This window comes from Leucobacter sp., from assembly GCF_053528595.1.
The window spans coordinates 1-43025 of the sequence record NZ_JAIVPF010000046.1; the positions used below are offsets into that span (position 1 = coordinate 1).

The 43025-nt window shown below is 70.0% G+C and carries 40 protein-coding genes and 1 other RNA gene; 21 read left to right on the forward strand and 20 right to left on the reverse strand.

Annotated elements, in window-relative coordinates:
- Positions 1 to 31 precede the first annotated feature (31 nt).
- The 4 genes from ACWKZU_RS09500 to ACWKZU_RS09515 form a co-directional block, all read right to left on the reverse strand.
- Positions 32 to 1162: a sulfate/molybdate ABC transporter ATP-binding protein gene (locus ACWKZU_RS09500; protein WP_449282083.1), complete on the reverse strand. Its 1131-nt coding sequence runs from the start codon at positions 1160 to 1162 to the stop codon at positions 32 to 34.
- A complete protein-coding gene (locus ACWKZU_RS09505) occupies positions 1159 to 1938 on the reverse strand; it encodes an ABC transporter permease (protein WP_449282118.1) in 780 nt (259 codons plus the stop codon). Before ACWKZU_RS09505 ends, ACWKZU_RS09500 begins: the two co-directional genes overlap by 4 nt.
- A 142-nt stretch (positions 1939 to 2080) precedes the next feature.
- Positions 2081 to 2902, reverse strand: coding sequence for a molybdate ABC transporter substrate-binding protein (gene modA / locus ACWKZU_RS09510; protein WP_449282084.1), 822 nt, complete (start codon positions 2900 to 2902; stop codon positions 2081 to 2083).
- Between the two features lie 5 nt (positions 2903 to 2907).
- A complete protein-coding gene (locus ACWKZU_RS09515) occupies positions 2908 to 3306 on the reverse strand; it encodes a TOBE domain-containing protein (RefSeq protein WP_449282085.1) in 399 nt (132 codons plus the stop codon).
- 192 nt (positions 3307 to 3498) lie between these two features.
- Between ACWKZU_RS09515 and ACWKZU_RS09520 the strand changes: the two genes are divergently transcribed.
- The 3 genes from ACWKZU_RS09520 (at position 3499) to fmdA (ending at position 5779) form a co-directional block, all read left to right on the forward strand.
- On the forward strand, positions 3499 to 4119 hold the full coding sequence (locus ACWKZU_RS09520) for an AmiS/UreI family transporter (RefSeq protein WP_449282086.1): 621 nt from the start codon (positions 3499 to 3501) through the stop codon (positions 4117 to 4119).
- 48 nt (positions 4120 to 4167) lie between these two features.
- A complete protein-coding gene (locus tag ACWKZU_RS09525; protein ID WP_449282087.1) occupies positions 4168 to 4455 on the forward strand; it encodes an FmdB family zinc ribbon protein in 288 nt (95 codons plus the stop codon).
- A gap of 67 nt (positions 4456 to 4522) precedes the next feature.
- Complete coding sequence (gene fmdA / locus ACWKZU_RS09530; RefSeq protein WP_449282088.1) at positions 4523 to 5779, forward strand: formamidase; 1257 nt, start codon at positions 4523 to 4525, stop codon at positions 5777 to 5779.
- A 171-nt stretch (positions 5780 to 5950) separates the two neighbouring features.
- Here the strand turns inward: fmdA and ACWKZU_RS09535 are convergent, their stop codons facing one another.
- Positions 5951 to 8275, reverse strand: coding sequence for an FdhF/YdeP family oxidoreductase (locus tag ACWKZU_RS09535; RefSeq protein WP_449282089.1), 2325 nt, complete (start codon positions 8273 to 8275; stop codon positions 5951 to 5953).
- Positions 8272 to 9180 (reverse strand): formate dehydrogenase accessory sulfurtransferase FdhD, encoded by a 909-nt coding sequence (fdhD, locus tag ACWKZU_RS09540; protein WP_449282090.1) that lies wholly within the window; start codon positions 9178 to 9180, stop codon positions 8272 to 8274. The genes ACWKZU_RS09535 and fdhD overlap by 4 nt, the downstream gene beginning before the upstream one ends.
- A gap of 15 nt (positions 9181 to 9195) precedes the next feature.
- Between fdhD and ACWKZU_RS09545 the strand changes: the two genes are divergently transcribed.
- Genes ACWKZU_RS09545 through ACWKZU_RS09555 form a run of 3 tightly spaced genes read left to right on the forward strand, consistent with a single transcriptional unit; the run spans position 9196 to position 11566 of the window.
- A complete protein-coding gene (locus ACWKZU_RS09545; protein ID WP_449282091.1) occupies positions 9196 to 10509 on the forward strand; it encodes a molybdopterin molybdotransferase MoeA in 1314 nt (437 codons plus the stop codon).
- Entirely contained in the window at positions 10506 to 11279 is a 774-nt protein-coding gene (locus ACWKZU_RS09550) for an NTP transferase domain-containing protein (RefSeq protein ID WP_449282092.1), read from the forward strand. Before ACWKZU_RS09545 ends, ACWKZU_RS09550 begins: the two co-directional genes overlap by 4 nt.
- Positions 11276 to 11566, forward strand: coding sequence for a DUF6457 domain-containing protein (locus tag ACWKZU_RS09555; RefSeq protein WP_449282093.1), 291 nt, complete (start codon positions 11276 to 11278; stop codon positions 11564 to 11566). Before ACWKZU_RS09550 ends, ACWKZU_RS09555 begins: the two co-directional genes overlap by 4 nt.
- Positions 11567 to 11769: 203 nt before the next feature.
- Here ACWKZU_RS09555 and ACWKZU_RS09560 read toward each other — a convergent pair whose 3' ends face one another.
- The 3 genes from ACWKZU_RS09560 to ACWKZU_RS09570 form a co-directional block, all read right to left on the reverse strand.
- Entirely contained in the window at positions 11770 to 12972 is a 1203-nt protein-coding gene (locus ACWKZU_RS09560) for an ABC transporter substrate-binding protein (protein WP_449282094.1), read from the reverse strand.
- Between the two features lie 121 nt (positions 12973 to 13093).
- Positions 13094 to 13915, reverse strand: a complete 822-nt coding sequence (locus ACWKZU_RS09565; protein WP_449282095.1) for an inositol monophosphatase family protein — start codon at positions 13913 to 13915, stop codon at positions 13094 to 13096.
- Between the two features lie 70 nt (positions 13916 to 13985).
- On the reverse strand, positions 13986 to 15212 hold the full coding sequence (locus ACWKZU_RS09570; RefSeq protein WP_449282096.1) for an ammonium transporter: 1227 nt from the start codon (positions 15210 to 15212) through the stop codon (positions 13986 to 13988).
- A 269-nt stretch (positions 15213 to 15481) separates the two neighbouring features.
- Between ACWKZU_RS09570 and rpsO the strand changes: the two genes are divergently transcribed.
- Positions 15482 to 15751, forward strand: coding sequence for a 30S ribosomal protein S15 (gene rpsO / locus ACWKZU_RS09575; RefSeq protein WP_449282097.1), 270 nt, complete (start codon positions 15482 to 15484; stop codon positions 15749 to 15751).
- Between the two features lie 214 nt (positions 15752 to 15965).
- Here rpsO and ACWKZU_RS09580 read toward each other — a convergent pair whose 3' ends face one another.
- From ACWKZU_RS09580 to ACWKZU_RS09590, 3 genes are all read right to left on the reverse strand, one after another.
- Positions 15966 to 16439 (reverse strand): hypothetical protein, encoded by a 474-nt coding sequence (locus ACWKZU_RS09580; RefSeq protein ID WP_449282098.1) that lies wholly within the window; start codon positions 16437 to 16439, stop codon positions 15966 to 15968.
- A 146-nt stretch (positions 16440 to 16585) separates the two neighbouring features.
- Positions 16586 to 17980 (reverse strand): aspartate aminotransferase family protein, encoded by a 1395-nt coding sequence (locus ACWKZU_RS09585; RefSeq protein WP_053382554.1) that lies wholly within the window; start codon positions 17978 to 17980, stop codon positions 16586 to 16588.
- 2 nt (positions 17981 to 17982) lie between these two features.
- Positions 17983 to 18450, reverse strand: coding sequence for an Lrp/AsnC family transcriptional regulator (locus tag ACWKZU_RS09590; RefSeq protein WP_053382555.1), 468 nt, complete (start codon positions 18448 to 18450; stop codon positions 17983 to 17985).
- Positions 18451 to 18945: 495 nt separating this feature from the next.
- Here ACWKZU_RS09590 and ACWKZU_RS09595 point away from each other — a divergent pair, with 495 nt between their 5' ends.
- The 5 genes from ACWKZU_RS09595 to ACWKZU_RS09615 all read left to right on the forward strand — a co-directional run bounded on the left by ACWKZU_RS09595 (position 18946) and on the right by ACWKZU_RS09615 (position 24654).
- The gene (locus tag ACWKZU_RS09595; protein WP_449282099.1) at positions 18946 to 20148 is read left to right on the forward strand and encodes an ABC transporter substrate-binding protein; all 1203 of its coding nucleotides are present in this window, start codon (positions 18946 to 18948) and stop codon (positions 20146 to 20148) included.
- Between the two features lie 3 nt (positions 20149 to 20151).
- Complete coding sequence (locus ACWKZU_RS09600; protein ID WP_449282100.1) at positions 20152 to 21330, forward strand: ABC transporter ATP-binding protein; 1179 nt, start codon at positions 20152 to 20154, stop codon at positions 21328 to 21330.
- Between the two features lie 9 nt (positions 21331 to 21339).
- Positions 21340 to 22200: an ABC transporter permease gene (locus tag ACWKZU_RS09605; protein WP_449282101.1), complete on the forward strand. Its 861-nt coding sequence runs from the start codon at positions 21340 to 21342 to the stop codon at positions 22198 to 22200.
- Positions 22197 to 22997, forward strand: coding sequence for an ABC transporter permease (locus tag ACWKZU_RS09610; protein WP_449282102.1), 801 nt, complete (start codon positions 22197 to 22199; stop codon positions 22995 to 22997). The genes ACWKZU_RS09605 and ACWKZU_RS09610 overlap by 4 nt, the downstream gene beginning before the upstream one ends.
- A gap of 229 nt (positions 22998 to 23226) precedes the next feature.
- Positions 23227 to 24654 carry an APC family permease gene (locus tag ACWKZU_RS09615; RefSeq protein ID WP_449282103.1) on the forward strand — a complete coding sequence of 476 codons (1428 nt, stop codon included), beginning with the start codon at positions 23227 to 23229 and terminating at the stop codon, positions 24652 to 24654.
- Here ACWKZU_RS09615 and yczE read toward each other — a convergent pair.
- The gene (gene yczE / locus ACWKZU_RS09620; RefSeq protein WP_449282104.1) at positions 24651 to 25343 is read right to left on the reverse strand and encodes a membrane protein YczE; all 693 of its coding nucleotides are present in this window, start codon (positions 25341 to 25343) and stop codon (positions 24651 to 24653) included. The genes ACWKZU_RS09615 and yczE overlap by 4 nt on opposite strands.
- 55 nt (positions 25344 to 25398) lie before the next feature.
- Here yczE and yczR point away from each other — a divergent pair, with 55 nt between their 5' ends.
- The 5 genes from yczR (at position 25399) to smpB (ending at position 31216) form a co-directional block, all read left to right on the forward strand.
- A complete protein-coding gene (gene yczR, locus ACWKZU_RS09625) occupies positions 25399 to 26835 on the forward strand; it encodes a MocR-like transcription factor YczR (RefSeq protein WP_449282105.1) in 1437 nt (478 codons plus the stop codon).
- Positions 26836 to 26885: 50 nt separating this feature from the next.
- The gene (gene prfB / locus ACWKZU_RS09630) at positions 26886 to 27992 is read left to right on the forward strand and encodes a peptide chain release factor 2 (protein ID WP_449282106.1); all 1107 of its coding nucleotides are present in this window, start codon (positions 26886 to 26888) and stop codon (positions 27990 to 27992) included.
- Positions 27993 to 28285: 293 nt separating this feature from the next.
- Positions 28286 to 29542: a cell division ATP-binding protein FtsE gene (gene ftsE, locus ACWKZU_RS09635; protein ID WP_449282107.1), complete on the forward strand. Its 1257-nt coding sequence runs from the start codon at positions 28286 to 28288 to the stop codon at positions 29540 to 29542.
- Complete coding sequence (gene ftsX / locus ACWKZU_RS09640; RefSeq protein ID WP_079941836.1) at positions 29539 to 30453, forward strand: permease-like cell division protein FtsX; 915 nt, start codon at positions 29539 to 29541, stop codon at positions 30451 to 30453. The genes ftsE and ftsX overlap by 4 nt, the downstream gene beginning before the upstream one ends.
- A 283-nt stretch (positions 30454 to 30736) precedes the next feature.
- Positions 30737 to 31216, forward strand: coding sequence for an SsrA-binding protein SmpB (gene smpB, locus ACWKZU_RS09645; protein WP_079941835.1), 480 nt, complete (start codon positions 30737 to 30739; stop codon positions 31214 to 31216).
- 219 nt (positions 31217 to 31435) lie between these two features.
- Here the strand turns inward: smpB and nylB are convergent, their stop codons facing one another.
- Both nylB and ACWKZU_RS09655 read right to left on the reverse strand, forming a co-directional pair.
- Positions 31436 to 32614 carry a 6-aminohexanoate-dimer hydrolase gene (gene nylB, locus ACWKZU_RS09650; protein ID WP_449282108.1) on the reverse strand — a complete coding sequence of 393 codons (1179 nt, stop codon included), beginning with the start codon at positions 32612 to 32614 and terminating at the stop codon, positions 31436 to 31438.
- Positions 32611 to 34044: a purine-cytosine permease family protein gene (locus tag ACWKZU_RS09655; RefSeq protein WP_449282109.1), complete on the reverse strand. Its 1434-nt coding sequence runs from the start codon at positions 34042 to 34044 to the stop codon at positions 32611 to 32613. Before ACWKZU_RS09655 ends, nylB begins: the two co-directional genes overlap by 4 nt.
- 108 nt (positions 34045 to 34152) lie before the next feature.
- Here ACWKZU_RS09655 and ACWKZU_RS09660 point away from each other — a divergent pair, with 108 nt between their 5' ends.
- The 3 genes from ACWKZU_RS09660 to ACWKZU_RS09670 all read left to right on the forward strand — a co-directional run bounded on the left by ACWKZU_RS09660 (position 34153) and on the right by ACWKZU_RS09670 (position 35808).
- Positions 34153 to 34794 (forward strand): TetR/AcrR family transcriptional regulator, encoded by a 642-nt coding sequence (locus ACWKZU_RS09660; RefSeq protein ID WP_449282110.1) that lies wholly within the window; start codon positions 34153 to 34155, stop codon positions 34792 to 34794.
- Positions 34795 to 34917: 123 nt separating this feature from the next.
- Positions 34918 to 35290, forward strand: a transfer-messenger RNA (tmRNA) gene (ssrA, locus tag ACWKZU_RS09665).
- Between the two features lie 185 nt (positions 35291 to 35475).
- Positions 35476 to 35808, forward strand: a complete 333-nt coding sequence (locus ACWKZU_RS09670) for a nuclear transport factor 2 family protein (protein ID WP_449282111.1) — start codon at positions 35476 to 35478, stop codon at positions 35806 to 35808.
- Between the two features lie 33 nt (positions 35809 to 35841).
- Here ACWKZU_RS09670 and ACWKZU_RS09675 read toward each other — a convergent pair whose 3' ends face one another.
- Genes ACWKZU_RS09675 through ACWKZU_RS09690 form a run of 4 tightly spaced genes read right to left on the reverse strand, consistent with a single transcriptional unit; the run spans position 35842 to position 41249 of the window.
- The gene (locus ACWKZU_RS09675) at positions 35842 to 37593 is read right to left on the reverse strand and encodes a thiamine pyrophosphate-binding protein (protein WP_449282112.1); all 1752 of its coding nucleotides are present in this window, start codon (positions 37591 to 37593) and stop codon (positions 35842 to 35844) included.
- The gene (locus ACWKZU_RS09680) at positions 37590 to 39185 is read right to left on the reverse strand and encodes an amidohydrolase (RefSeq protein WP_449282113.1); all 1596 of its coding nucleotides are present in this window, start codon (positions 39183 to 39185) and stop codon (positions 37590 to 37592) included. Before ACWKZU_RS09680 ends, ACWKZU_RS09675 begins: the two co-directional genes overlap by 4 nt.
- A gap of 48 nt (positions 39186 to 39233) precedes the next feature.
- The gene (locus ACWKZU_RS09685) at positions 39234 to 40568 is read right to left on the reverse strand and encodes an MFS transporter (protein ID WP_449282114.1); all 1335 of its coding nucleotides are present in this window, start codon (positions 40566 to 40568) and stop codon (positions 39234 to 39236) included.
- A gap of 48 nt (positions 40569 to 40616) precedes the next feature.
- A complete protein-coding gene (locus tag ACWKZU_RS09690; RefSeq protein ID WP_449282115.1) occupies positions 40617 to 41249 on the reverse strand; it encodes an FMN-binding negative transcriptional regulator in 633 nt (210 codons plus the stop codon).
- Positions 41250 to 41285: 36 nt separating this feature from the next.
- On the opposite strand from ACWKZU_RS09690, the gene ACWKZU_RS09695 reads away from it, so the two are divergent.
- On the forward strand, positions 41286 to 42605 hold the full coding sequence (locus ACWKZU_RS09695; RefSeq protein WP_449282116.1) for an aminotransferase class I/II-fold pyridoxal phosphate-dependent enzyme: 1320 nt from the start codon (positions 41286 to 41288) through the stop codon (positions 42603 to 42605).
- Positions 42606 to 42678: 73 nt separating this feature from the next.
- On the opposite strand, the gene ACWKZU_RS09700 is transcribed toward ACWKZU_RS09695, so the two are convergent.
- Positions 42679 to 43025: hypothetical protein (locus ACWKZU_RS09700; protein WP_449282117.1), on the reverse strand; the 347-nt coding region annotated here is incomplete at its 5' end.

Here is a 43025-nt window from a genome sequence, read left to right on the forward strand (position 1 = left end):
GGTCGCGCCGAGCGATCCTCGCTCCGCGCGCTCAGCCGGCCGCGCGCGGCGACGGGCTCGGGATCGCGAAGCGCACGTCCGTCGCGGCGAGGTCGAGGCGCACCCGCGCGCCGGAGGCGAGCCAGGGCTCGAGCGTTCCGGACAGCGGGAGTTCCGCCGCCAAGCCGGGCCACCCCGCGCACTCGACTCGGATGCCCGCGGGGCTCGCCGAGACGGCGCGGATCGTATCGCTCCACGAGTTGAGCCCGCCCGCGGCCTCGTCCGGCCCCGATCGGGAACGCGTCTCGGGGGCGATGCGCACGGCGGACGGGACGAAGCTCGCGACGGCCCGCTCGCCCGTGGCCGGGAGCCTCCCGGTGCCGTGGAGCTCGGCCAGCGGCGCGGCGGCGAGCTGCAGCGAGCCGGATGCGGATGCGATTCCCTCGACCAGCACCCGGCCGGTGAACTCCGCGGCGAAGGGCGTCGCCGGGGCGTCGAGCACCGCGGCGACCGTCCCCGACTGACCGACCCGGCCGTGTTCGAGCACCGGCACGCGGTCGGCGAGCGTGATGAGGTCGACGGGGTCGTGCGTCACCAGCACCATCGGCACCTCGGAGCGGCGCATCTCCGCGGCCACGAGCGCGCGCAGCTCGTCGCTGCTCACGACGTCGAGCGCGGCGAACGGCTCGTCGAGCAGGACGGCTTCGGGTCCGGCGGCGAGTGCGCGGGCGATGGCGACGCGCTGCTGCTGTCCGCCGGAGAGCTGATGCGGTAAGGAGTCTCCTCGGGTCGGCAGGCCGATGCGCTCCAGCCACTGCTCGGCCGCCGCATCGGCGGTGCGCCGACGCGTCCCCTGCGCCCGTGGCCCGAACGCGATGTTCGAGCGGGCGTCGAGGTGCGGGAAGAGCCGGGCCCGCTGGTCGAGGTGCCCGATGCGACGGTCCGCCCGGGGGAGCCCGATCTCGCGCGCGCCGGGCTCCCGCGAGCACAGGATCCGGTCTCCGAGCACGATGCGTCCGGTGGAGATGCGGTGCGTTCCGGCGATCGAGCCGACCAGCGTGGATTTCCCCGAGCCGTTCGCCCCGATCACCCCGAGGACCTCGCCGCGCTCGACGCGCGCGGCGGCATGCAGTGCGAAACCGCCGCGGTGCACGCGCACGTCGAAGGAGAGCCCGCCGTTCACAGTTCCGTCCCGGGGGTGCGCGAGCGCATGAAGAGCAGCGCGACGATCGCCACGAGCACCAGCAGCAGCGAGAGCGTCAGCGCCGTGTCCTGGGTCACGCCGGCGCCGTTGAACGCGGTGTAGATGGCGAGCGGCATGGTGCGCGTCGTGCCGGCGGCGTTCCCCGCGAACAGGGCGGTCGCCCCGAACTCGCCGAGCGCTCGGGTGAAGCAGAGGATCGCACCGGCCGTCAAGCTGGGGGCGAGCAGGGGGAGCGTCACCCGGCGCAGCACCGTCCACGGCCTCGCGCCGAGGCTCTCCGCCGCGCGCTCGTAGCCGCTGTCGATGCCGCGCAGCGCCCCCTCGACCGAGATCACCAGGAACGGGAGGGCGACGAAGGTCTGCGCGATGATCACCGCCGCGGTGGTGAACGGGATCCGCACGCCGAGGCTCTCGAGCGCGTCGCCGAACACGCCGCCCCTGCCGAGCAGCGACAGCAGCGCGAGGCCGCCGACGAGCGGGGGCAGCACGAGCGGGAGCGTGGTGAGCGCGCGGAGCACGGTCGCGAGCAGACCCTCGGCGCGCGCGATCACCAGGGCGAGCGGGAGCCCCAGCACGATGCACAGCGCCGTGGCGATCGTCGCGGTGAGGAGCGAGAGGCCGAGCGCGCTGAGGGCGGCGGGGGAGACGATGGTGGCGGGCACCAGCGCCCAGTCGACGCGGAGGAACAGCGCGGTGAGCGGCAGCAGCAGCACCGCCGCGGCAAGGGCGGCGGGGGCGAGCACCGCGGGCGGCAGCGCGGTGCGGTAGCCGTTCGAGCGGCCGGAGCCCGCGCCGCTCGGACGCGCGGAGCCTCCGTCGTCGACCGAGCGAGCCGAGCGAGTGGGAATCACGATCCCGTCACCCCGTTCCCCGCTCCCGAGCGGCGCGTCGCTCGGCTCACGCCGACCGGAACCCGAGCTCCTCGAAGAGGCGTTGCGCCTCCTCCGAGCGCATGAACTCGACGAACGCCGCGGCGGCCTCGGGCGAGGCCGATCCGGCGACCGTGCCGATCATGTAGCTGCCGGCCGCCTCCGCGGAGCCCGCGATCGGGATGCCCTCGACCTCGCCCTCCGCGCGCAGCACGTCGGAGTGGTACACGAGGCCGGCATCGGCTTCGCCGCCGCGCACCTTCGTGAGCACGGCGGTCACGTTCTGCTCCTCGCTCGCCGGGGTGAGCTCCACCCCGTCGCGGTCGAGCAGCGTGTTCGAAGCGGTGCCGCACGGCACCTCCGCCCCGCACACGACCACCACCGGCGCGGTGCCGTCCGCCGAGGGCTTCGCGAGATCCGCGAGCGTCTCGATGCCGAGCGGATTGCCCGGTGCGACGGCGATCACCAGCTCGCTCGTGGCGAAGACCACCGGTTCCCCGTCGATGAGATCGGCATCGACCACCTTCTGCATGTTCGCCTCGTCCGCCGAGGCGAACACATCGGCGCCCGCACCGCTCATGATCTGGGTCGCGAGCACCGACGAGCCGTCGAAGGTCTGGCTGAACGTGACCTCCGGATGCTGCTCGGTGAAGGCCGCGGCCAGCTGCTCGAACGCGGGTTGCAGGGAGGCGGCGGCGTAGACGGAGAGCTCGCCCTGCAGCTCGTCGCCGACGGGGGAGTCGCCCTCCGCGGGGGCCGGATCGGCTTGGGGCGAGCAGCCGAGCAGCAGCAGCGCCGCCGCTCCCAGCACCACTGCGGCGGCGCGATTGCGTCGTGAACGTACGGGCACGATTCCTACCTCTTCTCGGTCTCGATGATGACGGTGGTCGCCTTGATGATCGCGGTTGCCCGGGAGCCGACCCTGAGATCGAGCTCCCTCAGCGCCTCGGAGGTCATGAGCGAGACCACGCGGTTCGGGCCGCACTGCAGCTCGACCTGGGCGACGAGGCCGGAGCTCTCGACCGCCGTGACGATGCCGGTGAAGCGGTTCCGCGCGCTGCGCCGCACGCGGGGGTCCTCGTCCGCTGCGGGGGCGAGCGCGAGGGCCCTCGCCGCGAGCGAGCGACCCGACACCACCTGGCGGCCCGCCGCGTCGACGGAGGACTTCAAATGCCCCTCCGCCGCCCACCGGCGGATCGTGTCGTCGCTCACTCCGATCAGGGCAGCGGCCTCGCTGATCCGGAAATGCGTCATGATACGCAGTCTAGAGCCGCATCCGCGGAGAGGGAACCGGATGCTCGTTGACTTCCCCGGAAAACCGGCGTACCGTCCGAATTAGAGGCCGACCCGCGCACCAGCGAAGCGGTCGGCGCAGCACCACGGGGGGATGGTCCCTCGGGCGTCCCCCCGGACTTCGTCAACGCAATGGAGCGAGGGTGGAAGACCATGGGTCATGTCGGTTTGCTGTACGTCGGAGCCGTTCTGTTCGTGAACGGGCTCATGCTGCTCGGTCTCGTGCCGGGAAAGTCCGCCGCCGCCATGAACCTGTTCGTGGGCGGCATGCAGGTGATCTTCCCGACGCTGATCATCCTGCAGTCGGGAGGCGAGCCCGCGGCGGTGCTCGGCGCCTCCGGCCTCTACCTGTTCGGCTTCACGTACCTGTACGTGGCGTGGAACCAGCTCACGGGGGCCACCGGTGAGGGGCTCGGGTGGTTCTCGCTCTTCGTGGCCGCCTGCGCAGTGGTCTACGGCGTCCTGCAGTTCACCACCTTCGACGATCCCGTGTTCGGGATGATCTGGTTCTCGTGGGCCGCGCTCTGGTTCCTGTTCTTCCTCGTCCTCGCGCGGGGCAAGGACGCGCTCACGCGCCGCACCGGCTGGTTCACGCTGCTCCTCGGCATCTTCACGGGGGCGATCCCCGCGATGCTGCTGCTGACCGGCAGCTACGTCACCGGAGCCCTCGAGGGGGCGATCGCCGCGGTCGTCGGAGTCGTCCTCTTCGGGCTCGCGTGGGTGCTGGGCAAGCCCGTCGCCGTCGCGCGGCCGCGGGAGGCCGTCGAGAGCTAACCGCCGCCTCCCGCACCCTTCCCGCTCCGCAGAGAAAGGCCGATCGCATTGCCCAGCTACTCGTTCCAGTGCACCGAGGGGTGTCGCTTCGACGCCCTCTACCCGATGTCCGAGGTCCCGAAGGAGATGAGCTGCCGGGTCTGCGGCGGATCGGCGAGGCGCGCGATCACGGCGCCGCACCTCTCGATCGCCGGCACCTCGGCGTACCGCCTCATCGACGACGCGGCGCGCAGTGCGCACGAGCCGGCCGTCGTCGATCGATTGCCCGCCCGCGGACCGGGCAGATCCCAACCGGTCACCACCCACCCGCTGCACGCCAAGCTGCCGAGGTCCTGAACCGCCCAGACCCATGAATATGGATCGGCGACGGTGCCGATCCTCAGGAAACAAAGGAGAGGTAACGATGCCAGAACACATATTCACACTCGACTCGTCGAAGAAGTTCACGGATCAGGAGAAGCTCGGGCACAACCGCTGGCACCCGGAGATCCCGCCGGTCGCGACCGTCAAGCCGGGAGACAGCTTCCGGGTCGACTGCCGCGAGTGGTTCGACGGCGCGATCCGCAACGACGACTCGGCGCAGGACATCCTCGACGCGCCGCTGCTCACCGTGCACACGCTCAGCGGCCCGTTCCGGGTCGAGGGGGCGAAACCGGGCGACCTGCTGATCGTCGACATCCTGGACGTGGGCCCCATCCCGCAGGAGGACTCGGGGCCCCTCGCCGGGCAGGGCTGGGGCTACACCGGCATCTTCTCGACGAACAACGGAGGCGGATTCCTGACGGAGCAGTTCCCCGACGCCTACAAGGCGGTCTGGGACTTCTCGGGACAGACCGCCACCTCGCGGCACGTCCCCGGCGTCTCCTTCACGGGGATCATCCACCCGGGGCTCATGGGCACCGCCCCGTCTGCGGAGCTGCTGGCCAAGTGGAACGCACGCGAGGGCGCGCTGATCGCGACGGACCCCGACCGGGTGCCGCCGCTCGCCCTGCCCCCGGAGGCGGAGCACGCGATCCTCGGCGGAGTGCCGCGGGATCAGTGGGCGCGCGTGGGATCGGAGGCCGCTCGCACGGCGCCGCCGCGCGAGAACGGAGGCAACCAGGACATCAAGAACTTCACGAAGGGAACGCGGGTCTTCTACCCGGTGTTCGTGGACGGAGCCAATCTGTCGATGGGCGACCTGCACTTCTCGCAGGGCGACGGCGAGATCACGTTCTGCGGGGCGATCGAGATGGGCGGGTTCATCGATCTGCGCGTCGACATCATCAAGGGCGGCATGGAGACCTACGGGGTGAGCGAGAACGCGATCTTCGTGCCCGGCAACGTCGACCCGCAGTACAGCCACTGGCTGGCCTTCTCCGGCACCTCGGTGACCCTCGACGGCGAGCAGAAGTACCTCGACTCGCACCTGTCGTATCAGCGGGCGTGCCTGCACGCGATCGACTACCTGACCAAGTTCGGGTACAGTCCGGAGCAGGCCTACCTGCTGCTCGGCGCCGCCCCGATCGAGGGCAGGCTCTCGGGAGTGGTCGACATCCCCAACTCCTGTTCGACGGTGTACATCCCGGTGGAGATCTTCGACTTCGACCCGCGGCCCTCCGCGGCCGGGCCGTTCCAGATCGACCCGGGGATCGGAGCCCCCACCGCGGCGAACAAGTAGGAGGTGCCGCCGGTCGAGCGGGCGACCTCCGACGGCCGAGCGGGCGACGCCCGCCGGTCGCGCGGGGAGCGCAGCGACGAGTCGAACCCGGGGCCAGAACCCTCGGGTTCGACTCGCGCGCTCGCGAGGCGGAGAGGGGAGGCCGAAGAACCGCTCCTCCGGCGGCTGCGCTCACACCACCGCCGGCCGACCGACCCCGGCCGGAGCGCGCGACGGCTCCAGCCGGATCACGATGGCTTTCGATACCGGCGTGTTGCTCTCGAGCGCGGTGCTGTCGAGCGGAACCAGCACGTTGGCCTCCGGAAAGTAGGCGGCCGCGCAACCGCGGGCCGTGGGGAAGGCGACGGTCCGGAAGCCGCGCAGCACCCGGTCGGGCTCGTCCTTCCACTCGCTGAAGACGTCCACGCTCTGCCCGTCCTCGAGTCCGAGCTCAGCGAGATCGTCGGGGTGCACGAAGACGACGTAGCGGCCCTTCTTGATACCGCGGTAGCGATCGTTGAGGCTGTAGATGGTGGTGTTGAACTGGTCGTGCGAGCGCACCGTCTGCAGCAGCAGGCGCCCCGGCGGGCACTCGATGTGCTCGAGCTCGTTGACCGTGATGTGCGCCTTGCCGGTGTCGGTGTTGAAGGTGCGCGAGTCGCGCGGGCCGTTCGGCAGCACGAAGCCGTCGCGGGTGCGGGTCTTCTCGTTGTAGCTCTCGCAGCCGGGCACCACGCGGGAGATGCGATCGCGGATCACGTCGTAGTCGCGCATCATCGCGAGCCAGTCGATGCCGTGGCGATCCCCGAAGGTCGCGTGGCCGAGGCCCGCGATGATCGCGGTCTCGGAACGCACCTGGTCGGAGATCGGGGGGATCTGGCCGTGCGAGGCGTGCACCGCGCACACCGAGTCCTCGACGGTCACGTACTGCGGCCCCGAGACCTGCACGTCGATCTCGGTGCGGCCGAGCACGGGCAGGATCAGCGCCTCCTCGCCGGTGACGACGTGGGAGCGGTTGAGCTTGGTCGACAGCTGCACGCTGAGGCGCGTCTTGCGCATCGCCGACTCCGCGAGGTTCGTGTCCGAGATCGCGCCGAGCAGGTTGCCGCCGAGGCCGACCCAGACCTTGATCCGCCCCTGATCGAGGGCGCGGATCCCGTGCACGGCGTCGACGCCGTGCTCGCGCGGGGGCTCGAAGCCGAACTCCTCGCCGAGCGCGTCGAGGAAGGAGTCGGGCATCTGCTCCCAGACCCCCATGGTGCGGTCGCCCTGCACGTTGCTGTGCCCGCGGATGGGCGACGCGCCGGCTCCCGGCTTGCCGATGTTGCCGCGCAGGAGCAGCAGGTTGATGATCTCCCGGATCGTGTCGACGCCCTTGCGGTGCTGGGTGATCCCCATCGCCCAGCAGATGATGACCCGGTCCGAGTCCAGGTAGCGCTCCGCCAGCTCGTCGATCTCCTCGACGGGGATGCCGGTCGCCCGGGCCACCTCGCGCTCGTCGAGGCCGTCGATGTGCGCGGCGAAGGCCTCGAAGCCGTCGCAGTGCCTCCGCAGGAAGTCGTGGTCGAGCACCGTGCCGGGGTTCGCCCGTTCGGCGTCGAGCACCCGCTTCGAGACGGCCTGCAGCAGGGCCATGTCGCCGCCGGAGCGGATCTTGATAAACTGGTCGGCGATCTGGGTCGGCTTGCCGACGTACCCCCGGATCCGCTGCGGGTCCTTGTAGCCGATGAGCCCCGCCTCGGGCAGCGGATTGACGGCCACGATCCTCGCACCGTTCTCCTTCGCCTCCTGCAGCGCCGTGAGCATGCGGGGGTGGTTGGTGCCGGGGTTCTGGCCCATGATGATGATGAGATCGGACTCGGCGAAGTCCTTGTAGGCGATGGTCGACTTGCCGATGCCGACAGTGTGGCTCATGGCGGTGCCGGTCGACTCGTGGCACATGTTCGAGCAGTCGGGGAGGTTGTTGGTGCCGAGCACGCGTGCGAAGAGCTGGTAGATGAAGGCCGCCTCGTTGGAGGCGCGCCCGCTCGTGTAGAAGGCGGCCTCGTTCGGGTCGTCGAGGGCGTGCAGGTGGTCGGCGATCAGCCGGTACGCGGCGTCCCAGCCGATCGGCTCGTAGTGATCCGATCCCTTCGCCTTGTAGACCGGCTCGATCAGACGGCCCTGCATGCCGAGCCAGTACTCGGTCTTGTCCTCGAGCGAGCTGATGGAGTGCTCCTGCCAGAACGAGCGCTCCACCTTCAGGGGTGTCGCCTCCCAGGTCACCGCCTTGCCGCCGTTCTCGCAGAACTCGGCGATCTTGCGATGGTCGGGATCCGGCCACGCGCAGCTCATGCAGTCGAAGCCGTCCTTGTGGTTGATCTTCGTCATGAGCTTCATCGTGCGGGCGAGCCCCATGTGCGTGAGCGCGGGTTCCATCGAGTGGAACACGCCGCCGAGGCCGGCCGCGTAGGTCTTCGGCTCCGACACCTCGATATCGGCGTCTGAGAAATCCTCGTCCGGGGCGTGGGGGGTCATGACTGATCTGCTTCCTGGAGGTGGTGCGCGCGAGGCTCCGCGTGCGGTGGGTCGGGTGGGTCTGCGGTGCGGTTCGCGGCCTCGTCGGTGACGCGGTCGGGACGACTGTAGATCACCATCGAGGGGCCGCGCAGGAATCCGGCCAGGGTGAGGCCCGAATCGACCGCGAGCTCCACGGCGAGCGAGGACGGCGCGGAGACGGCGGCGAGCATCGGGATGCCGGCCATGAGCGCCTTCTGCGTCAGCTCGAAGCTCGCACGGCCAGACACCATGAGCACGCATCCCCGTGCGGGGAGGAGGTCGTGCCGCAGCGCCCAGCCGATCACCTTGTCGACGGCGTTGTGCCGGCCGACGTCCTCGCGCAGCACGAGCATCTCGCCGGTGCGCCCATCGAAGAGACCCGCGGCGTGCAGGCCGCCGGTGCGCTCGAAGACGGCCTGCTCGGCGCGCAGCGCGTCGGGGAAGCCGGTGAGCATCGTCGCGTCGATGACGAGCGGATCCTGGTCGACGGCGTAGCGCGTGGCCGTGTGCACGGCCTCGATGCTCGCCTTGCCGCAGAGCCCGCAAGCGCTCGTCGTCGTGAAGTTGCGCTGGAGGCTCGGGTCGGGCGGCGGCACGCCCGGTCCGAGCGTCACGTCGAGCACGTTGTAGGTGTTGGGCTCCCCGTCGCTCGCACAGTGGATCGCCGCCATGAAGTCGCCGCCGCGGTGGATCACGCCCTCGGAGACGAGGAAGCCCGCCGCGAGATCGATGTCGTTGCCCGGCGTGCGCATCGTCACGGCGAGGGAGCGTCCGGAGACGCGGATCTCGAGCGGCTCCTCGACCGCGAGGAAATCCGCTCGCTCGATCCGGGATCCGCCTGCGGTGAGGCGGGTCACCCTGCGACGAGCGGCGATACGGGACACACTCCTTGGATAGCATTGAATGACGGCAGGGGCAAGGCCGGTATCGGCCGAGCCGTGGGGATCGGACGCGACGAAGGGGTGGCCCGCATGCGGATCACGGTGGAGGAGCATCTGGCGTGGATCCTCGCCGCCGTGCGGCCGCTGCCCGAGCGGGCCGTCCCGTTGCGCGACGCGCACGGCCTGACCCTGGCGGGGACGGTGCACGCGCGTCACGCGCTGCCGCTCTGGGACAACTCGGCGATGGACGGCTACGCGCTCCGCTCCGCCGACGTCGCGGAGGCGTCCGAGCGGGATCCGGTCGAGCTGCGGGTGGTCGGCGAGGTCGCCGCCGGCAGCGGCGCCGATCCCGTGATCGTTCCGGGCACCGCGGTGCGCATCATGACCGGGGCGCCGGTGCCGAGCGATGCGGACGCAGTGGTGCCCGTCGAGTCCACGCGCGGGGACCACGGCGGCGATCCGTGGGCGGATCGCGCGGTGCGGGTGCTCGCGCAGGCGCCCGCGGGGGCGAACATCCGGCGACGCGGCGAGGACGTCGAGGCGGGGCGCGAGATCGCCCGCGCCGGGCAGCCGCTCGGCGCCGCGAGGCTCGCCGCGCTCGCCGCAGCCGGCGTCGAACGCGTCTCCGTGCGAGGGCTCCCGCGAGTGGCGGTGCTCGCGACGGGATCGGAGCTGCGCGGGGCGGGCGAGCCGCTGGAACGGGGCCAGATCCCCGAATCGAATTCGCTGCTCATCGCGGGGCTGCTGCGCGAGCTCGGGATCGAGCCCGTCGCGGTCGAGCGCAGCGACGACGACGCGGCCGGTCTCTCCCGCCGGCTGCGAGAGCTCGGGCCCCGCTGCGACGTCATCGTGACGACCGGGGGTGTGGGGCCCGGCCGGCACGACGTCGTGCGCATCGCGCTCGAGGGTGAGACGGGGGTGCGGGCGGTGCGAGTCGCGGTGCGGCCCGGACAGCCGCAGTGCGCGGGCCGGCTCGCGAGCGGCGCCTTCGTCTTCGCGCTGCCGGGCAACCCCGTGAGCGCCGCGGTCAGCTTCGAGCTCTTCGTGCGCCCGGCGCTGCTCGCGGTTCAGGGGCGCGGCGAGCTCCAGCGGCTGCGGGTGCCGGCCCGCACGGCCACGGGATGGCGCGGAGCCGCGGGGCGTCTGCAGGTGCTGCCCGTCGTGGTGGCGCAGGAGGCCGGGGGACTGGTCTGCGCGCCCGCGGTCGACCCGCGCGGCGTCTCCCACGCGGTCGGCGGGCACGGCGGCGCGAACGGGTACGCGCTCGTCCCGCCCGAGCGCGGCGACGTCGCGCCGGGGGAGACGGTCTCCGTGATCCTGGTGGCGCCGTGACCGCCCCGGAGATCGATGCGGTGGTACTCGCCGGCGGGCGCGGCAGCCGACTCGGCGGGCGGGACAAGGCGGTGATCGCGCTCGGAGGCGAACGGCTGGTGGACCGTGCGGTGGTGTCCGCGCGAGCCGCCGGCGCCGGGTGCGTCGTTGTGGTGGGGCCCGCGCACACGGGGTCGGAGGGGGTGCTGGTCGTGCGCGAGGACCCGCCCTTCGCCGGGCCGCTCGCCGCGCTCGCCGCCGCGCTGCCGCACCTGCGCGCCGACTGGCTGCTGCTGCTCTCCTGCGACCTCGTGCGCCCCGACGCGGTGTGCGCGCTGCTGGCCGCGCAGCTGCCGGGCTCGGAGGACGGGCCCGCAGCCGACATCGACGGCATCGTGCTGCGGGACGGGAGCGGCCGGGATCAGTGGCTGGCGGGTGCGTACCGGCTCGGGGCGCTGCGGGCGGGACTCGAGGGACTCGGCGGCGACCCGGCCGGCGCGCCGCTCCGGGCGCTGCTCGGCGGCCTGCGGCTGCGCCGGGTCGATGCTCCGGACGATACGACCGCCGACATCGACGAGCCCGCGGACCTCGAGCGGGCCGACGACGGCTCCGGCCCCGCTTCGCTCCACTCGACCGGCGGGGAGCGGAGCGCGGAGCCGAAACCGGCAGGCCGGGGAGGCCGCCCGTCGAGCGTACGGAGCGAGTCGGAACCGGCCTCCCCGAAGGATCCCCGCGGACCTGCCGACCCCGAACGCCCCGCGAACCCCAGAACGGTGAGGAGACCGACATGAGCGACCCGAAGCACCTTCCCCCGCAGGCGCTCGACGAGTGGCTGGCCGCGGCCGCCGCAGAGCTGGACCTCGATCCCGGCGCGGTATCGATCGGCACCGTGCTCGACGTGGCGCGCGACGTGGCGCACGATGTCGCGCGCCCCGCCGCCCCGCTGTCGACGTTCCTCCTCGGCCTGGCGGTCGGTCGCTCGGAGGATCCCGACGCGCTACGGGCGCTGGCGGAGCGCCTCACCGCCCGGGCGGCCGAGTGGAAGGCCGCCGGGGGCGACGCGGACCCCGCTGGCTGAGCGAGTCCACCGCAGGCCGAGCGGATCCGGTCATTCTGCGCGAGCGGAGCGAGTCCGGTCATTCTGCGCGAGCGGAGCGAGTCGCAGAATCCACGGTGGGCCTTGCGGCGCGGCCGGGCGGATCCTGCGACTGCGCTCGCTGCGCTCCCTCCGCGCAGGATGACAGAGGAAAGCGCGGGACGCCGGGTGCTCGCCGCGACCCCCTAGTTGCCGAGCACCTTCTGGTAGGCCTGCGAGTACCGGTTGTCCTCCTGCGCCGACAGCGACCGCATGTCGAAGATGCGCTTCGACATCTCCTCGTCCGGGAAGATGAGCGGGTTCTCGGCCAGCTCGGGGGTGTCGCCGTCGGCCATGGCCTCCTGCGCCCCGGCGACCGGCGTCACGTACTGCACGTAGGCGGCGACCTGCGCGGCGACCTCGGGCTCGTAGTAGTAGTCGATGAGCTCGTGCACCTGCTCGAAGGCCTTCGTGGCGAGGGGCATCGAGAACGAGTCGATGAAGACCGAGGCGCCCGAATCGGGGACCACGAACTTCCAGATCTCCTCACCGGCCTCCTCGTTGAGGATCGCGATGTCGCCCGACCAGGCCATGCCGGCCCAGATGGTCTCCTGCTCCAGGTCCTGGGTGTAGGAGTTGCCCTTCACCGTGGCGACCTGGCCGTTGCCGATCTGCTCCCTGACCACGTCGAGCGCGGCCTCGAACTCGTCGTCGCCCCAGTCGCCCTCGATGTCGACGCCCTGCTCGAGCATGATGAGGGCGAGGGTGTCGTCCTGCTCCGTCAGCAGATTGATCTTCCCCTTGAGATCCGGCGACCACAGGTCGGAGACCTCGCGCACCCCCTTCGGGTAGAGCTGCGTGTTGTAGACGAGGCCGGTCATGCCCGCCTGATACGGGATCGTCCAGGTGCGGTCGGGGTCGAAGGAGGCGTTCTGCACCATGTCGATCATCTGCGCGTCGACGTTCGGCATCAGGCTGCGATCGAACTCCCTGAGCTGATTCTGCTCCAGCAGCCGCACGATCGTCGTGTCCGAGGGGACGAAGACGTCGTAGCCGGTGTCCTGCTCCAGTTTGAGCTGATCCTTGATCTTGGCGATGAAGGTCTTGTTGTCGTCGATGTCCTCGAAGTACTCGACCCGGATGTCCGTCTGCTCCATGAAGTCGTTGAGCGACGGCCACTCGCCGGTCTCCTCGTCGTAGTCGAGGTAGTAGGTCCAGTTCGCCCAGCGCAGGGTGCCGCCGGAGCCGTCACCGGGCCCGCTGGGGCCCGCGCACGCCGCGAGGGAGCCGGCGCCCAGCAGGGCCGCTCCGAGCGAGGCGCCGCGCAGCAGCTGCCGGCGGTTCACCTGAGCGGCGCGGGCGCGGCGCACGAGCTCCTGGACGACGGGATCGGTCGGCTGACGGTGCATGTCTCCTCCTTTGGAAACGGTGCCGCTCGGCGGCGTGACTCTGCGTCTATCCTCACACACCCGAGCGGTCGAGTAAACGTGAGTGTCAATCATATTGACTTTCGCGTGTCACGCGCGTGCGTCAGACCCCCAGCACGACTGAGCGCAGCTCCTCCACGAGCCCGGCGGCGCCCGCGAAGAGGAACGGCGTGCCCGGGCGTGTCCCGTCGTCGCGGCCGATGATCGCGGCGCCGGCCTCCGACGCGATCAATGCCCCGGCGGCGTAGTCCCACGGTTGCAGGCCGAGTTCGTAGTAGGCGTCGAGCCGGCCCGCGGCGAGGTTGCAGAGATCGAGGGAGGCCGATCCGATGCGACGGATGTCCCGGGCGAGCGGCAGCAGACGTGACACCATCTCGGCCTGCTCGGCGCGGCGCTCGGCCGTGTAGCCGAAGCCCGTGCCGACGAGCGCGGAGCCGAGATCGGTTTTGCCGGACACGGCGATGGGGGAGCCGTTCAGGCGCGAGCCCCCGCCCTCCCAGGCGTCGAACAGCTCTCCCGTGCGCGGATTGAACACCGCTCCGGCGATGGAGCGCCGACCGTCGGCGTAGGCCGACTCGTCGCGCACGGTGGCGGCGATGCTCACCGCGAAGGCGGGGATGTCGTAGAGGTAGTTCACCGTGCCGTCGATGGGGTCGATGACCCAGGTGATGCCGCTCGCGCCGTCGATCCCGGTGCCCTCCTCGCCGACGATGCCGTCGCCCGGGCGCGCGGCGCGCAGTTCCGAGACGATCAGGCGCTCCGCCTCGCGGTCGGCCTCGGTCACGACGTCGACGGCGCTCGACTTGCTGGCGGCGACCGACACCCCGCGATCCCGCAGCGTCACGATCAGTTCGCCGGTCTGCACCGCGATGTCGGCGGCGAGGCGGGCGAGGGACTCGGGTGGGATGTCGAGCGGAGGCGTCATGATCCGAGCCTAACGGGAAGCGGGGCGGGGCCCGCGCGTGCGAGCCCCGCCCCGGGGATGAGGATCCGGATCAGCGGACGGACACGGTGGCGGTGGGATCGATCGCGTAGGCCTCCTCGCCGTGGGCGACGGCGTCGATGCCCTCCTCCTCGACCGTCTGCGGCACCCGCAGGCCGGTGATCGCCTTCACGCCGATGGCGATGATGAGCGAGACCACGAAGGAGTACACCGCCACGGCCAGCACCGAGATCGCCTGCACGAGCAGCAGCCCGGCATCGCCGCCCGTGAAGAGGCCGTCGTCGAAGGCGAAGAAGCCGAGGTACAGCGAGCCGATCACGCCCGCGACCAGGTGCAGGCCCACCACGTCCAGCGAGTCGTCGTAGCCCAGCCGGTACTTCCAGTCGATGGCGAAGGCGCAGGCGATGCCGGCGATGAGGCCGAGCAGCAGCGCCCAGAGCGGGGAGAGGTTGAGCGCCGACGGCGTGATCGCCACGAGGCCGGCGACCGCACCGGAGGCGGCCCCGATGACGCCGGGCTTCTTGCCGCGCAGCACGTCGACGAGGATCCAGCCGACGATGCCGGCGGCGGGCGCGCCCAGGGTGTTCACCAGGATGAGGCCGGCATCGGCGGGAGTCGCCGCGAGGCCCGAGTTGAACCCGATCCAGCCGAACCACAGCAGGGCGGCGCCGATGGTCACGAGGGGCACGCTGTGCGGCTTGTGCGATCCCGGAGCGAACCCGAGACGCTTGCCGGCGACGATCGCGAGCGCCAGTGCCGCCGCGCCCGCATTGATGTGGATCACGGTGCCGCCCGCGAGGTCGATGACGTCGGCGGTGCCGAGCGTGCTGCCGAGATTCATGATCCAGCCGCCGCCCCAGACCCAGGCGGCCACGGGGAAGTAGACGAGGGTCGCCCACACTCCGGAGAACAGCACCCAGGAGCCGAGGCCGACGCGGTCCGCGATCGCGCCCGAGATGAGGGCCGTGGTGATCATCGCGAAGACGGCGCCGAATCCGACCCCGATGTAGTCCGCGGGCGCGGTGTTCAACAGGCCGAAGTCCTTGAAGGGACTCCCCGCGAAGCCGCTCTCGCCCTCGGCGAAGTAGTTCATGCTGTAGCCGAAGAGGATCCACAGCATGCCGACGACCCCCATGGCGCTGACGCTGAAGAGCATCATGTTCACCACGGATCGCACGCGGACGAGTCCACCGTAGAAGAGGGCCAGGCCCGGGGTCATGATGAGCACGAGCGCGCTGCTCGCGAGAGTCCACACCTCCGGTGCTGTCAGTTCTTCCATGTTGCTGCCTTTCTCTCGAGCCAGCCGGGATCGCTGTCGTGTGACCAGTGTGCGCCGGGCCTGTTTCACCGTCGTCTCGTCGGGGTTTCCCGTGCGTCACATGTGTGTCACGGTCGTGTTTCGGGGCCCCGGCGGTGCGCCTGCGCCCCGTGCGGGCGCGACGGCGCGAGAGGTGCTAAGATGTATAGGTTGCCGTTCGAACGGCCGCCGATAAAGAGAGCCCCAGCATCCCGCTGACGGCGCCGCGCAGCAAGAGAGAGGGGATCCCTATGGCACTGGAAGCAGAGGTCAAGAAGGCGATCATCGAAGAGTACGCGACCAAGCCCGGCGACACCGGTTCCCCCGAGGTGCAGGTTGCCATGCTCACCCAGCGGATCAAGGACCTGACCGAGCACCTCAAGACCCACAAGCACGATCACCACTCGCGCCGCGGTCTGCTGCTGCTCGTCGGTCAGCGTCGCCGCCTCCTGGGCTACCTCCAGGACGTCGACATCACCCGCTACCGCTCGCTCATCGAGCGTCTCGGTCTGCGTCGATAACGACGCCGGGTCCGGTGATCGCCGGACACACCGCTGCGAAGCGCCCCGCCTCCCTCGGGAGACGGGGCGCTTCTGCGTGCGCGGCGCAACGGTGGCACTCGGCCGCCCGCCAGGAACCCCCGCGAGCGCTCGCCCGCCTCTCGGGCGGCCTCCCCCGCGAGACCGTCGCCCCGCCGTCGCCCGGCTGCACGCCGAGCGGCGGAGAGCCGCGGCCTCAGTAGGGCATCATCGAGAGGGCCCATCCGCCGACCGTGCCGCCGATGATGGACAGGATCCCGAGCGCCGCTGAGACGAGCGCTCCGACGGCCGCCCAGCGGAGGCGCGTCGCGCCGCGCTGCAGCACACCGGCGATCGCGAGTCCGGCCGCCACGACCAGCACGGCCAGCTGGATCATCGGGATGACGAAGCCGACGACGGCGATGCCGCTCGACATGGCGGCCTGACGGTAGATCAGCGGTACGAAGAAGCTCATGAGGGCGGGCAGCGACACGAGCACGAGCGCGACCACGCCGAGCACGTTGACCCCTCCAGCGGTGTGCGGCGGAGGGCCGGGGAGCGGCGTCTGCCCATGCGCGACGGGCTGGGGCTGCTGGAAGCCGTTCTGGTGCACGCCGTGCTGGGGCTGCTGGAACTGCGGCGGGACCTGCTGGAACGAGTGATCCGGCGCCGAGGGGTTCTGGAAGCTCATGCCCGAAGCCTACGCGAGTCCGCTCGGCGAGGGGCCGGTTCGTCGCGCACGGAGCGCCTGTGGGGCGAGCCGACCGGAACGGGGAACGGCCCCCTCGCCGGGGCGAGAGGGCCGTTCGGGATCCCGCGGTGCGGGATGATCCGGGATCAGATCTTGGAGGAGGCGTCCTTGAGCACGCTGCGGAGGATGCCGCCGATCTCCGCGAACTCCGCCGGACCGATGGTCAGCGGGGGAGCGAGCTGGATGACGGGGTCTCCCCGGTCGTCGGCGCGGCAGTAGAGGCCGGCCTCCCACAGCGCGGGGGAGAGGTAGTCGCGCAGGAGCCGATCCGACTCCTCCTCGTTGAAGGTCTCCTTGGTGGCCTTGTCCTTCACCAGCTCGATGCCGAAGAAGTAGCCCTCGCCGCGCACGTCGCCGACGATGTCGATGTCGAGCAGCTTCTCGAGCTCGGCGCGGAACAGCGGGCTGTTCTCGCGCACTCGGCCGTTGAGGTCCTCCTCCTCGAAGATGTCGAAGTTGGCGAGCGCCGCGGCCGCCGCCGCCGGGTGACCGGCGAAGGTGAAGCCGTGGTAGAAGGTGTTGTCGACCGAGTTGAAGGGCTCCGACACCTTGTCCGAGACGATCATCGCACCGAGGGGCACGTAGCCCGAGGTGATGCCCTTGGCGGACGTGATGATGTCGGGCTCGTATCCGAGCGCCTTCGACGCGAAGAAGTCGCCGATGCGGCCGTAGGCGCAGATGACCTCGTCAGAGACGAGCAGCACGTCGTACTGATCGCAGATCTCGCGCACGCGCTTGAAGTAGCCGGGGGGCGGGGGGAAGCAGCCGCCCGAGTTCTGCACGGGCTCGAGGAACACGGCCGCGACGGTGTCGGGACCCTCGAAGAGGATCGCCTCCTCGATGCGGTTCGCGGCCCACTGGCCGAAGGCCTCGAGGTCGTCGCTCGGCGCGCCCATCTCCTCGGCGCGGTAGAAGTTCGTGTTGGGCACGCGATGGCCGCCCGGGGTCAGCGGCTCGTAGAACTTCTTCATGTCCGGGATGCCTGTGATCGCCAGCGCGCCCTGCGGGGTGCCGTGGTAGGCGACCGAGCGCGAGATGACCTTGTGCTTCATCGGCTTGCCCTGGATCTTCCAGAAGTGCTTCGCCAGCTTGAAGGCGGACTCGACGGCCTCGCCGCCACCGGTGGTGAAGAAGACCTTGTTCATCTGGCCGGGGGCGTAGGACGAGAGGCGCTCCGACAGCTCGATCGCGGCCGGGTGGCCGTAGGACCAGATCGGCATGAAGTCGAGCTGCTTCATCTGCTTGGCGGCGGCCTCGACGATGCGATCGCGGCCGTGGCCCGCGTTCACGACGAACAGGCCGGCGAGACCGTCGATGTACTGCTTGCCGGCGGCGTCGTAGATGTGGTGGCCCTCGGCGCGGGTGATGACGGGGATGCCGTCGTCGAGCACCTTGCGGTTGGTGAAGTGCGGCCACATGTGACGCTTGGCCGAGGCCTGGAGCGCGGCGGTGTCTACCGCGGCAGTGGGATCAAAAGACATGGTTATCGTGTTCCCCAGTCATATTTCTGTTTGGTGAGTTGGAGGTAGACGAAGGTCTCGGTCGAGGCGACACCGTCGATTCCGCGGATCTTTTCGTTCAGCAGTTCGATGAGTCCATCGTCGTCCTCGCAGACGACCTCCACCAGGATGTCGAAGGAGCCCGCGCTGAGCACGACGTAGCTGATCTCCGGCATTTCTGCGAGGCGATCGGCGACGACCCTGGTGTCACCGGAAACGCGGATGCCGAGCATTGCTTGTCGGCTGAAGCCGAGTCGCATCGGGTCGGTCACGGCAACGATCTGCATGACCCCGGCATCCGTGAGCTTCTGCACGCGCTGGCGCACGGCGGCCTCGCTGAGGCCCACCGCCTTGCCGATCTCCGCGTACGAACGGCGGCCATCGCGCTGGAGTTGCTCGATGATCGCTTTCGACGTGGCGTCGAGCGCCGGCGTTGTGCGTTTGCTGCTCACGCCACTGATTCTTGCAGTGAAACTCGGAAAAAGCAAAGGAATCCGAAGATATCGAGGTTGAATCCGGTCAATCTCCACGTTCTCGCCGGGTGTTCTCCGGGCGGCGCATGCCCGGTCCCGGCCGCGGCAGGCGGGCGGCCCGCGCGGGAATCGCCCGAGGCCGTGGCGGGCGCCTCCGCCGCGGGGCGGCGGGCCGTGGGGCGCGCAGCGGCGCCGGCGCGGAGGGTGCTCGTGGTGCTCCGGTGCAGCCACCGTCGATTCCCTCCGCGGAGCGCGCCGAAAAGCACGCAAAGCGTAGCGAGTTGTCGATAGCTGCCACAGTTTTCGTTGTGTCCGCAGCGAAAAATAACTGTTTCGTGAAGAATTCGTGTCGCGGGGGGTGTGTTGTTGGCGTCGATTCCCTCTCTGTGCCATATTCGAGGCACAGACTCCGGCGATGTTGCCGTTCGTGCGCATGTCGGTTACCGGACCAGTGAGAACCGAAGGAGATATCTCATGGCACGTCAGCCTGAAGATCCGATCGTCCGCAGCATCGTCGACATGATCCGGGGCGCTCAGTTCAACCGCCGTCAGCTGCTCCGCGGCGCGGCTGTGGGCGCCGCGGGTGCGGGTACGCTCGGTCTCGCCTCCTGCGCCGGTGGCGGCGGTGGCGGTGGCGGCGGAGACCGCATCAGCTGGGGCAACTGGACCTACTACCTCGACTTCGACGAGGCGACGGGCGGGTACCCGACCCTCGACGCATTCATGGAGGAGTCGGGCATCACCGTCGACTACATCGAGGACATCGACGACAACAACACCTTCTACGGCAAGATCAAGGACCAGCTCCAGCTCGGCCAGCACACGGGGTACGACGTCATCACCTTCACCGACTGGATGAACGGGCGCATCATCCAGGCCGAGCAGGTGCAGGAGTACGACTACGCGAACCTGCCGAACGTGACGGCGAACCTCGTCGACGCCCAGTGGGACGCGCTCGACGTGGATCCCGGGCGCAAGTTCTCGGTCCCGTGGCAGCTTCCCGCGTCGGGCTGGGTCTGGAACACCGAGGCCGTGCCGAACGGCATCAAGACGCTCGACGACTTCATGCGGCCCGAGCTCAAGGGCAAGGTCGTCGTGCTGAGCGAGATGCGCGACACGATGGGCATGATCCTCGCGGGCCTCGGCTACGACCCGGCCGGCGACTGGGGCGACAAGGAGTTCGACGAGGCGCTGGCCTGGCTCGACGACGGCCTCCAGAGCGGTCAGATCGGCAACGTCAAGGGCAACAGCTACACGCAGGACCTGATCACCGGCGATGCGCTGGCCGCGATGGCGTGGACGGGCGACGTGATCGCCCTCAACTTCGAGAACGGCGATCAGTGGACCCTCGAGATCCCCGAGTCGGGCGGCATGATCGCGTCCGACTCCTTCACCGTGCCCAACGGCACCTCCGCCGAGGCGAAGGAGAAGGTCGAGGAGATGATCAACTACTACTACGACCCGGCCGTGATGGCGCAGGTCGCCGACTACGTCACCTTCATCCCACCGGTGAAGGGCACGCAGGAGGCGATGCAGGAGGTCAATCCCGAGAACGTCGACAACCCGCTGATCTTCCCGAGCGAGGAGGACTGGGAGCACCTGCACCCCTTCCGCACGCTCACCGCGGAAGAGGACAACCGCTACTCCACGGCCTTCCAGAACGCGCTGGGGCTGTGAACCATGGCGGATAACTCCTTCGCATCGTCCGGCGCCGATCTCGAACTGGTCGGGATCGAGAAGCGCTTCCCCGGCTTCACCGCCGTCGAGAACCTCGATCTCACCATCCCCGCGGGCTCGTTCTTCGCGCTGCTCGGCCCCTCGGGCTGCGGCAAGACGACCACGCTCCGCCTGGTCGCGGGGCTCGAGGATCCCACCCGGGGCAAGATCCTGATCGGCGGCAAGGACGTGAGCGGGCTCAAGCCGCACAAGCGTCCGGTCAACACCGTGTTCCAGTCGTATGCGCTGTTCCCGCACATGACCATCCTCGAGAACGTGGCGTTCGGCCTGCGGCGCCGCAGGATCGGCGATCCGGTCGGCAAGGCGCACGAGGCGCTGCGGCTCGTGGAGCTCGACCACATGGCCGACCGCAAGCCGGCGCAGCTCTCGGGCGGGCAGCAGCAGCGCGTCGCGCTGGCGCGGGCCGTCGTGAACCGGCCGGCGCTCCTCCTGCTCGACGAGCCCCTCGGCGCGCTCGACCTCAAGCTGCGTCGCCAGATGCAGCAGGAGCTCAAGCAGATCCAGCAGGAGGTGGGCCTCACCTTCCTGCACGTCACCCACGATCAGGAGGAGGCCATGACCATGGCCGACACCGTCGCGGTGATGAACAAGGGGCGCATCGAGCAGATGGGCGCCCCCGAGGAGCTGTACGAGCTGCCGAGGACCGTGTTCGTCGCCAACTTCCTCGGGCAGTCGAACCTGTTCCAGGTGGAGGTCGCGGGCAGCACCGACCGGGTGCTCCACACCGACCTGAACGGCGCCCGCATCTCCGTGCCGCGTGCGCGCAGCGCGCGCGACAGCGGTGCGATCACGATCGGCGTGCGGCCCGAGAAGCTGACGCTCTCGCAGACCCCGCCCGCGGCGGACGCGTCGACGAACGCGATCGGGCCGGGCCGGGTCGTCGACGTCTCGTTCATCGGCGTGAGCACGCAGTACACCGTGGAACTGCCCGACTCGGGCTCCGTGGAGGTGTTCGCGCAGAACCTCCAGGCCGGCCCGACCGCCGCCCTCGGCGACGAGGTGTGGCTGAGCTGGCACGTCGAGCACACCTTCGGGCTCGCGGACGACCGACTCGAGACCGGTGCACTCACCACCGACTTCTCGACACGGGCGATCGCGACGCAGGCCGCCCAGGCCGAGTAGGAGGCGATCATGGCATTCACCGCCTTCTCCGCAACAGCGAAGGCCGTCGAACAGGCCCCTCGCAAGCGGGGCTGGATCGCCCTGCTGCTGCTGGCGCCCGGCATCGCGTACATGCTGCTGTTCTTCGTGGCGCCGTTCATCCAGCTGGCGCTCACGTCGCTGCAGGCGCCGGCCGAGACCGGGGGCATCGGGCAGTACATCGCCGCGATGCAGTTCTCCAACTACTGGACGGCGCTCCAGGAGTACTGGCCGCACCTGCTGCGCTCCTTCATCTACGCGCTGACCGCGACCATCATCGGGCTGCTCATCAGTTACCCGCTGGCCTACCTCATCGGGGTCAAGGTGCGCTCCAAGCCGATGCTGCAGGGCATCCTGCTGATCCTCGTGGTCGCGCCCTTCTTCATCAGCTTCCTGCTGCGCACGCTCGCGTGGAAGTCGATCCTGCCGAGCGACCTGATCGGCACCCACTTCTCGGTGATCTTCGGCCTGGTGTACAACTTCATCCCGTTCATGGTGCTTCCGATGTTCTCCTCGCTGCAGGCGCTCGACCTGCGGCTGATCGAGGCCGGATCCGATCTGTACGCCTCGCCGGTGACCACGTTCCGCAGGGTCACGCTGCCGCTGTCGATGCCCGGGATCGTCTCGGGCACGCTGCTCAGCTTCATCCCGATGTCGGGCGACTACGTGAACGCGTCGCGCGAGTTCCTGGGCGGCACCTCGACCACGATGATCGGCAACGTCATCGAGTCGAACTTCCTCCAGACCCAGAACTACCCGATGGCGGCCACCCTCTCGATCATCCTCATGGTGATCATCCTGGTGATCGTCGCGACCTATGTGCGCAAGAGCGGTGCGGAGGATCTGCTGTGAAGAATTTCAGCCTCGGAAAGGCGTTCGTCCCGGTCGTCGGAGCGGTCGCGCTCATCTACCTGCTGCTGCCGATCGCGCACGTCATCGTGTTCTCCTTCAACGACGCGGGCCGCAACAACATCATCTGGCGCGGGTTCACGCTCGACAACTGGCAGAACCCCTGCGGGGCGCCCCAGGTGTGCACCGCGTTCGGCAACAGCATCCTGGTCGGGGTGGTCGCGACGGTCATCGCGACGACGCTCGGCACCATGATCGCGATCGCGCTCGTGCGCTACCGCTTCAAGTTCCGCTCCACCGTCAGCCTGCTGCTCTTCACGCCGATGGCCACGCCCGAGGTCGTGCTCGGCGCCGGCCTCGCCGCGCAGTTCCTGCTGGCGGGCGTCGAGAAGGGGATCGGCACGATCATCCTCGCGCACACGATGTTCTGCATCTCGTACGTGGTGGTGGCGGTGAAGGCGCGCGTCGCGAGCCTGAACCCCGCGATCGAGGAGGCCGGGCGGGATCTCTACGCCTCGCCCTCCCAGGTGTTCTGGCGCATCACGCTGCCGATGCTCATGCCGGGCATCATCGGCGCGGCACTGCTGAGCTTCGCGCTGTCGTTCGACGACTTCATCATCACGAACTTCAACTCGGGCACCGCCACGACCTTCCCGAAGTTCATCTACGTCTCCGCGCTCAAGGGCGTGCCGGCGCAGGCGAACGTGCTGGCGTCGATCGTGTTCGTCGGTGCGCTGCTGCTCGTGATCATCGTGCAGATGATCAACATCAACAAGCGGAAGCGCATGGCGCGGGCGTGACCGGCGCGAAGCGGCCCGGGACGGATCCCGTCCCGGGCCGCTTCGGCGCGCCCGGCCGGCGTACGACGCCCGCCCTCGCCGGCAGCGATGTCGGATCCGATGGCGGATCCGATGGTGGGGAGATTCCGGATCGGGTGTAATGTTCTGCTGCTGTCCACCGGACAGCGAACCTCGCCGAGGCGGAGCGATCGCATCCCGTCGGCGGGATCCCGTTCGTGAAGGAGAGAGCATGGCGACTCCAACCTCATCCATCGTCGCGCCGCGCGCGACGCTCAAACGCAGTCTGGGACTCTGGGCCATCGTCGGCCTCGGCCTGGGGTACATGACGCCGACCGTCGTGTTCGACACCTTCGGCCTCGTCGCGCGCGACACGAACAACGTGGTGCCGCTCGCGTACGCGGTGGCGCTGACCGTCATGATCTTCACCGCGATCAGCTACGGCAAGATCGCGGGCGCGATCCCGAGCGCCGGTTCGGCGTACACCTACGCCCGCGAGTCGATCCATCCGAACGTCGGGTTCGTCGTGGGATGGACCGCGCTCATCGACTACATGCTGCTGCCGATGGTGAACTGCCTGATCATCCGCAGCTACCTCGAGGCGTTCTTCCCCGGTGTGCCGGGCGCCGTGTGGGTGGTGGTCTACGTCGTGTTCGTCACGGGGATCATCTACCTGACCATGAAGGGCACCTCGAACGTCAACATGATCCTGCTGGTGTTCTCGATCGTCGTGATGACGGCCTTCGTGGTGATGGTGTTCGTGCAGCTCTCCGGCGGCGCGGGCGTGGGCGGCGTGGTGACGATCCAGCCCTTCTTCCACAGCGGGGTCGAGTTCGGCGCGGTGCTCGCAGGCGCGACGATCGTGTGCTTCTCCTTCATCGGCTTCGACGCCGTCACCATGTACGCGGAGGAGGCGAAGACGCCGAAGATCATGCCGAAGGCGATCCTGCTCACCGTCGTGCTGGGCGGGGCGATCTTCCTCATCGCCGGCTACTTCACCCAGGCGCGCTTCCCGGCGTGGGAGGAGTTCGCCCCCGGCGGCGACATGCAGTACATCGAGGACAGCACGCTGCCGCTCATCGGCGAGTTCGTCGGCGGGAAGGCCTTCGCGGCGGTGCTCACCGCGGCGGGCTTCGCGGCCACCCTCGCCTCCGGTCTCGCCTCGCACGCCTCCGTGTCGCGCATGCTGCTCGTGATGGGGCGCAACAACGTGCTGCCGAAGCGCTTCTTCGGGTACATCAACGCGAAGACCCACACGCCCACCTTCAACATCGTGCTCACGGGCGCCATCTCCCTGCTCGCGATCTCCTTCACGCTGGAGATGATCGCCGCGTACATCAACTACGGCGCGCTGGTCGCGTTCACCTTCGTGAACCTCTCGGTGATCGCCTGGTTCGCGTTCCGCAAGGGGCGCCGCCGCACGCCGAAGGACATCTTCAACTACATCGTCATGCCGCTGCTCGGCACCCTGCTCACGGGGCTGCTCTGGGTCAATCTCGACGGGCACGCGCTGCTCGTCGGCCTGATCTGGTCGGGCCTCGGGGTGATCTACCTCGCGATCATCACGAAGGGCTTCCGGCGCAGGGTGGCCTCCTTCGACGAGGCCCAGCCCGTCACCGGTTTCAACAAGGTCGCCGAGCCCGCGGCCGACGAGCGCTAGGCCGTTCCGCCCCGCGGATCACCGGACCCGGGGCCGCCCGCCTGCTCGACGCGAGCCGGCGGGCGCCCCCGCTCCGGCTCGGATCCCGCGTTCCGGACCCGGCTGCGGCGCAGGCGCGGGTCGAAGAGGGGCAGCGTGACGGAGCACAGGGGGCCGATCAGCAGCGCGAAGGCGACGGTGCCGAGTCCGACGTTGCCGCCGAGCACCCAGCCGATCGCGAGCACCGTCACCTCCACCGCGGTGCGCCCCACCCAGATGGGGGTGCCGAAGCGGGCGTGGATGCCGGTCATGAGGCCGTCGCGCGGGCCGGGCCCGAGATGGGCCCCGATGTAGACTCCGCTCGCGACGGCGAGCAGCACCAGGCCGATGGCGAAGAAGAGCACGCGCAGCCACAGCGCCTCGGGCACGGGCAGCAGCCACAGGCCCAGCTCGATGCCCGGGCCGACGAGCAGGATGTTCAGCACGGTGCCGATGCCGGGCCGCTGGCGCAGCGGGATCCACAGCAGCAGCACGAGCAGGCCGATGATGTTGGTGAGCAGGCCGATGCCGAGCCCCGTGCGCACCGAGAGCCCCTGCGCGAACACCGTCCAGGGATCGACGCCGATCGCGGCGCGGATCATGAAGGCGTCGGCGATGCCGTACAGGAGCAGGCCGGGGATCAGGCGGAGGATGCGGAACGTCACGAGCATCAGTCCACTCCGTATTGGACTGGTGCGCAAGATGCCAATCGCATACAGTGGCCCCATGATCGCTCAGCGCCTCTCCGCCCATCGCCTGCTGCGTCTGCTCGGCAACTGGCGCGGCGCGGGGCACGGATACCTCGAGCTCAGCGAGAGCATCGAGATCCTGGTGCGAGACGGGGCGATCGCGCCGGGCAGCGCGCTCCCGGCGGAACGGCCGCTCGCCGAGGCGCTCGGCGTGAGCCGCACCACCATCAGCGCCTGCTACCGCAGGCTGCGCGAGACCGGGATCGCGCTCTCGCGCCAGGGCTCGGGGACCGTCGTGCGGGCGCCGAGACGGCTCGAGAGCCCATCCGACCACGCGGGAGCCGCCGCCGACATCGACCTCTCGGTCGCCTGCCCGGAGCCCTGGAGCGGACTCGCCGAGCTCGGATCCCGCGCGCTGGCCGAGCACCCCGACACCTTCCTGCTCCCGGGCTACGACACGCTCGGCCGCGCCGCCCTGCGCGCAGCGGTGGCCGAGCGCTACACCCGGCGCGGACTCCCGACGACGGCTGATCAGATCATGATCACGCTCGGAGCGCAGCACGCCATCTTCCTGGTCGCGCGGACCCTGCTCGGCCGCGGCGACCGCAGCCTCATCGAGTCGCCCAGCTATCCCCACGCCCGGGAGGCGCTCGCGGCGACGGGGGCGCTCGTGGCCGAACTGCCGATCGGGCACGACGGATACGACGCGACGGGCATGCTCGACATCGTCGCCCGCACCTCGCCGCGGCTGGCCTACCTGATCCCGGACCACCACAACCCGACCGGTGGCAGCATGCCGATCGAGCTGCGCGCCCGCCTGATCGCCGAGCTGAGCGCCCGGGGGAGCCACGTGATCGCCGACGAGACCACGGCCGAGCTCACGCTGGGGGAGTCGCGACCGATCCTGCCCTTCGCGGCGGCGGCGGATCGCCCGCACCAGCGCGACGCCATCATCACGCTGGGGTCGCTCGGCAAGACCGTCTGGGGCGGGCTGCGCGTGGGCTGGATCCGCGCGACGCCCGAGCTGATCAGCCGACTGGAGGTCGCGCGCCGGGTCGGCGACCTCGGCACCGGCACCTGGGAGCAGGTGATCGCGGAGCTCGCACTCGAGCGCTACGACGAGGTGCTCGCCGACCGCACCCGCGCGCTCACCGCGCGCCACCGGACGCTGACCGAGCAGCTGCGCGCCCGCCTGCCCGGATGGCGCCCCTCGCGCGCCGAGGGCGGCGCGAGCGTGTGGGTCGACCTCGGAGAGCATCGCAGCACCGCGCTGAGCCGCGAGAGCGCCCGGCGCGGGCTGCGGCTCGTGCCGGGGCCGCGCTTCGGCAGCCCCGGGGTGTTCGAGCGGTTCGTGCGCCTGCCGTTCTCGGCGCCGGAGACCGAGCTGGTCGACGCGGTGAGCCGGCTCGGCGAGTCGTGGGAGGCGGGACCGACGGCGGCCTCCGCGCCGATGCGGGAACTCGTGGTGATCTGATCCGGCGCGCGGCGCGGCCACCCGGGACCGCCGGGTAAGCTAGGGGGATCATGCTCGATCTTGACTTCAGTGCACGCATCCGCGCCCTCCGCTCGACCTACGCCGACATCGCGGCGGTGACGGACCTGCCGAGGCTCGATCGCGAGATCGCCGAGCTCGAGCAGCAGGCCGCGGCCCCGGATCTGTGGGACGATCCCGCTGCGGCGCAGAAGGTGACCAGCGGCCTGTCGCACCGCCAGGCGCGCGCGAAGCGCCTGCGCGCCGTGGAGCAGCGCATCGACGACCTCGAGGTGCTGATCGAGCTGGCGCAGGAGATGGACGACGCCGATTCCGCCGCCGAGGCGTCGGAGGAGCTGACCGCCATCGAGGCGGTCGTGCAGGACCTCGAGGTGCAGACCATGCTGTCGGGCGAGTACGACGAGCGCGCCGCCGTCGTCACCATCCGCTCGGGCGCCGGCGGCGACGATGCCACGGACTTCGCCGAGATGCTGCTGCGCATGTACCTGCGCTGGGCCGAGCAGCACGACTACCCGACGAAGGTGCTCGATACCTCCTACGCGGAGGGCGCCGGCATCAAGTCGGCCACCTTCGAGGTCGACGCGCCCTACGCCTTCGGCACGCTCTCGGTCGAGGCGGGCACGCACCGTCTCGCGCGCATCAGCCCCTTCGGCTCGGCCGACAAGCGGCAGACCAGCTTCGCGGGCGTCGAGGTGATCCCGCTGCTCGAGGAGGCGACCGAGGTCGACATCCCCGAGAACGACATCCGCGTCGACGTGTTCCGCTCGAGCGGCCCCGGCGGACAGTCGGTGAACACCACCGACTCCGCGGTGCGCATCACGCACATCCCCACCGGCATCGTCATCTCGATGCAGAACGAGAAGAGCCAGATCCAGAACCGCGCGGCCGCGATGCGCCTGCTGCAGACGCGCCTGCTGCTGCTGCAGAAGGAGCAGGAGGCCGCGAAGAAGAAGGAGCTCGCGGGTTCGATCACCGCGAGCTGGGGCGACCAGATCCGCTCGTACTTCCTCTACGGCCAGCAGCTCGTGAAGGACCTGCGCACCGGGCACGAGTCGTCGCAGCCCGACGCGGTGTTCGACGGGGATCTCGACGGCTTCATCGCCGCGGGCATCCGCTGGCGCTCGCTGTCGAAGGAGTAGCAGCCCCGGCTCCTGCGCCCTCGGCGTGCTGGGAGCGCCCGTGCCCGGTCGTGGCGAACGCGGGCGCGGGATCCACGCTCCGGTCCCGGCCCGATGGATCCTGCGTACTGCGCCTCGCTCTGCTCGCTCGGCAACTGCGAAGAGAGTCGAACTCCCATGCTCCGATGAGGCGATGAGCGCGAGCCCCTCCCGAGGCACGCGCCCACCCGGCTGGGCGAAGCGAGCATCTCAGCCGGAGGAACACCGCGCGCCTGCGCGACGCCCACAGCCGCGGGGCGTATTGTCGAGGCGTCATGATCCTCTTCGAGAACGTCACCAAGAAGTACCGGGGCACCGCGAAACCAGCGCTCGACGGTATCGACCTCAAGGTCGACCGCGGCGAGTTCGTGTTCATCGTGGGCGCCTCCGGTTCGGGGAAATCGAGCTGCCTGCGCCTGATCCTGCGCGAGGATCAGCCGAGCGCGGGCAAGATCCACGTGCTCGGCCAGGACCTCAGCAAGATCTCGTCGCGCAAGGTCCCGTACTTCCGCCGCAACCTCGGAACCGTGTTCCAGGACTTCCGCCTGCTCACCAACAAGACCGTCTACGACAACGTCGCCTTCTCGCTGCAGGTGATCGGCAAGTCGCGCGGCTTCATCCAGGAGGCCGTGCCGGACACGCTCGAGATGGTGGGGCTGTCGGGCAAGGCGAAGCGCTACCCGCACGAGCTCTCCGGCGGTGAGCAGCAGCGCGTGGCGATCGCGCGCGCCATCGTCAACAAACCCGCGATCCTGCTCGCCGACGAGCCCACGGGCAATCTCGATCCCGCGACCAGCCTCGGCATCATGCAGCTGCTGCGCGCCATCAACGCGGCGGGTACGACGGTGGTCATGGCCACGCACGAGGCGACCTTCGTCGACATCATGCAGCAGCGCGTCGTCGAGCTCTCGCAGGGCGTCGTGGTGCGCGACGAGGTCGGCGGCGGATACGGCGAGACCGCGTCGATCCCCGTGACCGACCTCTCCGCCGAGGGCGTGCAGGTGCTGCGCACCACCGAGGCCGTGGTGCGCGCCGCGCTCGCGCCGGGGGACGTCCCCGAGACCGAGCACGCCGAGACGGTGGAGGCGGCGACCGCGGCCGAGGCGCTGGGCGGGGACGAGCGCGATCCGGACACCGCTCCCGTGGCGACCGTGAGGACGGCACGGCGCGCCGAGACCACCGAGGGTGCAGAGGGCGCGGGTCCGTCCGAGCCCGGAGCCGCCGCCGAGGCGGTCCCGGATCCCGAAGGGGCCTCGGACGCCGAAGAGACGGCCGCTCCGGAGGAGGCCGGATCGTCGACCCGCGAGGCCTCGGTGTTCGAGGAACCGCACCCGTTCGGCGCCGACGACTCCGACATCGACGATGACGACACGGTGCGCTCCGGCGGGCCGCAGGCGCGCCGGATCCCGAGCTTCCTCGATCCGGATCGCCCGATGGATCCCGTGCGCATGTCCGAGACCGGCAGCCTGGCGGAGCACCTCGGGTTGCGCCGGAAGAACGACGACCAGACGGATGTGGGGCCGGTGCGATGAGGGCGGGACTGGTGCTCGGCGAGGTCTGGAACGGCCTGCGCCGCAATATGTCGGTGGTCATCTCCGTGGTGCTGGTGACCTTCGTGTCGCTCACCTTCGTGGGGGCGGCGATCCTGATGCAGCTGCAGATCCAGCAGATGAAGACGTTCTGGTACGACCGCGCGCAGGTGGCCGTCTACCTCTGCACGGACTACGACCAGAGTTCGACCTGCGCCGGCGAGGACGCGGGCGAGGACGAGATCGCGGCCGTCGAGGAGGCGCTGCAGTCGGACACGCTGCGCCCCTACGTCGACGACTTCTTCTTCGTGACGCACGAGCAGGCCTACAAGGAGTTCGTGCAGCAGTTCGAGGGCAACCCGATCGTCGACATCACGAAGCCGGAGCAGCTCAACCAGACCTTCTGGATCAAGCTCAAGGATCCCTCGCGCTCCGACATCATCACGGAGACGTTCTCGGGCATCCCCGGCGTGCAGAGCGTCTCGGACCAGCGCAGCCTGCTCGATCGGATCTTCCTGTTCCTGGGGGTGGCGAGCTACACGGCGATCGTCATCGCGGGGCTCATGCTGGTGGCGGCCATGCTGCTGATCTCGACCACGATCAGGCTCTCGGCGTTCTCGCGCCGGCGGGAGATCGGGATCATGCGCCTCGTGGGCGCGTCGAACCGGTTCATCCAGACCCCCTTCATATTGGAGGGCATCATCGCCGCGCTCTTCGGCGCCGTGCTCGCGAGCGCCGCGTCGGTGGCGATCGTGCGCTTCTTCGTGCAGGGATTCCTCGCCCGGGAGGTGCCGTTCACGAGTTACATCACGGTGGAGCAGGCGCTCGTGGTGCCGCCGATCCTCGTGCTGGTGGGAGTGGTGCTCTCGGCGATCGCGGCGAAGATCGCGATCACCAGATACCTGCGGGTGTAGCGCAGAGCGTCCCCGGGGCGGGCCGCGGATCCGGATCTCGGGGCCGGGGCTCGTCGAAACCGAGCCCATCGTGCGAGCCCGAGCCCTCCCGCGCCGATAATCCGTGCGGGTTGGAGCAATCGGCTCGGTTCGGGCGCCTCGAGGCCGGGCGCCGCGAGGCCGGGCGGCGCCTCGAGGCCGGGCGGCTCGGCGTGGCGGGCGGAACGGCGGCGGTGTGCGATAAGCTGGTTCTTCGCGCGTGAGCGCGGACCCCGAACCACCCCGGCCGCAGGAAGGATGTGACATGAGCCCGAAGGAGACCGGCGAGAAGCTGATCGCCTCCAACAAGAAGGCCCGGCACGAGTACCACATCCTCGACACCTACGAGGCGGGCCTGGTGCTCACGGGCAGCGAGGTGAAGTCGCTGCGCATGGGACGCGCGTCGCTCGTCGACGGATACGTGTTCATCGAGCGCGGCGAGGCCTGGCTCGACGCCGCCTACATCCCCGAGTACCTCAACGGCTCGTGGACGAACCACGCGCCGCGCCGCAAGCGCAAGCTGCTGCTGCACCGCCAGCAGATCGACAAGCTCTACCAGAAGACCCGCGAGGGCGGCATGACGATCGTGCCGCTGCGCCTGTACTTCCTCGACGGCCGCGCGAAGGTCGAGATCGCCCTCGCGAAGGGCAAGAAGGAGTACGACAAGCGCCAGACCATGCGCGAGCGGCAGGACAAGCGCGAGGCCGAACGGGCGATGCGCACCCGCAACCGGATGGGGGAGTAGGCGCTCCCTCGGGTGTCCCCGCGTCGCGGGCGGATCCTGCGACGCGCCTGACGCGGTGGCGCCACCGCGGAATGCGCGGAACGCTGGCGCGTTCCGTTTCAGCATTCCGCGCACGCAGGAGGACGAGGTCGAGCACACCCCCTGTCCATCCTGCGCGGAGCGAGCTTGCGAGCGCAGTCGCAGGATCCACCGGCGCGGTGCCGACGCCGGTCACGCCGCCTACACCGCGTCGAGGGCACGGCTGACGTCGAGCAGGATCCCGCTCTGCAGCCCGTGCCAGTGCCGGGTGTCGGGATCGGGCCACGACGAGAGCTTGACGATCACGGAGTCGGTGCGCGGATCGAGCCAGAGGTTCTGGCCGTGGATGCCGATGCCGCTCACGTTGCCGCGCTCGTTGCCCGTGCACCACCACTGGCGCGTGTAGCTGCCCTCGGGGAATGCGGAGGTGAAACCCTCGTCGGTCATGGCTTCGCGGGAGCCGCCGGCCAGCACGCTTTCCACCCAGCCCTGCGATACGACCCGTCCGCCGGGAGCGACGCCGCCGTCGAGCATCATGCGGCCCACGCGTGTGAGATCCCGCGCGGTGCAGGAGACGCCCCCGTTCGCGAAGCCGAAGCCGGTCTGGTCGACCGTGATGGTCGCATCCCGATCGGCGTCGAGCTTCGCCCACAGGTACGTGGAGAGCGCTTCGACGTAGCGCAGACCGGTGACCCGCTCGACGATCCAGGCGAGCACGTCGGTGTTCGCCGAGCAGTACTGGAACTCGCCGGTGCCGCCGTCGCCGCGGAGGGTGGTGAGGAACTCGTAGGTGTCGGCGGGGTCCCCGTCTCGCCGCGTGCGCCAGCCGGCGGAGCGATCGTGGGTCTGCACCTCCGAGGCCGGATCGACGTAGTCCTCGTTGTAGTCGATCGAGATCTGCATGTCGAGCACCTGCAGCACGGAGGGCCCGTCGTAGACGGAGCCCGCGAGCTCGGGTACATACTCGGTGACGGGCTGCGCGGGATCGATGCGCCCCTCGTCGATCAGCGCGCCGACGACCGTGCCGCACAGCGACTTCGAGACGCTCATCAGCAGGTGACGGTCGTCGGGTGCGAAACCCGCCCGGTAGTACTCGGCGAGGACCTCGGAGCCGCGCAGCACGAGGAATGCGTCGGTGCAGGTCTCCTCGAGCCGCTGCTCGAGATCGGGGAGCCGCGTCGCGAGCGCGTCGAGCCGCACGACGGGCTCCGCGGGCGTCGCCGGGTCGCGCCGGGAGACCGCCGCCGTGGGCAGCAGCTCGCCCAGGCGGGCGAAGGCCCAGCGGTTGTGCGGGGCCTCCTGCCAGCTGTCGAGTGTCGGCTCCCCGGCCGCGGCTCCGGGATACCTGGCGGGGTGCTGGCCGGTGGAACGTGCGTTCATCGAGTGTCTCCGAAGGTGTAGCCGCGGCGGGTGAAGAGATAGTAGAGGCCACCGCTGACGATCATCGCGACGGGGGCGGAGAGATCGATGTAGCCCATGGCCTCGGCGACCGCGCCGCTCCAGAAATCGGTGGTGAGGAAGAAGGAGGCGGCAGCGCCGCCGATGATCCCCGCGGCGAGGCCGGGAATGCTGAAGCCGCCGGTGTACCAGTACTTCGCCCCCCGGCGCTCGTCGAAGAGATCGAGGCCATCGTATCGGTTGCGGCGCAGCCAGATGTCCATGCAGTAGACGGTGATGCCCGGAGCCGAGATGAGGATCAGCACCTGCAGCATGATGTTCACCGCGTCGAGCAGGCTGGTCGACATGACCAGGTAGATGGTGAAGAAGGTGCCGAGCACGCCGATGATGATGGCCGAGGGGATGCGCCGGATCGGGATGCCGATCGACTGGAACGCCATGCTGGCGGTGTAGGTGGTCATGCCGTTGAGGGCGACGGTGTTGACGATGACGCCGATCACGAAGATGGGCGCGAGCCAGACCGGGAGCATGTCGAGCAGGGCGAACTCGATGCCGAACTCGAGTGCATCTGCCGAGACCACGCTGCCGAGCAGCGCGCCGATCGAGGTGAAGAAGAAGGTGGGGAGGGCGCCGCCGAGGGCCGTGGCCGCGATGATGCGGGAGGGCTTCGTGTCGGCGGGCAGGTACCGGGCCATGTCGGCGCTGTTCGAGAACGAGAGCGGGGTCGAGGCGAGGATGGCGAAGCTGATGGTGAGGCTCGACCACAGCTCGATGCCGCCGAGGGGCTCGGGCTGCTGGAAGGACCAGTCGACGGTCGGCAGGATGAACGCGGTGACGGCCAGGAAGATCACCAGCAGGGCGATGGTGAGTGCCGCGTAGGCCTTCAGGATGAGCGCGTGGCCGTAGACCGCGACGAGCACGGTGATCGCCGCGACGCCGATCGTCACGAAGATGAGCGCCAGATCCTTGTCGACGCCCAGCTGCGCGAGGAGCTCCGCGCCCATGAACGACGAGGCCACCCAGTTGAGGGCGAGGAAGACCCCCGAGATGAACCAGCCGTAGAAGGCGATGTAGATCTTGTTGCCGATCACGCCGTAGATCGCGCGGGTGATCACCGAGCCGGAGGTGCCGGCCGCGGGGCCGCTGATCGCGACGATCCCCGGGAGGACCCAGAGCAGGTTCGAGGCCGCGATGACGATGATCGCCTGCCAGATCTCGAGCCCGAGGAGAACGGTGAGGGACGCGCCGATGGTGAAGTTGAGCACGCTGACCATCGGCGCCGCCCAGACGCCGAAGAGCTCTCGCGGGCGCCCGTGGCGTTCGGATTCGGAGATGAGCTCGATGCCTCGGGTCTCGGGCTGAGTGGCGACGTCGACGAAGGCTTCGTCGGCGGTGGCGGGGGTCTTGCGCACGGGGGAGTTCCTCTCGCGAAGCCTCGAGCGTCGTTGCCGGGCCGGGCGGAGCAACTCTGCTATTGGTCATGAGGCCAATGGGCTATTGGTCACCTATACAATATGAAGATGGACAAGGTGTCAAGCCGGAAGGCGCCGAGGGTGCGGAAGCAGCCCGAGGAGCGGCGCGCGGAGATCCTCTCGGAGGCGGCGCGGATCGCGCTCGAGAGCGGGCTCGAGCGGATCACGCTGCGCGCGGTGGCCGAGCAGCTGGGCGTGAGGCCGGGGCTCATCAGCCATTACTTTCCCGCGGCGGAGGACCTGGTGATCGCGGCCTTCGAGCTCGCCATCACCACCGAGCGGGAGTGGCTCTTCAGTGCGCGGGGCACGGCGCTGGAGCGTCTCATCGGATTCGTGCGTCGCGTGGAGTCGGACGAGGCGGCCGAGCTGGCCCGGCTCTGGCTCAACGCCCGTCACCTCGCGCGCTTCATGCCGGCGCTCGTCGAGGCCATCGAGCGGCAGGAGGCGCTCGATCGGGACCGCCTGATCGAGCTGATCGAGGATGGCAGGACCGAGGGGGCCTTCGAGGTCGCGGACGTGCTCGGCGCCTGCGTGCGGATCTTCATGGCGGTCGACGGCTTCGGCGCCTATGCGAACAACCGGACGCCGTTCGAGCACGAGGCCTACGACCGCTACGTCATCGACGTCTGCGAGTGGGCGCTGGGGCTCGATTCGGGATCGCTGCGCGCCGCGGTGCGGCGCGTCGGGTGATCCTGGATTCTTCACTTCGGCCTCCGGAAGTGCTATCCTGTAAGGCCGGGATCGATCCCGGATTGACAATTCCACAGCGCGTGATGCGAATGCCCCAGACTGCGCCGCCGAGGCGCATCGCACGGGGCCGATCGGTTTCGACACGTCGATTTGAGACTGTGAGAAGCGGGCCGAGGACGCGGAGTTATCTCGTAAACGCCCTTCGCAAATCATAGGTGCCAACGCTAAGCGCACCGACTTCGCTCTCGCTGCCTAAGCAGTAAGACCGAGTCCGTCAGGTCGGGTGGGCCTCCGCCCCGGTTTCCTGGCGTCATCTAGGAGGCTTGCTGGTTCGTCGTGCCGCAGGGCGAACCGGGACTTTCACTGAGGCTGGGCCTGTCATCCTAGGTGTTCGTGGCAAAGGATGGGGCCGAGTAGAACGTCTGCACGAACTACGCTCGTAGAAGGCACGGAATCGTCGAAGTGGACCGGGGTTCGATTCCCCGCGGCTCCACCGGAGCACCCGCATCACGCGCTGTGAGAATCCTCCCCGCCCGGGGCTGCTTCCGTCGCACCCGCGCGGCCGCGCGATGGTCCCGCATCCGAGTCGGGGCCGCGGATGACCCCCGTTCCGGGGTCGTCTTCGGAGCAATGCGCCGTGCGCGGGTGCCGGAGTCGCCGCGGCTGCGTATGATCGCAGTCATGGCCAACACATCCGTGCCCGCAGCAGTCCAGGCTCTCGTCGACGCGATCAACGCCGCCGACATCGAAGCCTTCGTCTCGGCGTTCACCGCCGACGGATTCGTCGACGACTGGGGTCGTGTGCTGCACGGACCCGAGGGAGTGCGCAGCTGGGCGGTCACCGATGCGATCGGCGCGGGAGCGCAGATGAACGTGATCGAGGCCGTGACCGACGGCGACGTCACCGAGATCCGCTTCACCTGGAGCAGCCGGGTCTTCAACGGCGAGTCGACCGCGTTCGCCACCGTGCGCGGCGACCGGATCGCCTCGTTCCGCATCCCGCCCCACGCGTGAGCGCCTCGCCGACGATCTCGACTCACTCGCGGGTCAACGCGACTCTCCGGCGTCGTGGGCGACCACGGATGCGGTGATCTCGCCCATGAACGGTGCTTCGATGAGCCGGGAGACGCGGCAATCGAGCACGTACAGGCCCGACCCGCCGTCGAGCCAAGCGGCGAACCCGGCGAGATCCGCGAGTGTGCGGATCGTGCTTCCCGCCGCCCCGACCGCCCGGGCCGCCGCCGCGAAATCGACCTCCTCGATGAGCATCGGCTCGGCGGCGAGGCCCTGAGCGTTCGCGTATTGGATGACCTCTGCGTTGTACGCGGCATCGTTCCAGACGAGCACCACGCATCTGGTGCGCGACCTGGCGAGCGTATCGAGGTCCGCGAGCGCCATGAGCGCGGAACCGTCGCCCGTGGCGGCGAGCACGAGCTCCCCCCGGGAGGCCGCGCAGGCGCCGATCGCTCCGAGGAGGCCGAGCCCGGTCGATTGGAAGGCGGAGCCCATGAACAGCGGGGGAAGGCTCGGGTCGGGGGAGAGATATCTCGGCGCCCAGGAGATGCTGTGCCCGATGTCCTGCACGAGGCGGCGTCGCGCCGGCAGGATCTCCTCGAGGCGGATCGCGATCGCGCGCGGGTCGAGGCGTCCGTCCTGCGCGAGTTCGGAAGCGGGGCGCTCGGGGGCCGGAGGAGACGCGGTGCCGAGCGTCGCCGCCCAACCGGAGGGCCCGGCGCCGATGGCTCGAACGGCCGAACGGAGCGCGGGGACGAGATCCGCCGCGTCACCGCGGAGCGTGCGTTCGATCGGGGCCTGCGTCGGCCCCGGGTCGAGGTCGATCCGGATCACTCTCGCGCTGCCGAACGCCCGCCCGAAGCGGGTGCTGAAGGGGTTCAACCCGGCGCCGACGACGAGCACGGCGTCCGCTGACGCGATCAGGCCCGCTGATTCCTCATCGGCGAAGCCGCCGACGACCCCGAGGGAGGGGAGGCCCGATCCGAAGGCGCCGCGCGCGACCGCGGTGGTCGCCGTCGGCGCGCCGAGGGCTTCCGCGAGCTCCCGCAACTCGCCGATCATCCCGGCGAGAAGGGCGCCGCGCCCCGCGACGATGAGCGGCCGCTCCGCGGCGGTGAGGATCTGAGCCGCCTCGGCGACGTCATGCGGCCGATCCGTCGCGCTCGCGGAGCCGCCATCCGCGTCGCCGGATCCCGCAGCTCCTGCGACCCGCACCGCCGCTGCGGAGCGGTGCTCGGCGAGCGGTCCAGGGGTCCGGCCGTTCCGGGGGACCCCGGTGTCGGCCGGTCGCGTCGCGATGTCGTAGGGGATCTCGATCACGACCGGACGGCGCTCGGAGCGCGCCGTCTCGACGGCGCGACGGATCTCGTTCCCCGTGTTCGCCGCGGTGAGGGTGACGGAGAGCGCGCCGACGGCGCGCACGCATGCGCTCTGGTCGATGTCCCAGGGTCGCGGAGGCGTGGGCGGCGCGCCGGTGACGAGCAGGAGCGGCGACCGCGCCGCTGCTGCCTCCGCGAGCGGCGTGAGGGCGTTCGCGAAGCCGGGACCGTAGGTGGTCGTGGCGATCGCGAGCTCGCCGGCCGCTCGCGCGAATCCGTCGGCGGCGCCGACCGCGCCGGCTTCGTGGCGGGTCGGGGTGAACGGCACGCCCGCCGCGACGAGCGCATCGACGAAGTGCGCGTTCCCGTTCCCGAGCACCCCGAATGCGACGCTCGCGGCCCGTGCGAGTTCGGACGCGGCGAGCTCTGACACCGAGGGCGCCGAGGACGGTCGCACGGTGCTCATCGGATGCCCCCGTCCCACACGCGGACGCCGTCGACGTAGGTCTCGAGCACGGTGATATCGCCGATCTCACGCACCGGCGTCTCGAACGGGTCCCGGTCGAGGACCACGAAGTCCGCCCGTTTGCCGATGGCGAGCGATCCAGTCCACTCGTCCGACCCGGCGGCGCGGGCCGCGTCGATCGTGTAGGCGGCGAGCGCCTCTTCGACGGTGATGCGCTCATCCGGCGCGAGCGCGCGGCCGGTCTGGGAACGCCGGTCGACGAGCACCTGGATCGCGCGGAGGGGCGTCCCCGCGTGCGGTCGGTCGGTCGAGGCGACGAGGCGCACACCCGCATCGAGCAGCGATCTGCCGCGGTACAACCGCTCGGTGCGCTCGGGGCCCATGATGTCGGCGAAGTCGTCGCCGCTCGTCCAGAGGAAACAGGGCTGCGCGACCACGGTCACGCCGAGGTCCGCCAGGGCGGCGAGCTGGTCGTCGCGGATGTAGGCCCCGTGTTCGAGCCGCGGCCTGGTGTCGGCCCCCGGGGCGCGCCGGTGCGCCGCGCGCAGCGCCTCGATCGCCGCGTCGATCGCGACATCGCCGATCGCGTGGATGGCGATCCGGTAGCCGGAGGCGTGCGTCGCCGCGACCTGATCGATGAGCTCGCGGCGGTCGCCGGCGAGCATGCCGACGTTGTCGGTGCCCGTGTACGGCTCGCTGAACGCGGCGGTCCTCGCCATCATGCCGCCGTCGAACCAGAACTTCACCGGGCCGAGCGCGAGGCGCTCGCCGCCGAACCCCGACGCGATGCCAAGATCGAGTCCGAGTTCGATTCCGTCGCCGGGGTTCGGTGCAAGCGGGTGCAGCGCACCGTGGTGCGGCATGAGGGTTGCACGCACCGGGAGCCTCCCCGAAGCGGCGAGGTTCTGATAGGCGCGCAGCTCGACGGCGGAGATCGAGGCGAGACCGGCCCCGATCCCCGCGTCGACGACGCTCGTCACGCCGTCCTGCGCGCACTGCTCGGCGGCGATGCGCACCGCGCGCTCGATGAGCTCGACAGGGTACGGATACACCTGCTCGCTCACGAGTTCCTGCTCCTCCTCGAGGAGGAGCCCCGCGCGTCCGAGGCACGCGTCGGCGAGGTCCTGATCCCTCGCCCCGGCGAGCGCCGCGGTGCTCGCCACCGACGCGTGCCCCGAGAAGTGCTTCACCCAGACCGGCCGTCCGCCTCCCGCCGCGTCGAGCTTCGCGGCGGTGAGATGCGCGCCCCCGATGCGTCGCTGATCGTAGCCGGTGACCTCGATCCATTCGGTCCGGCCCCGCTCGTCCGCCGCCTCGCGGATTCGGGCGAGCACCCCCTGCGGAGTGATCTCGTCGGTCACGTCGACCGTGAACTCGCGCATCCCGGTCCACCCGAGGTGGGTGTGCGCGTCGATGAAGCCCGGGGTGATCGTGCGACCGCGGCAGTCGACCGTGGTCACGGCGTCGAGACCCGCGATGTCGTCGTCGAACCCGAGAATGCTGCCGTTCCAGACGGCCATCGCCTCGGCGAGCGGCCGGGACCGGTCGGCGGTGCGGATGACCGCGTTCGTGAGGATGAGGTCAGCGCGCACGCTGCACTCCTTTCGTGAGGGGCATGGAGGGGATTGGCGGGGCGGACGCTATACGAGCGTCGTGGCCGGTTCGGCGGATCCGGCGGGTTCGGAGCCGCTGTCCAGCCGAGCCCGGTCCCGTTCGACGCCGGCCTTGATGTACGGCGTCTGCATGAGCAGCACGCACACGAGGGTGGCGACCATGCCCGCGGCGAGGAAGCCGGCGATCGACCACCAGCTCCCGGTGGCGAGATACAGCCCCGACACGATGGCCGGTGCGAATCCCGAGAAGATGCCGACGAGGTTGAAGCCGAGCGACATCCCCGAATAGCGGATGCGCTCGTCGAACAGTTCCGCGAACAGCGTCGGATACGCGGCGAACGGGAGCGAGATGATCGGGAACCAGATGATCATCGCGAGCGTGATCGACCACGCCTCGTTGATGTTGATGAGCATGAAGAACGGAGTGACGTAGAGGATCCCCAGCCCGACTGCCCAGTAGATGAGGCTCTTCGGGCGGTACTTCAGCATGATGACGGCGTAGATCGGGAGCACGACGAGCTCGGCGACGCCGCCCCAGAGCACGGCGCTCGTCACGTCCGTCGCCTCGCCCTGGAGGGTGGTGGTGACGTAGCCGACGAGGAACACGGTCGCGACGGTGAAGCCGGTGAGCTCCAGGATGCGGGATCCCGCGACGAGCAGGATGCGGCCCCAAGCAGACACGATCGCCTCCTTGATCGGGAATCTCGCCGATCCGCTGTCCGCCGTCGCCGAGGTGAAGTCGTCGGTCTCCTCGACGGTGCGGCGGATCACGTATCCCACGACGATGAGGAGCGCGCTCACGAGGAAGGGAATGCGCCAGCCCCAGCTGAGCATGTCCTCCTCCGGCAGCATGGCGACGAGGATGAAGGCGCCGTTCGCCATGATCGTGCCGACGGGGCTGCCGAGCTGCGGGGCGACCCCGAAGAACGCGCGCCAGCGGAGCGGGGCGTTCTCGGTGACGACGAGGACGGATCCGCCCCATTCGCCGCCGACGCCGATCCCCTGGATGATGCGCAGGAGCACGAGCAGGATCGCCGCCGTGCTGCCGATCTGCGTGGCGTCGGGAAGGAGGCCGACGGCGACGGTCGCCGCCCCCATGACGAGCAGCGACCAGGTGAAGGCCACTCGGCGCCCGTGGCGATCGCCGATATGCCCGAAGATGACCGCCCCGAGCGGTCGGGCGAGGAAGCCCACCGCGAACGTGAGCAGGCTGAACAGCGTGCCGAGGGCCGGGTCGAGATCGTGGAAGAAGACGCGGTTGAAGATGAGCGCGGACGCCGTTCCGTAGATGAAGAAGTCGTACCATTCGATCGAGCTTCCGAGGAAGGCCCCGACGGTGGCTCTCGTGAGGTTGCGGTTCATGTTTTCCTTTCTTGGCGCATCGTCGCGCCGGATCGCCGCGGGGTGCGGCTAGCCTTCGATGTGAGGGCAGCGCCCCCGCATCATGGACGAGATCTCCCGCTGTCCGACGTCGCCGCCCGCGAGTGCGGCGGCGACCGTCTCGACGTCGCGCTCCGGGCGATTCTGCCCGAGCTTGGTCTTCACCTGGAGGTCCGCGACAGGGATCGAGAATCCGAGCACCTGCGGGAGGAGCCGTTCGAGCCGCGCGTGCGACGCGGCGTCGAGCGTCCAGGGGCGCGGGGCGAGGGAATGCGATGACTCGTGGTCGGCGACGAGATCGAGGAGGTGGTCGCGCAGCTCCGTCTCCGCGAGCCGTGTCGCGTTTCCCGCGATGTGCACGGGCACGTAGTTGTAGGTCGGCAGACCCTCGCTGTGATACCAGTTCGGAGTGATGTAGCTCGCGGGGCCGGGGAAGACGACCGTCACCCGCCCGCCCGCCGCGAGCTGCCGGCTCGTGGGGTCGACGAGGGGCATGTGCCCGACGAGCACGGGGTCGCCGTGCTCGTTCTCACGCCAGAGCACGGGCATGTGCGCGATGGCGAGCGGGTCCTCGGTGATGATGATCGCGAGCGGATGGTGATCCACTACGGCCTTCGCCGTGCCGAGCGGGTCGCTCGGGGCGTAGGAGGGGTTGATCCACATTGACGTTCCCTAACTGTATTGATACAGTTTGTAACTGTGCTAATCGATGAACTGGCGCCGGTAGCGTACACGGACGATCTGGTCTCCGCAATCACGTCCCGGATTCGTGACGGGAGACTCGCCCCCGGAACGCGGCTGCCGTCGATCCGCGCACTCGCCGCGGCCGTCGGCCTCAGCCCCGGGAGCGTTGCGACGGCGATGCGCACCCTTGCGGCGCGCGGGCTCATCGTGTCGACCCAGGGGCGACGAAGCGTCGTCGCCGATCTCGCGCGGCTCCCGGTGAGCTATCTCTCAACCGTGCCGACCGGAGTCGTCGACCTGAGCTCCGTCGAGCCCGATCCGGATCTCCTCCCCGATATCGCCTCGTACGTCGGCCCGGAGCTCTATGCGGCGAGCATGTACGACGCGACGAACCTCGTTCCCGAGCTCGATGCCGTGGTGCGGGCCGCATTCGAGGCCGACGGGGTGAGCGGGGAACTCACCGCGACGAACGGCGCGCTCGACGCGCTCGAACGGATCCTCGCCGCGCGCCTGCACCCGGGCGACGTCGTTCTGGTCGAGGATCCGTGCTGGGGATCGCAGCGCACGCTCCTGCAGGTCCTCGGTCTGGAGTGCGTCGGCGTCGCGATCGACGATGAGGGCTTCCTTCCGGCGGCGCTCGCCGCGCGGCTCGCGCAGCGCCGGGTCTCCGCGGTGATCCACACCCCGCGCGGACAGAATCCGACCGGCTCCGCGCTGACGGCGGAGCGCGCGCGTGCGCTCCGCCGCGTGCTCGAGAGGCATCCGGACGTGCTCGTCATCGAGGACGATCACCTCTCGGACGTCGCATCCGTGCCGTTCCACACGCTCACGACAGGCCGCGCGGCATGGGCGATCGTCCGCTCGTTCAGTAAGACGCTGGGCCCCGATCTCCGCCTCGCGGTCGCGGCGATGGACTCCGATACGACGGACCGGGTGCAGATGCGCCAGCTCATCGGTCCAGGATGGGTGAGCCACCTCACCCAGCGGCTCGCCGCACGAGTGCTCGCCGATCCGGTCGCTCGGGACCGGATCGCACGCGCCGCGGCGAGCTACGTCGAGCGCCGCGAGCTGCTCATCGGCGCCCTCGCCCGTGAGGGGGTCGAGGCGCGCGGCGTCTGCGGGTTCACCGTCTGCGTGCCGGTTCCGGCCGAGGCCGAGGTGGTCGCCGCGCTCGCGCGGAAGGGGTGGGCGGTGCAGGCGGGAGAACCCTACCGGCTCGAGAGCCGGCCGTTCATCCGAGTGTGCATCTCCCCGCTCACGCCGAGCGGGGTGCTCGAGTTCGCGACCGACCTGGCGTCGGTGCTGCTCACCCCTCGCCGCGCGCTCCGACGCTGAGGGCGCCCGGGCGCACGGCGCACCCGGGTGGGGGCGCAGGCTCGACCCTGCGGCTCCCCGGAGCTTCAGCGGCTCAGGGCCGCTCGGCCCAGGCGCAGCCCATCACGCCGTCCTGGATGACGCCCACGAGCTGCCATCCGGGGAAGTCCTCGCCGTACACCGGCCAGGCATCCAGCGGGAACACCGACACCTCGGCGCCCCCGGTCACCTCGGGTGATCCCGTATCGGGCCCCGCGTAGATCGGGCCCCTGTAGGGATCCGCGTGGTAGTCGGCGGCGACGGGGCACAGCCCGCCGAAGCCGCCCACCGGCGCCGTCTGCACCGGCCACCACTCCGAGCCGTGGAGCTCGATCGCGGAGACGGTGCGGGTGCGCTCGTCGCTGCCCACGTCCACGCAGGCGAGGGTCATGTCCTCACCGA

Coding starts and splice junctions, on each gene's coding strand:
- smpB (WP_079941835.1), top strand. CDS start 30,737: ATGAGCCCGAAGGAGACCGGCGAGAAGCTGATCGCCTCCAACAAGAAG.
- ACWKZU_RS09670 (WP_449282111.1), top strand. CDS start 35,476: ATGGCCAACACATCCGTGCCCGCAGCAGTCCAGGCTCTCGTCGACGCG.
- yczE (WP_449282104.1), bottom strand. CDS start 25,343: ATGCTCGTGACGTTCCGCATCCTCCGCCTGATCCCCGGCCTGCTCCTG.
- ACWKZU_RS09600 (WP_449282100.1), top strand. CDS start 20,152: ATGGCGGATAACTCCTTCGCATCGTCCGGCGCCGATCTCGAACTGGTC.
- ACWKZU_RS09565 (WP_449282095.1), bottom strand. CDS start 13,915: ATGACGCCTCCGCTCGACATCCCACCCGAGTCCCTCGCCCGCCTCGCC.
- ACWKZU_RS09560 (WP_449282094.1), bottom strand. CDS start 12,972: ATGCACCGTCAGCCGACCGATCCCGTCGTCCAGGAGCTCGTGCGCCGC.
- fmdA (WP_449282088.1), top strand. CDS start 4,523: ATGCCAGAACACATATTCACACTCGACTCGTCGAAGAAGTTCACGGAT.
- ACWKZU_RS09660 (WP_449282110.1), top strand. CDS start 34,153: ATGGACAAGGTGTCAAGCCGGAAGGCGCCGAGGGTGCGGAAGCAGCCC.
- ACWKZU_RS09685 (WP_449282114.1), bottom strand. CDS start 40,568: ATGAACCGCAACCTCACGAGAGCCACCGTCGGGGCCTTCCTCGGAAGC.
- ACWKZU_RS09585 (WP_053382554.1), bottom strand. CDS start 17,980: ATGTCTTTTGATCCCACTGCCGCGGTAGACACCGCCGCGCTCCAGGCC.
- ACWKZU_RS09580 (WP_449282098.1), bottom strand. CDS start 16,439: ATGAGCTTCCAGAACCCCTCGGCGCCGGATCACTCGTTCCAGCAGGTC.
- ACWKZU_RS09595 (WP_449282099.1), top strand. CDS start 18,946: ATGGCACGTCAGCCTGAAGATCCGATCGTCCGCAGCATCGTCGACATG.
- ACWKZU_RS09570 (WP_449282096.1), bottom strand. CDS start 15,212: ATGGAAGAACTGACAGCACCGGAGGTGTGGACTCTCGCGAGCAGCGCG.
- yczR (WP_449282105.1), top strand. CDS start 25,399: ATGATCGCTCAGCGCCTCTCCGCCCATCGCCTGCTGCGTCTGCTCGGC.
- nylB (WP_449282108.1), bottom strand. CDS start 32,614: ATGAACGCACGTTCCACCGGCCAGCACCCCGCCAGGTATCCCGGAGCC.
- ACWKZU_RS09675 (WP_449282112.1), bottom strand. CDS start 37,593: ATGAGCACCGTGCGACCGTCCTCGGCGCCCTCGGTGTCAGAGCTCGCC.
- ACWKZU_RS09520 (WP_449282086.1), top strand. CDS start 3,499: ATGGGTCATGTCGGTTTGCTGTACGTCGGAGCCGTTCTGTTCGTGAAC.
- ACWKZU_RS09515 (WP_449282085.1), bottom strand. CDS start 3,306: ATGACGCATTTCCGGATCAGCGAGGCCGCTGCCCTGATCGGAGTGAGC.
- ACWKZU_RS09555 (WP_449282093.1), top strand. CDS start 11,276: ATGAGCGACCCGAAGCACCTTCCCCCGCAGGCGCTCGACGAGTGGCTG.
- ACWKZU_RS09535 (WP_449282089.1), bottom strand. CDS start 8,275: ATGACCCCCCACGCCCCGGACGAGGATTTCTCAGACGCCGATATCGAG.
- rpsO (WP_449282097.1), top strand. CDS start 15,482: ATGGCACTGGAAGCAGAGGTCAAGAAGGCGATCATCGAAGAGTACGCG.
- ftsX (WP_079941836.1), top strand. CDS start 29,539: ATGAGGGCGGGACTGGTGCTCGGCGAGGTCTGGAACGGCCTGCGCCGC.
- prfB (WP_449282106.1), top strand. CDS start 26,886: ATGCTCGATCTTGACTTCAGTGCACGCATCCGCGCCCTCCGCTCGACC.
- ftsE (WP_449282107.1), top strand. CDS start 28,286: ATGATCCTCTTCGAGAACGTCACCAAGAAGTACCGGGGCACCGCGAAA.
- ACWKZU_RS09690 (WP_449282115.1), bottom strand. CDS start 41,249: ATGTGGATCAACCCCTCCTACGCCCCGAGCGACCCGCTCGGCACGGCG.
- ACWKZU_RS09615 (WP_449282103.1), top strand. CDS start 23,227: ATGGCGACTCCAACCTCATCCATCGTCGCGCCGCGCGCGACGCTCAAA.
- ACWKZU_RS09605 (WP_449282101.1), top strand. CDS start 21,340: ATGGCATTCACCGCCTTCTCCGCAACAGCGAAGGCCGTCGAACAGGCC.